General features: G+C 41.9%; 45 protein-coding genes and 4 pseudogenes (1 of these 49 only partly in view). 16 read left to right on the forward strand and 33 right to left on the reverse strand.

Annotation, left to right across the window (positions count from 1 at the left end):
• The 7 genes in view from OKC24_RS07330 to OKC24_RS07360 are tightly spaced (at most 13 nt apart) and all read right to left on the reverse strand, a layout consistent with a single transcriptional unit that may run on beyond the window.
• A protein-coding gene (locus OKC24_RS07330; RefSeq protein WP_131276272.1) for an efflux transporter outer membrane subunit crosses the window boundary here: on the reverse strand, positions 1-1,330 show its 5' portion. 71 nt of this gene lie to the left of the window's left edge; only the first 1,330 of its 1,401 coding nucleotides appear in the window; its start codon is at positions 1,328-1,330; the stop codon falls past the left edge of the window.
• Between the two features lie 8 nt (positions 1,331-1,338).
• A complete protein-coding gene (locus OKC24_RS07335; protein WP_131276273.1) occupies positions 1,339-4,440 on the reverse strand; it encodes an efflux RND transporter permease subunit in 3,102 nt (1,033 codons plus the stop codon).
• A complete protein-coding gene (locus tag OKC24_RS07340; RefSeq protein ID WP_265464931.1) occupies positions 4,437-7,547 on the reverse strand; it encodes a multidrug efflux RND transporter permease subunit in 3,111 nt (1,036 codons plus the stop codon). Before OKC24_RS07340 ends, OKC24_RS07335 begins: the two co-directional genes overlap by 4 nt.
• 3 nt (positions 7,548-7,550) lie before the next feature.
• Complete coding sequence (locus OKC24_RS07345) at positions 7,551-8,759, reverse strand: efflux RND transporter periplasmic adaptor subunit (protein ID WP_131276275.1); 1,209 nt, start codon at positions 8,757-8,759, stop codon at positions 7,551-7,553.
• Positions 8,760-8,772: 13 nt separating this feature from the next.
• Positions 8,773-9,120 carry a DUF3325 domain-containing protein gene (locus tag OKC24_RS07350; protein ID WP_131276276.1) on the reverse strand — a complete coding sequence of 116 codons (348 nt, stop codon included), beginning with the start codon at positions 9,118-9,120 and terminating at the stop codon, positions 8,773-8,775.
• Positions 9,117-10,814: a PepSY-associated TM helix domain-containing protein gene (locus OKC24_RS07355; protein ID WP_131276277.1), complete on the reverse strand. Its 1,698-nt coding sequence runs from the start codon at positions 10,812-10,814 to the stop codon at positions 9,117-9,119. The genes OKC24_RS07350 and OKC24_RS07355 overlap by 4 nt, the downstream gene beginning before the upstream one ends.
• Positions 10,811-11,122: a hypothetical protein gene (locus tag OKC24_RS07360; RefSeq protein ID WP_131276278.1), complete on the reverse strand. Its 312-nt coding sequence runs from the start codon at positions 11,120-11,122 to the stop codon at positions 10,811-10,813. Before OKC24_RS07360 ends, OKC24_RS07355 begins: the two co-directional genes overlap by 4 nt.
• Before the next feature lie 218 nt (positions 11,123-11,340).
• Between OKC24_RS07360 and OKC24_RS07365 the strand changes: the two genes are divergently transcribed.
• The 4 genes from OKC24_RS07365 (at position 11,341) to OKC24_RS07380 (ending at position 17,779) form a co-directional block, all read left to right on the forward strand.
• On the forward strand, positions 11,341-11,850 hold the full coding sequence (locus OKC24_RS07365) for a sigma-70 family RNA polymerase sigma factor (protein WP_130146662.1): 510 nt from the start codon (positions 11,341-11,343) through the stop codon (positions 11,848-11,850).
• 14 nt (positions 11,851-11,864) lie between these two features.
• Positions 11,865-12,815 (forward strand): FecR domain-containing protein, encoded by a 951-nt coding sequence (locus OKC24_RS07370; protein WP_131276279.1) that lies wholly within the window; start codon positions 11,865-11,867, stop codon positions 12,813-12,815.
• A 62-nt stretch (positions 12,816-12,877) separates the two neighbouring features.
• Positions 12,878-15,112: a TonB-dependent siderophore receptor gene (locus OKC24_RS07375; RefSeq protein WP_130146666.1), complete on the forward strand. Its 2,235-nt coding sequence runs from the start codon at positions 12,878-12,880 to the stop codon at positions 15,110-15,112.
• 141 nt (positions 15,113-15,253) lie between these two features.
• Complete coding sequence (locus tag OKC24_RS07380; protein ID WP_130146668.1) at positions 15,254-17,779, forward strand: TonB-dependent siderophore receptor; 2,526 nt, start codon at positions 15,254-15,256, stop codon at positions 17,777-17,779.
• Positions 17,780-17,974: 195 nt separating this feature from the next.
• Here OKC24_RS07380 and OKC24_RS07385 read toward each other — a convergent pair whose 3' ends face one another.
• Together OKC24_RS07385 and OKC24_RS07390 are read right to left on the reverse strand one after the other, a co-directional pair.
• The gene (locus OKC24_RS07385) at positions 17,975-18,340 is read right to left on the reverse strand and encodes a hypothetical protein (protein WP_265464932.1); all 366 of its coding nucleotides are present in this window, start codon (positions 18,338-18,340) and stop codon (positions 17,975-17,977) included.
• A gap of 66 nt (positions 18,341-18,406) precedes the next feature.
• Positions 18,407-19,003: pseudogene (locus OKC24_RS07390) on the reverse strand (YqaJ viral recombinase family nuclease); the annotation flags it as partial.
• A 227-nt stretch (positions 19,004-19,230) separates the two neighbouring features.
• Between OKC24_RS07390 and OKC24_RS07395 the strand changes: the two are divergent.
• Positions 19,231-19,821, forward strand: coding sequence for a helix-turn-helix domain-containing protein (locus tag OKC24_RS07395; protein ID WP_219191172.1), 591 nt, complete (start codon positions 19,231-19,233; stop codon positions 19,819-19,821).
• A 37-nt stretch (positions 19,822-19,858) separates the two neighbouring features.
• On the opposite strand, the gene OKC24_RS07400 is transcribed toward OKC24_RS07395, so the two are convergent.
• From OKC24_RS07400 to OKC24_RS07440, 9 genes and pseudogenes are all read right to left on the reverse strand, one after another.
• The gene (locus tag OKC24_RS07400) at positions 19,859-20,302 is read right to left on the reverse strand and encodes an acetyltransferase (protein WP_265464933.1); all 444 of its coding nucleotides are present in this window, start codon (positions 20,300-20,302) and stop codon (positions 19,859-19,861) included.
• Positions 20,303-20,503: 201 nt separating this feature from the next.
• Positions 20,504-21,071: pseudogene (locus OKC24_RS07405) on the reverse strand (IS5 family transposase); the annotation flags it as partial.
• Between the two features lie 573 nt (positions 21,072-21,644).
• Entirely contained in the window at positions 21,645-22,460 is an 816-nt protein-coding gene (locus OKC24_RS07410) for a class II aldolase/adducin family protein (protein WP_265464934.1), read from the reverse strand.
• Complete coding sequence (locus OKC24_RS07415) at positions 22,457-23,461, reverse strand: ketopantoate reductase family protein (protein ID WP_228257607.1); 1,005 nt, start codon at positions 23,459-23,461, stop codon at positions 22,457-22,459. Before OKC24_RS07415 ends, OKC24_RS07410 begins: the two co-directional genes overlap by 4 nt.
• A gap of 43 nt (positions 23,462-23,504) precedes the next feature.
• A complete protein-coding gene (locus OKC24_RS07420) occupies positions 23,505-24,278 on the reverse strand; it encodes an ABC transporter ATP-binding protein (protein WP_130146680.1) in 774 nt (257 codons plus the stop codon).
• The gene (locus OKC24_RS07425) at positions 24,275-26,077 is read right to left on the reverse strand and encodes a branched-chain amino acid ABC transporter ATP-binding protein/permease (RefSeq protein ID WP_131276281.1); all 1,803 of its coding nucleotides are present in this window, start codon (positions 26,075-26,077) and stop codon (positions 24,275-24,277) included. Before OKC24_RS07425 ends, OKC24_RS07420 begins: the two co-directional genes overlap by 4 nt.
• The gene (locus OKC24_RS07430) at positions 26,074-27,111 is read right to left on the reverse strand and encodes a branched-chain amino acid ABC transporter permease (protein ID WP_130146684.1); all 1,038 of its coding nucleotides are present in this window, start codon (positions 27,109-27,111) and stop codon (positions 26,074-26,076) included. Before OKC24_RS07430 ends, OKC24_RS07425 begins: the two co-directional genes overlap by 4 nt.
• A gap of 91 nt (positions 27,112-27,202) precedes the next feature.
• The gene (locus OKC24_RS07435) at positions 27,203-28,345 is read right to left on the reverse strand and encodes an ABC transporter substrate-binding protein (RefSeq protein WP_130146686.1); all 1,143 of its coding nucleotides are present in this window, start codon (positions 28,343-28,345) and stop codon (positions 27,203-27,205) included.
• Positions 28,346-28,388: 43 nt separating this feature from the next.
• Positions 28,389-29,624 (reverse strand): OprD family outer membrane porin, encoded by a 1,236-nt coding sequence (locus OKC24_RS07440; protein WP_130146688.1) that lies wholly within the window; start codon positions 29,622-29,624, stop codon positions 28,389-28,391.
• 890 nt (positions 29,625-30,514) lie between these two features.
• On the opposite strand from OKC24_RS07440, the gene catA reads away from it, so the two are divergent.
• The 3 genes from catA (at position 30,515) to OKC24_RS07455 (ending at position 34,363) form a co-directional block, all read left to right on the forward strand.
• Positions 30,515-31,459, forward strand: coding sequence for a catechol 1,2-dioxygenase (gene catA / locus OKC24_RS07445; protein ID WP_130146690.1), 945 nt, complete (start codon positions 30,515-30,517; stop codon positions 31,457-31,459).
• A gap of 85 nt (positions 31,460-31,544) precedes the next feature.
• Positions 31,545-32,804 carry a GTPase gene (locus OKC24_RS07450; protein WP_130146692.1) on the forward strand — a complete coding sequence of 420 codons (1,260 nt, stop codon included), beginning with the start codon at positions 31,545-31,547 and terminating at the stop codon, positions 32,802-32,804.
• Entirely contained in the window at positions 32,801-34,363 is a 1,563-nt protein-coding gene (locus OKC24_RS07455) for a dynamin family protein (RefSeq protein WP_171457738.1), read from the forward strand. The genes OKC24_RS07450 and OKC24_RS07455 overlap by 4 nt, the downstream gene beginning before the upstream one ends.
• Positions 34,364-34,430: 67 nt before the next feature.
• Here OKC24_RS07455 and catM read toward each other — a convergent pair whose 3' ends face one another.
• Positions 34,431-35,348 carry a cis,cis-muconate-binding transcription regulator CatM gene (catM, locus tag OKC24_RS07460; protein WP_130146696.1) on the reverse strand — a complete coding sequence of 306 codons (918 nt, stop codon included), beginning with the start codon at positions 35,346-35,348 and terminating at the stop codon, positions 34,431-34,433.
• 103 nt (positions 35,349-35,451) lie between these two features.
• Between catM and OKC24_RS07465 the strand changes: the two genes are divergently transcribed.
• The 7 genes from OKC24_RS07465 to OKC24_RS07495 all read left to right on the forward strand — a co-directional run bounded on the left by OKC24_RS07465 (position 35,452) and on the right by OKC24_RS07495 (position 43,317).
• The gene (locus tag OKC24_RS07465) at positions 35,452-36,561 is read left to right on the forward strand and encodes a muconate/chloromuconate family cycloisomerase (RefSeq protein WP_130146698.1); all 1,110 of its coding nucleotides are present in this window, start codon (positions 35,452-35,454) and stop codon (positions 36,559-36,561) included.
• A 14-nt stretch (positions 36,562-36,575) separates the two neighbouring features.
• Complete coding sequence (gene catC, locus OKC24_RS07470; RefSeq protein WP_005406041.1) at positions 36,576-36,866, forward strand: muconolactone Delta-isomerase; 291 nt, start codon at positions 36,576-36,578, stop codon at positions 36,864-36,866.
• A gap of 204 nt (positions 36,867-37,070) precedes the next feature.
• Positions 37,071-37,742, forward strand: a complete 672-nt coding sequence (locus tag OKC24_RS07475) for a 3-oxoacid CoA-transferase subunit A (protein ID WP_130146700.1) — start codon at positions 37,071-37,073, stop codon at positions 37,740-37,742.
• A gap of 20 nt (positions 37,743-37,762) precedes the next feature.
• Positions 37,763-38,416, forward strand: coding sequence for a 3-oxoacid CoA-transferase subunit B (locus OKC24_RS07480; protein WP_130146702.1), 654 nt, complete (start codon positions 37,763-37,765; stop codon positions 38,414-38,416).
• 88 nt (positions 38,417-38,504) lie between these two features.
• Complete coding sequence (pcaF, locus tag OKC24_RS07485) at positions 38,505-39,710, forward strand: 3-oxoadipyl-CoA thiolase (RefSeq protein ID WP_130146704.1); 1,206 nt, start codon at positions 38,505-38,507, stop codon at positions 39,708-39,710.
• 117 nt (positions 39,711-39,827) lie between these two features.
• Positions 39,828-40,607, forward strand: a complete 780-nt coding sequence (gene pcaD / locus OKC24_RS07490; RefSeq protein WP_130146706.1) for a 3-oxoadipate enol-lactonase — start codon at positions 39,828-39,830, stop codon at positions 40,605-40,607.
• A gap of 286 nt (positions 40,608-40,893) precedes the next feature.
• Positions 40,894-43,317, forward strand: coding sequence for a penicillin acylase family protein (locus OKC24_RS07495; RefSeq protein ID WP_228737992.1), 2,424 nt, complete (start codon positions 40,894-40,896; stop codon positions 43,315-43,317).
• A 155-nt stretch (positions 43,318-43,472) separates the two neighbouring features.
• Here the strand turns inward: OKC24_RS07495 and OKC24_RS07500 are convergent.
• The 11 genes and pseudogenes from OKC24_RS07500 to OKC24_RS07550 form a co-directional block, all read right to left on the reverse strand.
• Positions 43,473-43,851, reverse strand: a pseudogene (locus tag OKC24_RS07500) (aldehyde dehydrogenase family protein); the annotation flags it as partial.
• A 33-nt stretch (positions 43,852-43,884) separates the two neighbouring features.
• Positions 43,885-44,555: pseudogene (locus OKC24_RS07505) on the reverse strand (helix-turn-helix domain-containing protein); the annotation flags it as partial.
• A 252-nt stretch (positions 44,556-44,807) separates the two neighbouring features.
• Positions 44,808-46,103, reverse strand: coding sequence for an amidase (locus OKC24_RS07510; RefSeq protein ID WP_131276283.1), 1,296 nt, complete (start codon positions 46,101-46,103; stop codon positions 44,808-44,810).
• 152 nt (positions 46,104-46,255) lie between these two features.
• On the reverse strand, positions 46,256-47,218 hold the full coding sequence (locus tag OKC24_RS07515) for a p-hydroxyphenylacetate 3-hydroxylase reductase component (protein ID WP_130146712.1): 963 nt from the start codon (positions 47,216-47,218) through the stop codon (positions 46,256-46,258).
• A 68-nt stretch (positions 47,219-47,286) separates the two neighbouring features.
• Positions 47,287-48,240, reverse strand: a complete 954-nt coding sequence (locus tag OKC24_RS07520; protein ID WP_265464935.1) for a PDR/VanB family oxidoreductase — start codon at positions 48,238-48,240, stop codon at positions 47,287-47,289.
• Between the two features lie 35 nt (positions 48,241-48,275).
• The gene (locus OKC24_RS07525; protein WP_130146715.1) at positions 48,276-49,013 is read right to left on the reverse strand and encodes an SDR family NAD(P)-dependent oxidoreductase; all 738 of its coding nucleotides are present in this window, start codon (positions 49,011-49,013) and stop codon (positions 48,276-48,278) included.
• 9 nt (positions 49,014-49,022) lie between these two features.
• Entirely contained in the window at positions 49,023-49,508 is a 486-nt protein-coding gene (locus tag OKC24_RS07530) for an aromatic-ring-hydroxylating dioxygenase subunit beta (RefSeq protein WP_005406078.1), read from the reverse strand.
• 13 nt (positions 49,509-49,521) lie between these two features.
• Positions 49,522-50,799, reverse strand: coding sequence for an aromatic ring-hydroxylating oxygenase subunit alpha (locus tag OKC24_RS07535; protein ID WP_131276285.1), 1,278 nt, complete (start codon positions 50,797-50,799; stop codon positions 49,522-49,524).
• A 30-nt stretch (positions 50,800-50,829) separates the two neighbouring features.
• On the reverse strand, positions 50,830-51,354 hold the full coding sequence (locus OKC24_RS07540; RefSeq protein ID WP_130146719.1) for a nuclear transport factor 2 family protein: 525 nt from the start codon (positions 51,352-51,354) through the stop codon (positions 50,830-50,832).
• A gap of 28 nt (positions 51,355-51,382) precedes the next feature.
• On the reverse strand, positions 51,383-52,549 hold the full coding sequence (locus OKC24_RS07545; protein ID WP_130146721.1) for an acyl-CoA dehydrogenase family protein: 1,167 nt from the start codon (positions 52,547-52,549) through the stop codon (positions 51,383-51,385).
• 18 nt (positions 52,550-52,567) lie between these two features.
• The gene (locus OKC24_RS07550) at positions 52,568-53,677 is read right to left on the reverse strand and encodes an amidase (RefSeq protein ID WP_130146723.1); all 1,110 of its coding nucleotides are present in this window, start codon (positions 53,675-53,677) and stop codon (positions 52,568-52,570) included.
• 147 nt (positions 53,678-53,824) lie between these two features.
• On the opposite strand from OKC24_RS07550, the gene OKC24_RS07555 reads away from it, so the two are divergent.
• Entirely contained in the window at positions 53,825-54,292 is a 468-nt protein-coding gene (locus OKC24_RS07555) for a MarR family winged helix-turn-helix transcriptional regulator (protein WP_130146725.1), read from the forward strand.
• A gap of 129 nt (positions 54,293-54,421) precedes the next feature.
• Here OKC24_RS07555 and OKC24_RS07560 read toward each other — a convergent pair whose 3' ends face one another.
• The 3 genes from OKC24_RS07560 to OKC24_RS07570 form a co-directional block, all read right to left on the reverse strand.
• Positions 54,422-55,411, reverse strand: a complete 990-nt coding sequence (locus tag OKC24_RS07560) for a 3-hydroxybutyryl-CoA dehydrogenase (protein WP_130146727.1) — start codon at positions 55,409-55,411, stop codon at positions 54,422-54,424.
• 4 nt (positions 55,412-55,415) lie between these two features.
• Positions 55,416-56,522: an NAD/NADP-dependent octopine/nopaline dehydrogenase family protein gene (locus OKC24_RS07565; protein WP_130146729.1), complete on the reverse strand. Its 1,107-nt coding sequence runs from the start codon at positions 56,520-56,522 to the stop codon at positions 55,416-55,418.
• A 111-nt stretch (positions 56,523-56,633) separates the two neighbouring features.
• Positions 56,634-57,623, reverse strand: a complete 990-nt coding sequence (locus OKC24_RS07570; protein WP_130146731.1) for an AraC family transcriptional regulator — start codon at positions 57,621-57,623, stop codon at positions 56,634-56,636.
• Positions 57,624-57,671: the final 48 nt, after the last annotated feature.

Below are 57,671 nucleotides of genomic sequence, written 5' to 3' on the forward strand. Positions count from 1 at the left end.
GCAAAGTTGTTTGCTCAGCCTGTAATCTTAAATTTTGAGCAGTGACTACCTCTAAATAACTGACCAAACCTGTGCTATAACGCCGAGTTGCTGCTTGTTCATTCTCGGTTGCCAGTGCAAAGAGTTTTGCTTGTTCAGTCTGCTGCTGTTTAAAACTGGATGCCTGTAACAAAGCATCTTCGACATCTTTCCAGCCTGTTAATAGCGACTGTTTATAGGCTGCTAATTTTTCATCATAATTGGCTTGAGCCTGAGCAATTTTCGCTTCTCGTTTACCGCCATCAAAAACAATGGCAGCCGCTTGTAAACCTGTAGACCATAAGTATTGCGGTGATTGGAACAGATGCCCCAAAATTTGACTGTTTAAGCTACCATTCAAACCTATCGTAATATCAGGCAACCATGCGGTTTGCGCTAAACCCAGTTCAGCATGCGTCATGGCCAATTCCCGCTCTGCGCGAATAACATCAGGACGCTGGATTAATAATCGGCTTGGAAGCTGAGCAGGGATCTGCGGAACGGTCAATGCCTGCTTCTGTTTAGTCAATTGAAACTGAGCAACACTTTTACCTTGCAGCACTGCCAAAATATTTTCTTGTAAATTGCGATCTCGTGCGGTTTCAATCCGTTGAATTTCTACCTGCTTTAATTGCGTTTCTGCCTGTATAACATCGGCACGAGCAATCAGGCCAGCATTGTATTGATTCTTTAAAATCTGAACCGAACGCAGATAACTTTTTTGTGTTTGCTGCAGTACATCAGACTGTGCATCCAGCACACGAATATTCCAATAGGCTTCTGTGGCCAACAACTGCTGATTTAATTTAACTGCATCTAAATCCGCTTGATTCGCTTCTAAATTGGCCTGCTGCCCTTCGATGGCTTTCGCCACTCGCCCCCAGACATCTGGCACCCAACTGGCTTGCACACCCAACTCAAATTGGCTACTTGCTGAGGTATTTTTGGCACCATTACGGTTTGCAGAACCATTTGCAGTGATATTAGGTAAGCGATTGGCACGCTGTACGTCAAGCAAAGCCTGTGCTTGCTGATAACGTGCTTCGGCTTGTTTTAAGGTTAAATTTTCTTGATTCAATTGCTGCATCAAGTGGCTTAAAACAGGATCGTGGTAAATATCCCACCATTGTTCAGCAGAAATTTTAATTGCCGAGGTTGCTGTCCAGTTTAAATCTGCATATTTGTATTGATCATCTGCTTGCACAATCTGAATTTTATATTCAGGTGGCTGCCGTACTGCATGCGAACCGCACGCAGTTAAAATGAGCATGCAGCTTAGACTCATCACATTTTTATACATTAAACTCCACATCTTATTTCCTATTTACCTAAATCAATTGCATGCACATTTTTCGATTTTCTAAAAAAATCAGCGCATTTTTCTAAAACCAAATACAATACAGGCGTGGTGTATAACGTGAGTAATTGTCCAAGCGCCAAACCGCCGACGATCACGACACCCAAAGGTTGACGTAATTCAGCACCTTCGCCCCAACTCAGTGCCAATGGAACAGCGCCTAATAGTGCTGCGGTATTGGTCATTAAGATTGGCCTAAATCGAAGTTCCGCAGCGGACACGACTGCTTGATAGGCTGATTTTCCTGCCCGCCTTTCCATCAAAGTAAAATCAATAAGCAGAATGGCATTTTTCACCACCACGCCAATGAGCAGGAACATTCCCAATAAGGCAATTAAGGTAAAGTGAAAGCCAAATGTCCAAAGTGTCAGTAAAGCCCCTAAGGCGACTGCGGGTATGGTGGATAGAATGGTAAATGGATGTACCACGCTTTCATAAGTCACGCCCAGTACGATATAAATCAGTAAAATCACCACTAAAACCAGTACAGGCGTACTTAAACCGCTTTGCATACTTTGCGCTTCAGCTTCTTTATCGCTGGTCATAAAGATTTCGTTCGGCAGCATCACTTCAGGTAAAATTGAGCGAATCGCAGCATCGGCTTGTTCATTGGTATATTCCGGTTTTACAACATAGCCAATGCCCATCGCAGCGTATTGGTTGCGGCGATAAACCCGATCATTGGTAATTCCATAAGACCATGTGGCAAAATTACTCAGTGGAACTGACTCACCTTGCTGGTTCGGTACACGAATATCCGCCAAAGCTTCAGGCTGTTCGGTAAAGCGCTTATCGACTTCCATCACCACATGAAATTGCTGTGTTTGATCATAAATGGTTGAAATTTGACGCTGTGAAAAAGAGTTATTTAGCACACTGGCAATGCTGTCTATATTTACCCCTAAACGTTGCGCCGCCTCACGGTCAATATCCAAAGTCACATGCTGCGCACCTTCATCCCCCATCGACTCAACTTCTGCAAGTTGAGGGAGTTTTTGCATTGCCAAGGCTACTTTGGGTATCCACTCACGTAATAACGCCACGTTGTCAGATTGCAGAAGCAACATGTAGTCTTGCCCACTGCCGCCAAACGGGTCATCAAGCTCAAGCTCCTGCTTGACTCTTGCTGAAAAAATTGCCCCTGCCTGCCACGGCGCATTTTGTTTCAAACGCTCTACGACTTCATGAGCACTTTGACCATTACGTTCAGCTTTAGATTTTAAACTTACCATCAGAAATGAGTTGGTTGTCCCACCAGAGCCACCTGAAGTCCCCACCACATTTTGCACAGCAGGATCTTTGAGTAGACTTTCGCTAAAAGCTGCAATTTTGGGCTGCATAATCTGAAATGAGAATCCATCATCCCCCCGAATAAACGCATCAACTCGCCCTGTATCTTGCTCAGGCAATACACGTTTAGGCAAAGTCTGATAAACATAAGCAGAACCAGCAATTGCCCCAATCCATAACAAAATTGCCAGATAACTATGTTTAAGCATCCATTTTAAAGATGTTAAATAACCCTGATTCAACTTTTGCATCCACCGATGACTATATTGGTACAATGCTTTATGTTGATAACTGGCTAATGGCTTTAGACAACGAGCAGATAAACTTGGCGTTAATATTAGGGAAATCACCACGGATAAAATAACAATAAACACCAATGTTAAAGAGAACTCTCTAAATAGACGTTCAATTACACCACCCATAAACAAGATAGAAATGAAGATCACGACTAAAGCCAAATTCATCGCAATTAATGTTGTCCCAACTTCCTGAATGCCTTTTAATGCCGCTTGAACAGGTTGCTCACCTTGTTCAATATGACGTTCAATATTTTCAAGCACCACGATGGCATCATCAACAACAAGTCCGATAGCAACAATTACTGCCATAATGGACAAATTATTGAGTGAGAATCCTGCCAAATACACTAAACTGCTTGCACCAATCAATACAACAATTAACGCAACCGCAGGCACTACGGCACTTTGTACTCGCCCCAGCATCAACGCCACAACAATCACCACCAAGAGGATTGAAAGCAATAAGGTATCTCGTGCTTCGTCCAAACCGGCCCGAATAATTTTCGAACCATCCATCACGGTTGTAAGCTGAGCATCCTCCAGAATCATCAATTGTAATTCAGGCAGCCTTTCCTTAATTTTCTCAATAGTTGCAACGGTATTGGCATTCGGTTGCCGGCTAATTTTAATAATGACCGCTGGTTGACCATTATGAAAACCACTGACATAACGGTTTTCTACTGAATCTTGAACTTCTGCAACATCTTTTAACCGTACAATCGTTTGAGCATTTTTATAAACTGGAAGATTGGCAAAATCTTCAGCTGTTTTTAAATTACTCGAAAGCGCCACTTGCCAGCGTAATTGATCAGTTTCAACCACACCCAGTGCTTGTGTACGGTTGCTTTTCACAATCGCTTCACGAACTTGCTCTAAAGAAACACCCTGTGAAATCAGCGCATTGGGATTTAAGCTCATCCGCACCGCAGGCATGGAAGCCCCATCAATCGAGACTTCACCGACGCCGCTGACCTGTGCCAAATTGGGTTGTAGCAAATCACTGGCTATTTCATACAATTTACCCGCAGATAAATGCTGTGAGCTCAATGCCAAGTAAAAAATAGGGCTTTGGCTCGGATTGACTTTAAAATATTCAGGTGGGCTTGGCATGCCTGACGGCAACTGCGACATGGCAGCGTTGATGGCTGCCTGTACTTCTCTTGCAGCTTCATTAATATCTGTTGCCAAATCAAAATTCAAAACCACTTGCGCTGAACTTTGACTGCTTGACGAGTTAATGGCTTTCACCCCTGAAACGCCCATCATGGCACGTTCCAGGGGCGTTGCTACAGTGGCAGACATACTTTCAGGGCTTGCACCTGGCAAACTTGCCCGCACCACAATAGTGGGAATATCTGCTTGAGGCAAGGCCGCAACGGGTAAACGCAAATAGGCCACAATTCCCAATAAAACAATAGCAATGGCAATTAAGACACTTGCCACTGGCCGATGAATAAAGGCTGAGAGTAATTTCAAGACTCTCTCCCTGCATTATCTGTAACAGCTGTATCAACATCGAACTGATTTGAGTCTGACTGACTAAAAGATTGCTGCAGACGATCAAAAAACAGATAAACCACAGGCGTCGTAAACAATGTCAGAATTTGACTTAACAACAATCCACCGACCATCACAATCCCGAGCGGTTGTCTCAGCTCTGCCCCTGCACCCGATGCCAACATCAAGGGAATTGCACCCACCAATGCTGCCAATGTAGTCATTAAAATAGGACGGAAACGCATTAAAGCCGCTTGATAAATGGCCTGTTGCGGCGATAAGCCTTCATTGCGCTGAGCAGCCAATGCGAAGTCCACCATCATGATGCCATTCTTTTTAACCAAACCAATCAGCAAGATAATGCCAATCAACGCGATCATGTCTAATGGTCGATTCACCATAAATAGTGCAAGCAAAGCGCCAATAGCTGCAGAAGGTAATGTAGAAAGAATGGTAATCGGATGAATAAAGCTTTCATACAAAATGCCTAATACGATGTACATAGTGACAATTGCAGCGATTACTAACCAGAAAGTATGCTGCTGTGAATTTTCATACGCAGCGGCAGCACCTTGTAGTTTCACTTTGACATCAATTGGCAAATTGAGTTGCTGTTCAACTTGATGAATTACCTTAATTGCATCACCCAATGCCACGCCTTGCGCCAAATTAAATGACACACCATTGGCGGGGAATTGTGATTGTTGCTGCAGAAGAATCGGGACACGCTTTTGCACAATGGTTGCCACTGAACTGAGGAGAATCGGTTCGCCATTGCTATTATGAATATAAGTTTGTGCCAAAGCATCAAAACCTTGCGTTAACTCTGGTGCTAGCTCTAACACAATACGGTATTGATTCGACTGCGTATATAAAGTGGCAATTTGTCGCTGAGCAAATAAGTTTTGCAGTGCTAAACTAATATCTTCAATACTTAAATCTAAACGTGCTGCAGCATCACGATTAACATCAATAAATGCCTGCAAGCCCAATCCACCACCGTCACTGGTGACATCGGCAAATTCAGCTTGTTTGCGTAAAGCATCTACCAAAACTGGTGTCCATTGCTCTAAATCTGCACTGTGGGTTGCAGTAAGACTCAATTGATATTGCGTACGGCTAATTTTGTCTTCAATACTTAATTCTTGCACAGGCTGCATCCAGCCTTGAATGCCTTTGACCTGATCAAATTCTCCTCGCAAACGAGTCATCACTTGCGATGCACTATCACGTTCAGCATACGGTTTAAGGTTAATGAGAATCCGGCCATTGCTGAGTTTTGGATTATTGGCATCAATGCCAATAAATGAAGACAAGCTTTCAACCGCAGGGTCTTTTAAAATTTGCTGCGCCAAAGCGTGCTGACGCTCACTCATGGCGTGGAACGAAATATCATCAGGCGCTTCTGTCACCACCTGAATCACGCCGCTGTCTTGTACGGGAAAAAAGCCTTTAGGAATCATCCAATACATCACACCAGCCAAGATGACCGTACTCAGCATCACCGCTAAAGTGAATGCCTGATGCTTAAATACCCACTCTAAGCCTTTGCCATATTGCTGAATGACCCAATCTAAACTCCATCGGCTACGTGATGGCGCATGCTGCGTATTTTTCAGCAAATATGCACACATCATTGGGGTTAGGGTGAGTGAAACGACGAGGGATAATGCAATGGCAGCCGCTAAAGTCACCGCAAATTCATGAAACAAACGCCCCACTACATCGCCCATAAACAGCAAAGGAATGAGCACGGCAATTAACGATACAGTAAGTGAAATCAGGGTAAAGCCAATTTCTCTTGAACCTTTTAAGGCCGCTTGCAATAAGCTTTCGCCTGACTCTCGATGTCGAGCAATGTTTTCCAACATCACAATGGCATCATCAACCACAAAACCTGTAGCAATGGTCAGCGCCATCAGCGTTAAGTTATTCACTGAAAAGCCTAAAAAGTGCATCAAAACAAATGTACCGATAATCGACAGCGGTACAGCAATACTTGGAATAATCGTGGCAGAAAGATTTCTTAAAAATAAGAACGTTACCATCACCACTAGACACACAGCAAAAACCAATTCTTTTTGCACATCATGAATCGAACTACGAATACTTTCAGTTCGATCAGTCAAAATACGAATTTTGACATTGTCAGGAAGATTCTGCTGCAGCTCAGGTAAAACCTGTTTAATTTGATCGGCAACTTGAATGACATTGGCATTTGGTTGACGCTGCACATTGACCAAAATGGCTGATTGGCTGTCTGCCCATGCTGCCATATAACGGTCTTCACTACCCTCAATGACAGTTGCAACATCTTTAAGACGAATGGGTGCGCCATTATTCCAACGGAGAATTAAAGCTTCATAATCTTCAATTGAGCGAATTTGATCATTGGCATCCAGCATGGTGGTTCGAAATGGTCCATCAAAGCTGCCTTTCGGTTGATTTGCATTGGCAGAATCAATCGCAGATCGAACATCTTCCGCACTCATTTTATAACTTGCCAGCGCAGCCGGATTCATTTGCACACGGATTGCAGGGCGTTGACCACCTGCTAGGCTCACCATACCGACACCCGCCAGTTGCGACAACTTTTGCGCAACCCGAGTATCCACCATGTCATACACAGTGGTTAAGGGTAAAGCATCAGAACTAATAGCAAGTGTAATGACGGGCACATCGGCAGGGTTTACTTTGCGGTAAATTGGCGGTGTTGGTAAATCATTGGGTAATTTACTGCTCGCAGTACTTAATGAAGACTGAACTTCTTGCTCCACCACGCCCAATTCAGCACTGAGATCAAACTGTAAGGTAATAACAGATGCCCCAACTGAACTGTTGGATGACATTTGTTTTAAGCCAGCAATTTTCCCCATTTCACGTTCAAGTGGTGCGGTAATCGTTCGCTGTACCGTATCTGGATTTGCGCCAGGCTGAAAGGTATACACCTGAATAATCGGATAATCGACTTGCGGTAAAGCAGATACAGGAAGCATTCGCCAAGCCAGCAAACCGCTAAACAGCAACGCGAGCATCAGCAGCGTGGTTGCGACTGGACGTACAATAAAGAACCGTGAAATATTCATGATTTATCCAGCAGCAGATTCCATTACAGGGGGATGCGGTTGATCATCAGCAATAATTTGAACTTCTTTGCCATCTGAAAGACGGTCAATCCCCTCAAGCACCACTTTTTCAGTACCGTTTAAGCCTGCTAAAACTTCAATCTGACCATTGCTGCTTAAACCTAATTTTAGGCTTCTGATCTCAGCTTTATGGTCTTTATTGATGACGTAAACATAGGTGCCTTTTGCCCCATGCTGAACAGCGTCACTTGGAATACTGACGGCATTTTGAATGGTCTGCGCACTTAAGCGCACATTGACAAATTGATTTGGAAATAAGCTGTCATCACGATTATCAAATACCGCTTTTAATTTTAAAGTGCCTGTACTGACATCAATTTGGTTGTCCAATGCCTGCACTTGACCGACTGCGAGCTGTTGCTGTTCTGCTTTGTCCCATGCACTGACTTTGACCTGTTGACCTGATTTTAAGGCTTCACGGAGTCCTGTGAGATGATTTTCTGCCACTGCAAACTGTACATAAACAGGATGAACTTGCGTGATGGTCACCAAAGCTGTGCTTTCATTGGCCTGAATCAAGTTGCCTGCATCTTTTTGCTTAAAGCCGGCACGGCCATCTATTGGTGAATAGATTCGGGTATAGGACAATTGCAGTTTTGCAGCGTCGACTTGCGCACGATTGGATTGTATTTGCCCTTTCAGCTGATTCACCAAAGCCTGCTGCTGTTCAACTTGCTGTTTGGCAATAGAGTCTTGTTTAAACAGCAATTGATAGCGTGCAAGTTCAGTTTCCGCATTGTTTAATTGCGCAAGATTTTGCTGTCTTGCACCCTCAGCTTGCGCCAAGGCCACTTTAAATGAAGCAGGATCAATCTGAGCCAATAGCTGCCCTTTTTCTACCCATTGCCCTTCTTTGAAATAAACCTGTTGCAGCACGCCAGAAACCTGACTTTGCACATTTACCGTATGCACTGGAACAACCGTACCAATGGCTTTAATTTCAACATCTAAATTGCTGCGCTGTACAGGCACAACACGTACTGGAACAGGCTTACTCCACTGGCTATACTCTTCTTTCGGTTGATTTGAAGTCTTTTTCCAATATATTCCCCCAATGATCAGCCAAATGAATACAGAAAATCCAATGATATATTTCAGTTTTCGACCCCATGAATTGCGTTTTTTCGCTACATCTATATTTTGATTACTCATAAAACTCACTCATTTACAGTCGAAAAAATTGCAATCCAATCACAATAAAAAAAGCCATGCTTGATAAATTCAAATTCAACTTTGCTTGATAAGATTGAATAAACACGATTGCTCCAGCAATCAGTGTGATGACGCCAAACCATGCGGTGATCCCGATCGAAACACCCCATGCTAAAATGCTGTGAAATAATGAAAGTGCTAAAAATATCCATCCAAAGACTTTAAGTATTTGGATTTTTTTTAAAGATAACGGCGCTTTCAAAACCAGTTTTGCATTGCGTTCCATGGAAAGATTTAAAGCAAATAAACCGATATAGCTCAAAAATATTGCGGTTAAAATATTGATCGACACTATGCTCATGACAATTCCTCTGACCGCGGAAGTTCAATCACATCATCTGCCGGAGAAACACGTGGTTTTTTGGTTTTTTTAACAACAGGTTTTAAAATAGAATCCCGCTTGCACCACACACGGTAACTTGCCCATGCAAACACGATTCCAAGGAAAATAAATCCCAGATCAATACTGGCTAATGCAAAGTCTTGGTGAAAAAGTGATACGCCTAAATGACGATCTGTCGTGACAAAGTTGAGGATAGGCAACAATAAATAAGCCAAAGCAGCAAAAGCCAATATCTCAATCCAAGCACGGACAATCGGCCGACTTAAGGCATAAATAAAACTCGCCAATAAAGTGATATATAAACAATGCACTTCCCAATTGGCACGGTTAGCAAAGTCGCTAGGAATCAAACGGTTTGCCCAAAAATACACGGCTATCGCAAGGGGTAAACCAGCAATCATGGCAATATTTAAACGTTCAACTAAAGCATGCCCAAAACTCATTCGATCCGCTTTTAATTGTTTTGGCCGGCGTTTAACGGTCCACAGCACCAAGCCTGTCGCAATCATGGCTGTGCCTAAAAGCCCTGTCAGCACATATAAGATACGTGCAAATGACGATGCAAATAAGCCTTCATGCAGCCCTAATACAGTTGTACCAAAGACCATCGGCGCCTTATCTTCATTGGACTTTTCCTGAACTATCTTTTGACCTGTATATAAATCAAAACTTAAAGATGTGCGTTTTCTTGCAATCGTATCGCTGCCAGTTTGGTAAAATTCAATTTTTGCAGAAGTTTTACCTTGATCAGGATAAAAATTTACCTGACTGATTTTTTGTGATCCGCCCCATTCACTTTGAACTTTTGCAAGTAAAGGCTGAATAGGTACGAATTTCTGTTGGATTTCCCCCATGGCTGGCGGAACAGCAGAATCATCCTTATTAAAACGAGAGTTTGTTGGGTAAAGTTCCGCATAATAGCGTTCTGTATTTTTCTCTCCTGAGCCATAAACCATTGGAACACCCAAAGGCATATAAGCATTGGCAAAGAAAATTAAACCGCTATACGTGATCATGATATAAAAAGGCAAAGCAATCACACTAATGACATTGTGTGCATCTAACCAAGAGCGTTGACCTTTGGCGGGTCTAAACGTAAAGAAATCTTTAAATATTTTTTTATGGGTGATGATGCCCGAAATGATGGCGACGAACATAAACATGGTGCAAATGCCCACGATCCGAATGCCCCAATCATAAGGAATATAGTGCAAGGCATAATGCATACGATAAAGGGTAAAACCTCCACCTGTTTCACGAGGCTGGATTTGCTCAGAAACAGGTTGCCCTGATGAAACATCAAGGACTTCTTTATGATATTTACCCCGTTTCCCTTCCTCTTTTGGCGGAGAAGTCCAATTGACAGCGAAGTCATCTGCACCGCGCTGATTGGTGAGCAGATTCACTCCCCAGCGTTCGGCTTTTTGCGCGTCAGGATTATTTTTTAAATAATGATAGGCTTTATCCAGTTGCTCATTTTCAGGGACAATAACATTGGACTGCAATGCTTTTTCAGGCTGCATCCATCGTGTCAGTTCAATTTGAACATAACCTGCTGTACCTGTTAAAAATACAAAAAATAAGATCCAGCCAACGACCAAACCTGTCCATGTATGCAGCCAAGCCATGCTTTGGCGAAAGCCCTCTTTCATGTGCTTCCCCAAATTTTTAGTGCGCTGACGATACACCCAAGGCTAAATAACAAACCGATGGATAAGCAGACCATTTTTAAAGTGCTTTTTATACTGAATACAGTCAATATGAACACTAACCAAACAATGAAGCTAATCAAAAAACCGGTATATGTAGCGATTGCAAGCTGATTTGGAAAGAGCAACCCAACCATAGCAACCGTTAAATTTGCTGCAACAAAACCGCCTAATGAAGCAAGCAGAATACGTATTAACACAATAAATCGATGGTGATTTTGAGTGTTGAACTGAAAAGAAAGGGATTTCATGACTAGACCACTAACATTGCAAACGTAATACGGTGATTACGCATCGTTATTTACTTAGACGGATGAGATGAATAAACAGCTCAAAAAAGATGTTACTTTGTGTAAATAATAATATTGCATTTAATAATGATTATCATTAAGATTCAATAAATATTTTTATTAAAATCTATTTCTTTCTAGAGTTTAGATTTGGTTGATTCTGTTTTTAAGGCTATTTGATGAATTTAAATGTACATAAGCAGTTATGGTTTAGCCATGTTTATCAAACACACCAAACGACTTTACTATCCTGGTTTAAGCACAAACTTCAGCATCATCATCAATCTGAAGATTTAAGCCAGGAAGTCTTTTATCGTGCCCTTAAAAGCCATTATCAACATGAAAATATTAAGGAACCCAGAGCATGGCTACTTGGCATTGCCAAACATGTCATTATTGACCATTGGCGTCATCAGCAAGTGGAACGCTTATATTTAGAGGCATTGGCCCAATTACCTGCTGAGTTTTATCCATCTGCTGAACATGAAATCTGTATTCGTGAGACCTTATTTCAAGTCCATAAAGTCTTGGAAAAATTACCCGCACGTGCAGCACAAGTTTTTTTATTATCTCAACTCGATGGCCTAACCTATAAAAGCATTTGTGCACAGCTTAATATTTCTGAAGCCACAGTAAAACGGGACATGAAACTCGCTTTTCTTGCCTGTATCAGTCTTCAACAACAATAATTTATCATTCACATATGACAACTCCAGAAAAACTGTCCAAACACATTTTAGATGAAGCAGCTGATTGGCTGGTGATTTTGCACTCTGGAGAAGTTAGTGATGAACAGTATCAGCAATTTGAACAATGGAAAAATCAAAAATCTGAAAATACACTGGCCATTGAGCAAGTCCAAAAAATCATCTCAGGGCTCAATGAACTGCCGGCAAATTTAAGCCATCAATCTTTTACCCGTTCAAAGAATGAATTTCATCAGACATTAAAAAATAATACTTTATTGAGCTTAATTGGCCTGTTCACACTCACATTTTTTTTATATCAATTGCCTTGGTCAAAATGGCAAGCTGACTATCACACAGATATTGGTGAAATTAAGAACATTCCTTTAGATGACGGCTCTCAACTTATACTGGCCAGCAATAGCTATATCAATGTCGAATACACAAAGCAATCACGGAAAATTAAACTGATTGCCGGTGAAATTTATATAAAAACTGCTAAAGACCCGTATAAACGCCCTTTCTTTGTGAGTACGTCAAATGGTGACTTGGAAGCCTTAGGTACCCAATTTACTGTACGGCAAGAAAAGAAAAAAACTAAATTAAATGTTTATGAACATGCTGTAGCCATTCATTCCGCTGAGCCTGCAAAAGAAAAAATAATCAAACAAGGATTTCGTGCTGTTTTTAATGCTCAACATATATCTAACGCAATCCCTTTAAAAAATGACCAGCCCTACTGGACGCAACATTTATTAGTCGTTGAGAACTGGCCTCTCAAAAAGGTTCTACACGAATTATACCGTTACCAGCAAGGCACGTATTTTATAGACCCCAGTATTGAAAATATTCAAATTTCAGGCGTGTTTTCTTTGGTGCACATTGATCAAAGTCTTGAGGCTATCGCTCATGCAAACAGCCTTAATTTAGAGTTTTATAGCCCATATATACTCCACGTAAAAAAATGAGCTTTTTAAAGCTGTTCTTCGACTAATAGTAATAAACCTTTTTATTCTTGAAGAACACATTTATGAAAGTTAAAACACCGCCAACGCTACTGGCTTTAGCAATCCGAACTACTTTTGCAAGTCTGCCACTTACATCTGTAAGCTTAATATCAACAACACTTTATGCCGTAGAAAACGTCAATACTTTAGCATCTGCAGATACATTAAATCAGCCGGAACCAAACCTGCTCCCAACCATTACAGTCATTGCGAGTGCTGAACAAGATGGCAGTGTTGAAAATGGCTATGTTGTAAAACAGCTTAAACAAGTTGGCCCATGGGGAGCAAAAGATTTAAAAGATACGCCATACTCCGTGTCGGTCATATCGAGTGATTTGATTCAAAATGCTGTCGCTGGGGATATGGATCAAATTTACAAAATGAATCCTGTGATTCAAAACTCAGCACCCTCCACCGTTTATGGCACACCCTACGCAGCCATACGCGGTTTTCACACTCAAAGCGGCGTGATGGATGGTCTCAGATTATCTTCCACTTCAACAGGTATCGCGATGGAAGAATTAGATCGTGTTGAAATAATGAATGGATTAACAGGTTTTATGTACGGTGTAGGTAACGTCGGTGGAACTACAAATTATGTATTAAAACGTCCGACATATGAAAAGTTAAGCAATTTAACTTTGGGGAATTATGGTAACCAGCAATGGTTTGGGCATGTTGACTTAGGCAATAAAATTGATGACGAGGGTCAATTTGCTTATCGGTTCAATGCCTCATATCAAAATGGTGAAACAGGTAAAAAAAATCAAAATATTGAACGTACTTTAATCAGTGGGGCAATTGATTGGAATGTAAATGATGATTTGCTGCTACAACTGGAAGGCGCCCATACGGAATATAAATTGGACGGTATCGATTCTAGATTTTATGCTTATGCTAATAGCAATTTCGGTGCTTTAGACTATTGGATTAAGCCACTTAAAAACGACAAAACCTATACTCCTGATTGGACTTATCTCGACATAAAAACAGACAGAATAGGTTTAAACGCAAATTATAAAATCAATGATCAATTTAGTTTGCGTTCTGCTTATATGCTTAAAAAAGATACTCAAGAATCAATCAATTTATACCCTGCATACTACGCCGATGCGGGCTATGTGAATGGATGGGTATCTCGAAGTGCCCCATCAGAAAATATAGCTCAAGGCGCATATACGTACCTAGATAGCCTATTTAATACATTTGGGATACAGCATAAATTAACTGTTGGTTTGTCGGGTGACTTCCTTGAAACAAAACAACATGTTATCAGCTCAAAAAGTGCGGCTAATTCACCTGCCTTTATCGACCCTAACGATTTAATCAGTTGGGAAAAGCCAACAGGCTTAGATGGAAATGATTGGGGTAGGAAATATAAATCAGCTGATAATTCGAATTATAATGTCATTATTGGTGATGATATTCAGTTTAATAATCAATGGAATGCACTTATTGGTCTGAATTACACCACAATCAAAACAAAAAATTATGATACCGCGGGTAAAAAAACATCTAGCTATGATAAGTCTAAACTCACGCCAACAGTTTCATTAATTTATAAACCATTAGAAAAATTAACAACATATGCAAGTTATATGGAAGGTTTAGAAAAAGGTTCAACTGTTCCTTTAGATAGTGAACTATATAATGAGCCTGGAAAAATTTTAAATCCAACAATCAGTACACAATATGAATTAGGCGCAAAATATGCATTTTCAGATCGCTTATTACTCAGCTCTGCTTTATTTAGAATAGAAAAAGCCAATAACTTTGAAGAAAGAACACCTAACGGAAAAATAAACATTAATCAAGACGGCTTACAGATCCATCAAGGGCTTGAAATAACACTGACAGGAAAACTAACAGACAACTTAACTGTTATGACTGGCGGTACACTTATGGATTTAGAAATTGATCAAGCCACCAATAAAATGCTGGAGGGAAAAAAACCAACAGGAGCATCGGATACATTAGTAAAACTTTATACTGAATACAATATTCCTCAAATACAAGGTTTAACACTCACTGGCGGCGCCTATTACACTGGTAATATGTACAAAGATAGCCTCAACCAGCAAGAAATAGATGGTTATACAATCTTTGACCTTGGTGCCCGCTATAAAACGAGTATTTCATCAATTCCAACAACTTTTAATTTAAATATTGCCAATTTAACGGGTAAAGATTATTGGGCAACGACATATTCGCTGGGTATTCCCCGGACTATTTCTTTTTCGGTAAAAACTGAATTTTAAAAATTAATTCAAATACATAGATCCAAAAATTAGAATAGCTTTAAAAGCTAAAATTTTTAGCTATTCTAAGAAATAAAAAATGTGAGCTCTTTTTCTTTTTTATTCGACTTATAGATAAACATACTTTCAGATGCAAATTTTATGTCAAAATTTCAGGTCAAAACCACATTAGCTATTGCGATTCGAGCAGTTTTATTAGGAGCTCCGGCTCTTACAGTTGGAGTACTGTCAACCAATGGCTATGCCGCTGCCGCACAGAGTATCACCGTTAAAAAAAGCACACTCGATCAAGCGTTAAAACAGCTTGCTATTCAAACAGGAATAACGATTAGCTATGATGCTCAAGCATTTTCAAAAATAAATAGTAAGGGCTTACAGGGACAATATTTTCCTGAACAAGCTTTAAAAATTTTATTGCAGCCTGCGAACTTAGAAGCAATTAAACTGGAAAATGGTGGCTTCAGCATTAAACCTCTTCACAAAGCAGCCAGCGAAACTCAGCACAGCCAACTCAATACAACTCAAGCAAGTACAACATCTCAAGATACGAATGCTTCCGCCCATGAAGTAACGCAATTACCCGCAATTATGGTCACTGCAAATAAAGAAAGCCCATTAACGACTGAAGGAACAAATTCATATACAGCTAAGGCAACAGCAGCCTCTACAGGTTTAGCCCTGTCATTAAAAGAAACGCCACAATTAGTCAGTGTGGTCACACGACAGCAAATGGAAGATCAAAATCTTACTCAGCTTATGGATGTCGCCAATCAAGCTGCAGGCTTAACCATTAAGCAAGGCGGCAATATCGGCTCAGACACCTCTCCAATTTATGCACGCGGTCAAACCGTAGACAGCTATTTACTAGATGGCATAAAACTACTCAACTCATATTCAAGTATTTTCCAAAGCCAAGACACAGCTCTTTTTGATCGCGTTGAAATTGTTCGTGGAGCAAATGGATTAATGACTGGCGCAGGCACAGCCAGTGCCAGTATCAATATGGTACGAAAGAAGCCATTAGAAGATTTTAAAGCGTCTGTCAGTGCAAGCGCCGGTTCATGGGATACTTACCGCACCGATCTTGATATATCCACCCCACTCAATAAAGAAGGCACAATTCGTGGACGTACAGTCTTTGCATATCAAACAGGCGATTCATATATAGACCGTTACAGCGAGGAACGCAAAGTCGCTTATGGGGTTGTTGAAGCCGATTTAAATGATAATACCAAAGCCAGCCTTGGTGTTAGCTACCAACAAATTGATATAGAAGGCATTGCCCGCAGCGGTTTACCAACGTATTACACAGATGGAACACCTATCGATTGGTCACGGTCTGATTCAGCCGCGGCCAATTGGTCAACATCCGACCGCTCAACAACAGGCTATTTTGCTGATATTGAACATCAGCTTAATGACCGCTGGAAAATAAAAGGCGTTGCATCCCGCACCATTACCTCTTCTGATGAAATTGTCGGCTATGTATTTTCCGGTTCAGGAATAAATAAAGCAACTGGCGCTGGCAGTGTGCTTTATGGAACACGCTGGGACTATAAACCCACCCAAGATTTATTTAATTTAACACTGAATGGCTCATTTGATTTGTTTAATCAAACGCATGAAATTGTGGCAGGAACGACTTATGCAAAAAGTGAAAATAAGCGTCCTAGCTCAACGGGTTGGAATGTAAATACAATAGATAATATTTTTGCTTGGGATGGCTATACGCCAGCTAAACCGGATTTAAAAACCAATGGCTGGTATAGTACAGATGAAAAAAGCCTCTCCGCATTTACTGCTGCCCGCTTAAAACTGAGTGACCCACTCGCATTAATTATTGGCGCTCGCTTTGATGACTGGGAAAGAATTTCAAAAACCAATCCCGAAACAGGCGGTACTGCGACCTACAAGAAACAACAAGAAAAAGAAGTTATACCCTATGTTGGCTTAACTTACGATTTCACACCGAATTGGACAGCCTATACCAGTTATACCACTATTTTCAATCCACAAGATCGCTATGATATTCATGGGGAATTTATCGAGCCAGTAGTTGGTGATAGTTTCGAGCTTGGGATCAAGGGTGAGTTTTTTGATAACCAACTAAATGTTGGTGCAGCAATCTATGAAACCAAAGAGAACAATAAGGCTATTGAAGTTTTAGATGAATTCGGAAATAAAGTAAGAAAGGATTTCGGTTTTGGGGAAGTACAAATTTACCGAGCTGAATCTGGTATTAAAAGCCGTGGTTTTGAATTGGAAGCAACTGGTAAGTTGACAGAATTATGGCAAGTCTCAGCAAGTTTTACCCGTAATATTTCTAAAAGCAGTACTGTTGAAAACTTGAATAGTGATATTCCAGACAACACAGCAAAGCTATTCACTTCGTATACATTCCCCCAACTTGATAAAGCTTTAACTGTAGGTGGTGGTGTTCGCTGGCAAAGTGATATTTATTCATATGTCACGCGTACTAATTCATTTAAATCAGAACAAGGGAGCTATGGCATAGTTGATTTAATGGCGCGCTATAAAATCAATGAAAATCTCACAGCAAATTTAAATATTAATAATCTATTGAATGAGAAATATCATTTATCGACTTTAAATAGTTACTATGGCGCACCAGCTAACTTTCAAGTAGGTGTAAAGTATAATTGGTAATCTTTAAATTTTGGTAATATTAAAGGCTTATTCATTGCACAACATTTGCCAATGAATAAGCCTGCTCAATGCTGCACGTGCATGAATCTCATTAACTTGGCATTGAAAGCTTCTAGCAGTTTATTTATCGGTTAATAATTTGATGCAATGCATCTGGGTTTCTACTAAGCTAGTTTTTCCCGTATTACTATCATATTAAGTCAGCACTGGAAGTTGCGTAGGTGAAATATCTCTTATTGCCGATCTTGGGCTTTGACTATAATCCTTTACTAATAAAGGTCTCGTTTTTGATCGCATAGCTTCAAGAGTAAGATACTCTTCTGGATCAAAATTCTTAACAATATCAGCATGATTATCACTTGCTAACCAATTCTCAGCTTTCTCTCCAAACTGCCTACCAACCGTATTTGCAATGGCAGCCATAGATACATTCGCATAATTTGGCCTTGCACCACAAAACCACTTGTCATCCATTATTGCTGCGGCATTAGCTCCAGCCAATGAGTAAGCATAAGGACTAGCCGTTTGACCAAGCTTATTAAAGAGATTTCTATCTCCCATCCCAGCTCCAGCATTGGCTGCCTATGCACTGGCATCCACATCCGGCGGTGTATCCTTCTCGACTCATTCCCAGAAATAGCGTTCTGCATTCACAATATGCTGAATGACCGAGTCACTGCGCGTCACTTTAAAAATCCCCGTTTCATGTCCGCAGAGCAGTACACAAATATGCGCTGCTTTCTTGCCTGTCACGGCCAATTGGTGTTGTACCTGACAGAGGATGTATAACGGCACACCGTCTCGCCAGAGTTTAGCCCCATATTCCCCTGCGGTTTTACACTCCAGAATTTGTACTTCTGCACTCCCTACTACTGAGTAATCCAAGTTGGCTAACATAAAAGGTTTTTCTGGATCAGGGTGTTGTAATACCGAATTGACTCTACGCACTTTAAAGTTGGTATACATACTGTAGTATTCAGCCACTAAGGGTTCAAGCTGCTTGCCCCAATACAAAGGTGCATGCCCTTCACTTTTATCCTCAATATTTTGTTGAATCCGTCCTGTCTTGATCATCCATAGTTCCAGCATCGACATCAAGGGATTAAGGCCACAAGCAGCAGCACTGTCACGGCTGCCAATACCCTTGCGTCTTACTTCCAGCCATTCGGCTTGAGTCATATTTTTAGTCTCCACAAAGCGTTTTGCCGTGAAGGGTTTTGGGATGAATTACGGCTGAGTTCATCTAGATGTCCTCTGATTATTAAATTGCGGGCATAAAAAAGCCACATCCGGAGATGTGGCTCATGTAGTTAATTAGGGTGCTGTATAGCAATATAAAATATTACTCAGATGAATTGGCAATATTGGATAGAAAATACAATGCTGATTTTATACAACAATATTGAGTTTCTATCGCATAATACAAAGGTTTGAAATCACAGGGTCGTATAATGGCTGACAAAGCTGATACGCAAGTACTTGATACTGAAATCGCTCGCTTATTGCTAAAGCAGCGAAAGAGCAAAGGTTGGACTGTCGCTGAGTTAGCAGAATACTCAGGCGTGAGCCAAGCCATGATTAGTAAAGTCGAACGTGGCGCCTCTAGTCCAAGTGCTGCAATACTTGGCCGCTTAGCAAATGCACTCGGTATTACCCTATCTAAACTTTTTGCTGAAGCTGAACTAAGCCAAAACACTAGTGTCTTACTCTCTAAGAAACACACGCAACAACATTGGACAGACAACCAATTCGGTATTACACGATGGTCAATCTCTCCTGCTGGGGCAAATCCAGAGTTGATTAAAATTGAGATTCCGGCATCAGGTCAGCTCTTCATGCCTGCAAGTGCATATGAACACCTAAATGGTCAAACCATATGGCTTTTAAGCGGACAGCTTGATATTCAAATTGACACACAATTATTTCATTTAGAAACTGGAGATTGTATCGCGCTGACGGCTCCAGCCGACTGCAAACTACAAAATCCTGATCATCAGTTACCTTGTGTTTATGTCGTTGCATTTAGTCAAAAGAAGTCTTAGGTCTAAACACATTTACTACCGAATGGGGTAAAACTGCTTAAACTGAAGGGGCTATGCTTAAGTGCAACAATGGATAAGCTCGACCTTGACTATCAACGGGTGAACGACCAGAAACCTGAAATCCCATATGTTGATAAAAACCAACTGCTTGCTGATTTTGTTCATTTACATCAACGGTTAAATTTGGATATAGACTTAACGCATGTAATAAAAGCGCCTTCCCTACACCTAACCCTCTGGCAGCAGCATCAATAAATAATGCTTCCAGATGCTCATCATGTAAAAACATAAAACCTAGGGCTTGATCCTCAGCATTGGTCGCAACCCATACTGGGGTCTCTGAAAAAAAGCCAACGACTTCTTTTTCAATTTCTATACGATCATCTGCACTAAGAAAATCATGTGTTGCATCAACAGAACTTTTCCAGATGGCAACCACTTGATTACCTTCGTCTGGACGTGACATTCGAATCTTTAACATTTTGTTTCTCACATTCTTAAATTAAAATTTTGGTGAAGAATTCCTCTAGAATGAATAATTACCAGTTAATAAATTTACTATAGTGTATAAATAATTACAATAGTGTATTTAATTCTGGTCATTCAGTTCGGCTTTGCTGCATAAAGACCTTAATTGCTGCATAAAGACCTTAAAGACAGAGCTGCCCTAAATGCCCCGAATTTAAGTGACAATTTGGGTATGAGGGCGCCCTAATTCTGTGAATTTATTCAAGACCGCTACACCTGCATGAATCTCATTCACCTGAATATAAGAACTCCTTGCCCTTAATTTATCACCCAATAATTTGATGCAATGCATTTTGTTTTCCGCCAAACTTATACGATGATAACTAGACCACTTTTTGCAAAGAACTCTTCCTAGCCGTTTGACTGTTTTTAATAATTCATTCCGCTCTATAGATCTCGCTTGCTTATCTTTCCAGGGCTTTGCATTCTTTCTTGGTGGAATCACAGCATATGCTTGTCGATTTGAAATCACTTGTCTGCAGTATTTTGTATCATATGCTCCATCCCTATAGATAGAATCAATACGCTCATCAGGCGGGATTTGATTAAGTAAATCAACCAAGGACTTGTGAATCGCTGACATTATTTGTTGTGAGCTGTACAGCCCGTATTTGCATGGTTTTAGCGTCTATACCAATATGCAGTTTACGCCATTGGCAACGATACTCAGGCTGATGTTTCTTTCGTTTCCATTCACTTTCGCCTAGAAACTTCAAACCAGTAAAAATTGAACGTCAATGTTCTTAAAATAGACTAAACTGAAAAATTTAAATGTCCAACCTGTACCGATAAATGACTGATGAGTGTAATTCAATCCAAAATTTTATGTGGGGTAGGTTGAGGGGAAAAACTATAGGAAAGAAAAAATATTTTTTGAATATAATAGCTTACTTCAATATTTAGAAAATAGGCAACAGTAGAATTATATCAACAAATTAATGATATATAATAATAAAAAATATTAAATTTAACTTTTTCACTACTTTAAGTTTCTTATGTATCTAAACATTTATTATAAGTCATTATACCATTTCTATAACTGTTGATTGATTCCTACTATATTGTCCATAACTGTCACCGACTGCTAAACTGATTATCCTAATGAAGTATGCACTTTCCCATAAATTGCCTGATGAAATAGAAATAGCATATTTACGAAGAGCATATCTCTTTCTGCCGCGCTTATCCCTTTTTATGGCTGGACTGCTGAGCCTTATCAAGTTGATGTTATTGTCTGATTTAAGACTGAACCGCCAGTTGCTGGAGGTTCAGCTGCCATGATCCACGGCATTGCTTTAAATGGACGGATTTGAAGAATGTGCAGGCTGGCAAATGTTTGAGATTGAGGCGCCGCCTGCTGCCTTAGCTTTCTCATGCATTTTCCTGACCATCGCCTTAAAAAATTTATCGGCAAATCCGCTGTCATTAATCAGCATCTGCGTTAAATCTGCACACTTTTGTTTAATGGGATCTTCCAGCAGGACATCAGCGCCTTGCATAGAATCAGCCAAACATTGAATTTCCGCAGCCCGCTGGACAGTCCAAAGAAGGAAAAAGGCTTTTTCAATACTGCTCTCACCCACTGCGACACCATGATTGCGCAACACCAAAATATGCTGATTCCCCAAACTTTGAATCATCCGCTGCTTTTCATCCTCAAACAACGTAATGCCTTCAAAGGTGTGATAAGCCACGCGTCCATATAATTGAGCGCCATAAAAGTTATCATTTTTGAAACCATGCTGTTTCTGGGCAATCGCACTGACTGGAGTGGTATGAGTATGGATCAAGCAGCGGATATCATCGCGCGCACCATGCACAGCGCTATGTAAAGCAAAACCTGCGGGGTTGGCATCATATTCAGATGGGGTCACTTTGTTGCCTGCCAAATCCACTTTCAGCAAATTTTCTGGCGTTATTTCAGTGTAATTCAAACCAAAGGGATTCACTAAATAATAGTGTTCATCTCCTGGTAAGCGTGCTGAAATATGATTAAAAATGGTCTCTGTCCAGCCAAAAAAATCAATCAAGTGATAGCATTGCGCCAGTTTAACTCTTAACTCCCATTCAACTTGGCTGACATTCAGCGGATTTAAACAACTGCTATTCATATTGACAACTCCTCATTCGTCCTTGATTGAGCACTTAAAAATTGGCTTAAATCATAAATAATCCGTGTAACCGGCAGCTCACAGCCATACTGTTCTGCCAATTCAAAAACGGCATCGGCAATACTGGCCAGCTCCAACGTTTTTTTATCTTGGTAGTCATGCCACATCGAGGTATAAATTGGCCCCATTTCTGCACCAAGCTGCATGAAAGTATTGGGATCAATCGAAATACGCGCCCCATAACAAGCGGCAACACTGCGAACTTCCTGCGTGATCGCTTGGGAAATTGGGCTTAAATTCGCATGCGCATAGATATGTTCCAAAGTAGTATTGGCAACAACTGATAATGGGTTTGAACTGAGATTGGCCATGACTTTTGTCCAGATTTGATCCCGAATATTCTCTACCTGCCGCGCTTCAATGCCGCTATTTACAAACAGCTGCGCTACCTCCTGCAAACGGGCTGAACCTTGATGATTCGGCTCACCGAAAATAAGCAAATATGGATTAGTTGATTGAACCTGACCAAAGCCCTGCAATTGCGCCGTGATAAATACCACAGCGCCAATCAGATGCCGCAAAGGAAATTGCTGAATTAATTTATTTTGAGGATCAAGAACGCGGATTGCAGGTACTGGCTGATGCTCCGCAATGCCATAAAAATACCAAAATGGAATGCCATTGATTAAGGGTATAATCTTGGTACCTTGATGCAGCATGCGCTGTAAATTCGGCATGATTTCAGTTAAAGCCTGAAATTTTGTGGTGATAAAAATATAGTCTTGCGCTTCAAGATCATCCTGATCACTCACGACCTGCACAGGATGAATATGATGCTGACCAGTTAAGTCATCTAATTGAATACCATAAGCTTTAATGTGCTGATAATTTTCACCGCGCGCCAGCAAACTCACGTTATGACCTGCAAGGATAAGCCTTGCAGCCACAACGCAACCGATCGCACCTGCACCATAGACGAGAATCTTTGAATCTGGCTTCACTTCTGCCTCCATGCAAATTCATATTATTCAGTGGGTGGTTGAATTACACCGCTAAAACATCCTGATGTTTGCTGTTGATGCCCAAATAGCTTTCAATAATTCGCGGATCTTCCACCAGATCACTGCCTTTGCCTTGCATCGACAGTTCACCCATTTCTAGGACGTAGGCATAGTCTGCGAGCTTCAGCGCCGCACGGGCATTTTGCTCAACCAATAAAATGGAAACACCATGAGCACGCAATTGGTCAATCACTTTAAAAATTTCACGTGTAATTAATGGAGCCAAGCCTAAGCTGGGTTCATCCAGCATCAAAAGCTTTGGTTTCGCCATAAGTGCACGGCCTACCGCCAGCATTTGACGCTCGCCGCCAGATAATGTGCCTGCCTGCTGGCTATGCCGCTCTTTTAAGCGCGGGAAAATGTTATAGACTTCATCCAAAGTCTGCTGCAACTGGCGATCCCCCTGACGGTAACGCTGAAAAGCGCCGAGCATCAGGTTGTCTTCAATACTCATCGAGCTGAACAGTTCACGCTTTTCTGGAACCAGCCCCAAACCTCTCACCACCATACGCTCCACTTGTGGACACTGGTCAATAAAACCATCAAACTCCACATTACCCTTGGAACCAAGCAATCCTATAATGGCAGACAATAATGTGGTTTTGCCTGCACCATTGGGGCCTACTACAGAAACAATCTGCCCTTCATTGACACGCATATTAAAATTCGTCAAAGCTTCAACTTTGCCATAAGCGACACTGAGATTAGAGATTTCCAGTAAAGGCTTTCCTTGATCATTCTTGCTGACATCACTCATGCTGCACCTCCAAGGTATGCTTCCAGCACTGCTGCATTTTTTTGTATATCCTCTGGCAAACCTTCTGCAATTTTTTGGCCGAATTCCATCACCACAATGCGGTCTGCTAAATTCATCACAAAATCCATATCATGTTCGACCAGTAAAATTGCCATGCCTTGCGCTCGCAACTTCGCTAATAAATCAGCTAGCGCCTGCTTTTCCTTAAAGCGCAAACCTGCTGCCGGTTCATCCAGCAAAAGTAAGCTTGGACTGGCGCATAAGGCGCGGGCAATTTCCAAAATACGCTGCTGTCCCAAAGCCAAACTGCCTGCTTCGGTATAAAGATAATCACCTAAACCAACGCGCTCAAGTTGAGTCTTGGCTTCATTTAACAAGACATTTTCTTCTTCACGGTCCAAATAGAACATGGAGGAAAAAACACCCTTTTCTCCGCGCAAATGCGTTCCAATTGCTGTGTTTTCCAGTACCGTCATTTCTGACAAAATTTTGACATGCTGGAACGTCCGGCTCAGCCCTAATTCGGCAATTTCACGCGAAGGGATTCCATTAATCTTTTGCCCCTTAAAAATGACTTCACCGCTGGTCGGTTCATCAACCCCTGAAATCTGGTTGAACATGGTACTTTTCCCTGCGCCATTAGGGCCAATCAGCGCTAAGATTTCTCCAGCATGAATGGTCAAACTCATGTCGTTATTCGCGACTAGGCCGCCAAATTTTTTGGTGACATTTTTAGCTTCGAGGATCACGCTGCCTGGTTCCGTTAATGGCTGCATCGCTAGAGGTTCTGCAACAGGCTGTATTTGGGGGTGAATATCCACTGGTTTAAATTTGGCTGGAACCAGTTTAGTAATAAATGACCAGAGACCCGCTGGCGCTTTTTGCATCAAAAGAACAATAATGAGGCCAAATACAATGGTTTCATAATGCCCTTCTGCGCCAAAGATAATCGGCAGGAAATCTTGCAGCCATTGGCGCACCATGGTGAAAATACCTGCGCCTAAAATTGCGCCCCAAATACTGCCTACACCGCCTAATAGGGCCATAAACAGGTAATCGATCCCCATTTGAAGGCCAAACGGCGTCGGGTTAATAAAGCTTTGCGTGTGAGCGTAGAGCCAGCCAGAAACTGAAGCGAATACCGAAGCAATGACGAACACGATCATTTTGGAACGGAAGGTATTTACGCCCATCGATTCCGCCATGACTTGACCGCCTTTCAGGGCACGCATGGCGCGTCCTTCACGTGAATTGAGCAGGTTTTTTGTAATCACAATGGCTGCAAATAAGATCAGCCAAATGAGATAATACATTTTGCCGCCAGTATCAAAGGCATAACCTGCAATCGAGATATTGGGAATATTGGATATGCCAGAATGGCCGCCTAAAGACTCAATGGTCGAGAAGAAATAATACAGTGAAATGCCCCAGGCAATGGTTCCTAAAGGCAAATAATGCCCTGACAGTTTAAGGGTCAGACCACCAACCAGTACCGCAGAACACAAGGTAATGATAATGCCCAGTAATAGGCCGAACCACGGATTTCCTCCAGTCCATGCCAGAAAGCTTGGCAACTGTTCAGTCACAGTCAGATAAGCTGTTGCATAAGCGCCAATACCGACAAGTGCAGCCTGTCCAAAACTGGTCATTCCCCCCACACCGGTTACTAAAACCAAACCCAGCACAACCAAAGCATTTAACCCGATATAACTCAGCAAAGTCACTTGATAGGTCGGTAAGAAAACAGGACTGATTATGACAATACAGACGAAAATTAAAAACAAGTATTTAGATTTCATTCCTCGTCCTCCTCTATATGGCGTGTTGTTAAGGATTTCCAGAGTAAAAATGGAATAATGAGCGTGAACACAATAATTTCCTTGTAATCACTGGCCCAGAACATAGAGAACGACTCAATGACACCCACTGTAACAGCACCAATTGCGGCAACGGGAAAACTGATTAAACCGCCAATAATGGCTCCCACAAATCCTTTTAGGCTTAAAATAAAACCAGAGTCATAATACAATGTGGTCACCGGGGCAATCAGAATGCCCGAAAGCGCACCTATAAACGCCGCCATAAAAAAGGTCAGTTTGCCAGCAAATATCGGAGAAATCCCCATCAGCTGCGCACCGATTCGATTGACTGCAGTCGCATGCAATGCCTTGCCATATAAGGTTTTTTCAAAGAAATACCACAATACAAAAATCATGATAAAGAAGGCAGCAATAATCACTAATGTTTGGCTATTGACCACTAGCCGCCCAAGATTAAACGATGCATCACTGAATGATTGGGTCTGTGCGCCATTTGGACCAAAAATCACCAAACCTAAGCCAACCAAAACCACATGCACCGCAATGGAAACAATCAATAAAACTAACGGTTTTGCTGTTACAAGCGGCTGAAAAAAAGTACGATAAATTTGCGGTCCTAATGGAATAATCGCGGCTAATGTTAATAAAATTTGTCCCCACATCGGCAACTCTGCAAGCGGCAACTGATACATGGCCAGCAATAGCAGCCCAATATAAAGTGCGCTTCCGATAAATATTTTGCTATTAAAGCTGCTCTTGTATCTGAGCTTGGCATACAAATCCAATAAGGTATTAATTACAAAAAATGCAGCAACCAACCAAACAATTAAACTGGGGATACCTGCCTGAATCGATGCCAACGTGAGTGCACCAAAAACAGCAAATTCACCTAAAGGAATTAATAATATTCGTGTGACTGTAAACACTAAAATAATGCACAATGCTAATAAAGCATAAATTGCGCCACTGGTTACTCCATCCTGTGTAAGAACCAACGCAATATCTAAATCCATAACTTCTTCCCGCCTTTCCTGAGGGTGAGTCCGCCTTAGAGCGATACCATAAGTACCGCCCTAATTGCTGAACTGCTTGAATTTCTCAGGTTTATTTCAAGAGCTTCCACTGCCCGTTTTTCACAATAATCATTTCACGGCCACGTTTGTCAAACCCGCTATGGTCTGTTGGGCTCATGTTGTAGACACCTTGCGTACCTGCGACTTCTTTGGTGGTTTCTAAAGCATTGCGCAACGCTTCACGGAATTGCACCGTACCGGGCTTGGCTGTTTTCAATGCAACCGGCACTGCCTTTTCTAACAAAATACCCGCATCGTAGACATTTGCCCCAAACGTTGCAGGAGTTTGTTTATATTTCGCTTTATAGGCATTGATATATTTTGAAGCCACAGCTTTAGATGGATGACTATTTGGAATTTCGTTAATCACCAGCATCAAGCTAGCCGCTAAAATAGTATTTTCAACTTTCTTCCCGCCTAAAGTCAGGAACTGATCCAATGCAGCGCCATGGGTCTGGTAGATCTGACCGCGGTAACCTCGGTCAAATAATGCTGCTTGCGGCGGAACAGCTGCGCTTCCTGGCGCGGCAACTAAAATAGCTTGCGGCTTTTTACTGATCAGCTTCAACGCTTGGCCTGTTAATGAGGTATCTTGACGCTGGAAAGTTTCTTGCGCCACCACTTGAATACCATGTTTTTTAGCTAAAGCGCTTACTACTTTGCCCCAGTTTTCCCCATACGGATCAGCTGTGCCAATGAATCCAAGCGTTTTGAATTTGCGCTTGACCATGTCCTGAATCAGCGCTTCAGCAATAATGTCATCATTCTGAGTGGTCTTGAACACCCATTTTTTCTGAGCATTCATCGGTATAACAATAGACGCTGTACCGACCGGCGCCAATAGCGGCACCTGCGCTTTTGCCACAGTTGCAATCACTGCGGATGCATTTGGCGACCCTGACGGCCCAATAATGGCGTCCACATTATTTTCTTTGATTAACTTTTCTACTGCTTTAACCGATGCGGTCGGATCACTGGCATCATCCAGTGAAATATAGTGGACATTTTCATTGCCGATTTTTTTCGGCAGCAAATCAATCGTATTTTTTTGCGGAATCCCAACCATGGCGATTGGACCTGATGATGAGGTAATCACACCAACTTTAATATCGGCTTGCGCATAAATAGAAGCCGCCAATACGCTGGTTGCACATACGATTTTTTTTAAGTTCATTATTTTCTCCTCGTTATTCCTTTAACTGCTGCTTTAAATCTGATTAAAATTTAAAGCTATAGGTGGTAATGACTCGATTCTCTACGAAATCATTTCCTTCACTGTAACCAGCTCCGTATTTGGACGTGGTGTCAATATAACGCCACTCAACACCAAGCCCTTTCAGTTTTCCTTCTGGAACGGTATATCCCAAAATAAAGTTTGCTTCCGTTTCTTTGTTATCTGAAAAGCCTGGACGTTCAATATTGGTGCCATATAAATAGCGCAATGTCGCACGCAGCCCAGGCGCGCCCACTTCTTTAAAATCATAGGAATACAATGCATGGTAAGTCAGCTCTTCAGGTTTGATAAAACCTAGCGTTGACCATGTATGCAAAAATGGCTGCGGCGCATAACCATCAAAAGTTGGAAAATTGTTGTCGCCTTTATTTTTTTGCACGCCTGCAGCAAATGAATGCGGGCCATTGGCAAGGTTAGCCTGAATGCCGAAAGTTTGGCTGTCAATCTTGCCATAGTACGCATCGCCGTCTTCACTGTTATGGAAATAACGCGCATCCAATTTCAGCTTACTTGAACCCACTTTCGTATTGTAGGATGCGTTTAAATAATGCTGCTGATAAATATCTTCAAGCTGTCCAAACCAGTAAGCGCCTGTAATGGCAGGGCTGAAGTTATAATCAAAGCCTGCATAGTTCAGGCCATCGCTTTCCATTCTCGGTTTGCCCGGCGCAAACAGGCTGAGTTTTTCAAACTCGTCATCGTTACGCGCATTGATATGCGTGATTCGGCCCAAAGACAGCTTTAAGTTGTCTACTGATTTATTTTCAAATGCAACGCCTGCATATGTGGTGACCAATTGACGGGAATCATCAATAAAAGCGACTGGCGTACGCGGCGACAGCTCACCGATCAATAATTCAGAGTCTTTATATTTCAGCTTGAGGGTCGCGCCAAATTTGTTGTAGCTTCGTTCCTGCTTATTGTTTACCGGATCAAAAGGTAAAACTGTATCTGGTCTTTCAGCATGATGATCTGATAAGCGCAATGCATAGCTGGAAGTGACATCCAAGCCGACTTGTACTGGGGTGTCTGTATAGCCTGAACTGAATTTAAGCCCTAAAGCCTGTGACCAGCTTCCCACATCTGGAACGGTTGAATTATTGCGGTCAATAAAAAAATTTCTAAAATTTAATGCGGTTTGGCTGTCTTTCACAAAATCAGCATAAACCGCTCCATTGCAACAAACAGCCAATAATGCCAATGCTGGTATTTTTTTCATGTAACGTCCTTTTACATAACAATTAAATTTTTACTCATTTTTAATCTTTTGAAATGAGGTAAGTCATCCCGACAAATCTAGCCCGTGTTTTTCATGCCATCTCTTACTGTTGTTTTTGACTATACACCACCAATACTTGTTTAATTCCATGGAAAATTCAATATTCTTTTAAGTATATTTATATACCTAAAACAATAGGTACTGACAGCTAAAATAAGCAGACCATCATCATTCAGGACGGCAGAAAACCGTTTATCTTCAAGAGCTTTTTTTAAAAAAATTAAGATTTATTAATTATTATCAAATAAAATCAATGTTTTAAATATTATTATTAAAATAAGCGCTATCCATTATCAACCATCCCTCTATTTGAAATATGTTTCTTGGAGGTTAGCTGCAGCATCTTTCAACATACACAATTTGCTATAGATCTGCCAAAGAAAGCCAGTCATAAGCCATTTTATCGAATGTGCATGTCCAGACAGGCATGCTCTGTTCTATCGGTTTCTACCTTTGCTCAAACGATATGATCTAGCAATCGGTAAATTTAGATATTTAAATGCGGCATATTTTATCTAATATTAGAAAGCAGCTTATTTAGGCCTGTTATTTTTTAGGGAAGAAGCCTCAAAATAATGTTCTACGCTTTGAGACCTTAATTGGCCAGAAGGACTTCAGTACAAAGCAGCATAAAAATCCATCCTGTAATATACCTTTTTAGTATTTAAAGATACCAAAATGAGACTGGATAAGGGGATTACATTTAAATTAAGGTATATATCAACAAGCATTCAATAAACAGTATCAGGATCGATGCAGGCTTCACTCATAAAATGATTCAAAAAATATGATGTGAAAACCAGCATGATGGCAATATTAAGGAGATCGCCATGACAGACGCAAATGTTAAAATTTTCGACACGGAAGAAGTACAAAACTTCATCAACCTGCTCAGCGGGCTTGAGCAAGAAGGTGGAAACCCGCGTACTAAACAAATCATTCACCGTGTGGTTTCTGACCTATTTAAAACCATTGAAGATTTAGACATTACATCTGACGAATATTGGGCTGCCGTTGCCTATATCAACCAATTGGGTACAAGCCATGAAGCGGGCTTGCTTTCTCCAGGTTTAGGTTTTGACCATTTCTTGGATATGCGTATGGATGCAGCCGATGCAGCTTTAGGCATTGATAATCCAACGCCGCGTACTATTGAAGGCCCTCTTTATGTTGCTGGCGCGCCTGTTTCACAAGGTTTTGCCCGCATGGATGATGGCAGCGATCCAAATGGCCATACGCTCATGCTGCATGGCACAATTTATAATGCAGACGGTCAACCGATTCCAAATGCACAAGTTGAAATTTGGCATGCCAACACCAAAGGTTTCTATTCACACTTTGACCCAACTGGCGAACAAACACCGTTCAACATGCGCCGTACTATTATGACCGATGCACAAGGTCATTATCGTGTACAAACGATTCTGCCAGCAGGTTATGGCTGCCCACCAGATGGCCCAACACAGCAATTGCTTAACCAATTAGGCCGCCACGGTAACCGCCCTGCACACATCCACTTCTTCGTGTCTGCGGACGGTCATCGTAAACTGACAACGCAAATCAACGTGGCTGGCGACCCGTACACTTATGATGACTTTGCTTATGCAACACGTGAAGGCCTTGTGGTTGAAGCTGTAGAGCATACAGATGCAGCAGCAAGTCAAGCCAATGGCGTTGAAGGTCCATTTGCTGAAATGGTATTTGACCTTAAGCTAAGCCGTCTAGTCGATGGTGTGGACAACCAATTGGTCGACCGCCCTCGCCTGCAAGCTTGATGCCGTTAAAAGTAATATTTTGAATCTTGAAATCAGGCGAGCTGTCACAGCTTAGCCTGATTTATTTTATGGAAAAGATATTAATATGGATATTCATACTTTTGATGCAGCGATTCATGAAATTTTAGCTGTTCTCCCTGAATACAACATGCCTTTGGCTCGACTGCGCGCCATCGTACAGGCCGGTCAACTCCCAACAGTGACGGTGATTGGTAAATATAACCATGGTAAAAGCCGGTTATTAAACGAACTAATTGGTGATGATATTTTCTCGGTTGCAGATAAACGAGAGACTGTGACCCTCTCCGAGCATCTGCAGCACAATATCCGCTGGTTAGATGCGCCCGGTTTGGATGCTGATGTCGCGACAATCGATGATCAACATGCCCAAGATGCGATGTGGAATAAAGCAGATATCCGCTTAATGATCCATTCAGTACGTGAGGGTGAATTTGATCCTTATGAACTCCGGTTATTTCAGCAATTCGAGCAAGATGCCGTGCAAACACAGCGCCAAAGCGTTTTAGTACTGACTCAAATTGACCAGATTCCAGATCAAACTGTTTTAGCGCACATTATTGACAGTATTCAAAAACAAGCTCCGGCTGCAACCGTGCTGCCTGTGTCAGCAACACGTCATCGTCAAGGCATAGAAAATTCCAAAACCCTGCTTGTACAACGCAGCGGCATCCCTGAATTACAGCAAACACTCAGCCGCGTGATTGAAAAAGTACCCGCTGTCCGCCAGTTTGAAACAAATAAAATCTTTACGGATCTCACAGCACAATTGTCGCAGCTGCAACAAACTACCCAGGCCAATATTCAGCAACTCAGCGCAACCCTAGACCATCAACGCCAAGCTTTTGAGCATGATCTCAATCAAGTTCTGGATAAAGTCCGTGAAGACTTACAGCCAATTCTGCACGTTTCTGGACAAGATGACTCCCTAGAGCCGGATTCCTTTGCCAATATGTATAAAGTAACCGCAGGCAAACGTGACCGCAACCGCATTCAAGTGGCTTATTCCCGCGCCTGTATCGAGATTAATAGCCATCTGGTTCGCTACGGTGTGGTCAGTTTGCCGGACACACAAAAAAGCAATGTCCGCAGTCTGGACACGGTCATGGTTGCGGTGATGGGTATTTCAGTCAAACTGCGCAAAGATTTAAAGCTTATTTTTGAGGACGAATCAGGACGTCAGCGTTTAGGCCGTGAATTTGCCCATTATTTTGAAGTCTCTGCTGATCGCATGCACTTAAAAGAACAATTACAAGACTTGCAGCAGCAACTTCAACAGATCCAACAAGCCCAACACGCCTCAGCCACTTTGGAGCTTGCATCATGATCCATGACCCAATTCAAACCTTTATTCATGCCACCGAAGCTTTTGATCAGCCTGAGCAGGACATCCTGCTGCATTTAAATAAAATGCATACTTGGCATCAGCAATTGGCGATCAATCTCAATCATCAGCGTTTGAATAGCTGCGGACTGGCTTTTCACAGCAAAATGGCTCAAGACATCGCTGCCCTCAATGCACAGCTCGAACATTATCTTGCTGATTGGGAAACGCAATTAGAAACGCTGCAAGCTGCGCAATCCATCTCAGACCATTTTGACGATAAAATTATTTTGCTAATTTTCGGAAAATTTAATGCAGGCAAAAGTTCGTTATGTAATGCATTGGCTGAATGTTTTCGCAGACGGCAGCAAAGTGTTGAATATTTTTATCTCAATGCCGGTGAAATTATTGAAAGTCAGGAGCATTTTAAAGAAGGCGCAACTGAAACCACCACACGCATACAAGGTGTTTGCCTAGGCAAAAATTTGATTTTGCTCGATACTCCAGGATTACATTCAGTTACGCCAGAAAATGCCGCATTAACCCAGCGCTTTTTGGACAGTGCCGATGGCGTGCTGTGGTTAAGCAGTTCATCCTCACCCGGTCAGGTTAAAGAGTTGGCTACTCTGGGGCAGGAATTACGCCGACACAAACCGTTATTGCCCGTAATTACCCGCAGTGATTATTTTGAAGAAGATGAAGTCGATGGTGATATTTGCCAAGTCTTACGCAATAAAAGCGCTAATCAACGTTATCTGCAAGAAACTGATGTGCATACCCGTGCGATTGATCAGCTTATCGCAATGCAGGTTGATCCTGTCTTGCTGCAATCCCCAATTTCGACTTCTTCACAGATGTTAAAAAATGCGGACTTCAATGATCAGGCTATGCAAAGTGCCGGGTTTAACCACTTATTTGATGCGCTTTTGCATTTAACCCAACCCGCCTTGGCCTATAAACAGCGCAAACCCGCAGAAGCATTGATGCATCATTTGCAGGAACAAATCTTAGCGCCTTTACAGTTGGAAGCTGTGCCGCAACTGCATCAATTGCAGCAACTTCTGAACAATGCCAGCAGCGCATTGACAGAGAGTAAAGAGCAAATCATGACGCAAACATGGCGCAGCATGATTGCAAGCTTGCCAAAGCTATTAGAACAATATGCTGAACAGCAAGCAGTAAATGAACTGTATAGCGCATTAACACAACAGGCAGAGCAGCTTCTATCCCAACAGATTTCGAGTAATTTAGTCGATTATCAGCTGTCCCATGCGCCGCTCGAACCCTTGCAATTCTCTGAATATCTGACTTATGAAGTAATTTATGCAGATGATGGTAAAGAAATTTTAGCTATTGGGCATGACCGCTTATATAGTGAAATTTCACATGGCTTATGGCAGCAACTGGACCGCTATACCGATGAGCTTGTTGCGCAATGCCAAAAGGTACTGACCAATATTCAAGAAAAAATTGAAACTATTCAGCAAGGCTTGATCAATGATGAACAAGAGCTGCAGCACATTGCACAGCATTTAAGGATGAAAAATTTAGAGCAAGTGTAATTGCAATATAGAGAGATTTTGAATCAACAGTATGCAATTCATAAGGTGTCAAACACATTACACCGCATTAATCCTCCTTCAGTTGAATCGGTCTCCCTTCTTCCTCAAACACTTGTTTAATGCATTCTAAAATATTGGGAATATACGCGCTCTGATCCATATTCCGAACTGATAAGGAAATTGGGCTGTAAGCGTCCAAATCTAAAATTGGGATATAGATTAAATTTTTCATCCCAATATCACTGGCGCTTTCAGGAATTAAACAAATCCCCTCACCAGAAGACACCAAACCGAGCGCTAAATGGATTTCACGGACTTCGATCAACTTCTTCGGCACTAAACCCAGTTCAGTAAAAATAGACTGAATCAAGGTTGAAAAATTAGGTCTAGGTGTAAGTGGATAAGAGAAAATCGACTCATCGAGAATTTGTGATAAATACACGCCTGTGTCAATAAACTCTGCCAAATGATGATTTTTATGCACAGCAAGTTTAAGGCGTTCTTTGTGCAATAATAAACGCATAATGGATGGATCAGTTAACCTTAAACGTCCAAAACCGATATCAATTTTACCTGCTTTTAAGGCTTCAATCTGATCCCGTGTTCCGCACTCGATTAATTCCACATGAATGTCTGGGTAACGCTGTCGAAATAAATAGATGATTTGCGGCAATAATGCATATAGCAATGAACTGACATAACCAATCCGCACCGTCTTATCCACTGCATTGATACGTCGAGCCATGGACGTCGCTTGTGCAGTATGGGTTAAAATCTGTACAGCATGTTCATAGAAGAACATACCCGCCTCAGTAGTTTTGACCGGACGAGACCCGCGTTCAAATAAAGTAATGCCTAATTCTTCTTCTAACTTTTGAATTTGCCGGCTCAAAGGCGGCTGGGCAATGCATAACTTTTCAGCCGCTTTGGTGATGCTTTGCTCTTCCACCACCGTCACAAAATAGCGTAGATGTCTTAATTCCATTTATATACCTTTTAGGTATTCAAAAATACCGATTTTGCTCTAGTTTAAGATATTACATTAACTTAGGGTATATAAATAGATAAACACTGAAGAAAGATTTGCAATGTATAAGTCCATAGAAACTTTGCTTGTTGAGATTCCAACCATCCGTCCGCATAAGATGGCGGTTGCAACAATGCAAACACAAACCTTAGTACTGGTGAAAGTAAGCACGGAAGACGGCTTTATCGGCTGGGGCGAAGCAACCACAATTGGTGGCTTAGGCTATGGCGAAGAAAGCCCTGAAAGTGTTAAAACCAATATTGAAACCTATTTTTCGCCTTTATTAAAAACGTTAAATGGCTTAAATGTCGCACAAACGATGCAAATCATTAACCGTAATATTAATGGCAACCGTTTTGCTAAATGCGCCATTCAAACCGCATTATTAGATATCCAAGCGCAGCGTCTTGGCTTGCCTTTAAGTGAAGTGTTAGGCGGCCGTTTGCGTGACAGTATTTCAGTCTTATGGGTACTGGCTTCGGGCAATACTGAAAAAGACATTGCTGAAGCGCAAAAAATGATTGCAAGCAAACGTCACAATGTGTTCAAGCTCAAAATCGGTTCACGCCCTGTGGAACAAGATGTTGAACATGTTTTGGCGATCAAAAAAGCCTTGGGCGATGACGTTTCCATTCGTGTCGATGTCAATCGTGCTTGGTCTGAATTGACTGCGATTAAAGGCATTCAAATGCTGCAAGATGGCGGTGTTGACCTGATTGAACAGCCTTGCACGATCAACAATATCAATGCGATGGAACGCTTAACCCGTAAATTCGATATTGCCATCATGGCTGATGAATCCTTAATGGGTCCGCAAAGCGCCTATGAATTGGCAAAACGTAATGCAGCCTCTGTTTTTGCAGTCAAAATTGCACAATCAGGCGGTTTAATTGAAGGCTGTGAAGTTGGGAAAATTGCCAATCTTGCTGGTATCGACTTATACGGCGGCACCATGCTGGAAGGCCCTGTAGGCACTATTGCTTCTGCACACGTATTTTCAACATTCAGCAATTTAGCGTACGGTACTGAATTATTTGGCCCATTATTGCTGACCGAACAAATTTTAAAAACTCCACTCCAATACGAAAATTTTGAGCTGAAAATTCCAACGGGTTTAGGCTTAGGTATTGAGTTGGACGAAAATAAAATCGACAACATGCGTCGTCAATAATTTAAGGAGACATCATGCTTTTCCAAGTCAAAATGGACGTACATATCCCTTTAGATATGCCAAGTGATAAAGCCAATGAAATTAAAGCTGTTGAAAAGGCTTATTCTCAAGATTTGCAGCGACAAGGCAAATGGCGTCATATTTGGCGTATTACGGGCCAATATTCCAACATCAGTATTTTTGATGTTGAGAGCAATGAAGAATTGCACAATATCCTGCAAGGCTTACCGCTCTACCCTTACATGGATATTCAAGTGACTGCCTTAAATCGTCATCCTTCTTCAATTCGTGAAGATGACACCTGATAAAAAAATCAAACCACTCTAATACCTTAGAGTGGTTTGAATCCATTTTAGAAACTGCTATTTACAGCTGAATGATCCAACAAACAAGCTTCAAATTAACGCTCAATTTGTAAAATGATGGCAACGCCATAATTTTTATGCATAAGTATTTTGAAGCGATATTTACGCATAGCAATTCATGAAAATGCAGATAAGGTTAGCCAGATGATTGATAAAAGCTCAACTTCCTTTGTGGAAACTCTTTCCCAAATTAAAAACGGTTCAACCGTGATGATTGGCGGTTTCGGTACAGCAGGACAGCCTGCGGAACTGATTGATGGCCTGATTGAACTCGGCATCAAAGACCTTGTCATTGTTAACAACAACGCAGGCAACGGCGACTATGGTTTAGCCAAACTCCTAAAATCTGGCGCAGTGCGTAAAATCATTTGTTCATTCCCGCGTCAGTCCGATTCATGGGTATTTGACGAGCTGTACCGTGCAGGAAAAATTGAACTTGAACTGGTGCCGCAAGGCAACTTAGCGTGCCGTATCCAAGCTGCGGGCATGGGACTTGGCCCAATTTATACACCTACAGGTTTTGGTACGCTGCTGGCGGAAGGTAAACCGACCATGAACTATGAAGGTAAAGATTATGTTTTGGAAAACCCGATTCGTGCTGACTTCGCTTTAATCAAAGCGCAGCAAGGCGACCGCTGGGGCAACTTGGTGTACCGAAAATCCGCGCGTAACTTTGGTCCAATTATGGCCATGGCGGCAGATGTGACCATTGCACAAGTGTCGGAAGTAGTGGAACTTGGCGCGCTTGATCCAGAACATATCATCACTCCAGGGATTTTTGTTCAACACGTTGTTCAAGTTAAACCTGCTCAATAATTGGATACGGAGATTTTAAAATGAGTTATACCAAATTAAGCCGTGATCAAATTGCTGAACGCGTGGCGCAAGACATTCCTGATGGCGCTTATGTCAACTTGGGCATAGGTTTACCGACTAAAATTTCAAATTACTTACCTTCAGACAAAGATGTTTTTCTACACTCTGAAAATGGTTTATTGGCATTCGGTCCACCACCAGCAAAAGGCGAAGAAGACCCTGAACTGATCAATGCGGGCAAAGAATTTGTCACCATGCTCACTGGCGGTGCTTTTTTCCATCACGGTGATTCATTTGCCATGATGCGTGGCGGTCATTTAGATATTGCTGTATTGGGTGCATTCCAAATTGCTGAAAATGGTGATCTTGCGAACTGGCATACCGGTGCACCAGATGCAATTCCTGCGGTGGGCGGTGCAATGGATTTAGCGGTTGGTGCAAAAAAAGTCTTTATTACCACGGATCATGTGACCAAACAAGGCGAACCGAAAATTGTTGCTGAATTGAGCTACCCTGCAACAGGCCTGAAATGCGTAGACCGTGTTTATACTGACCTTTGCGTGATTGATGTGACTGCTGAAGGTATGAAAGTGATTGAAAAAGTTGAAGGTTTAAGCTTTGATGAATTGCAGTCAATGACGGGTGCAAAGCTGATTGATGCAACACAAAGATAATTAATCCCTCCCGACCTCTCTTTTTAAAGAGAGGAGTTTCCCCCTTTAGTAAAGGGGGATTTAGGAGGATTCCTAGGAAAAATGAAACATGAAAAATGCATACATCATTGATGCGATCCGTACCCCATTTGGCCGTTATGCAGGCGGTCTTGCACCTGTCCGTGCAGACGATCTTGGCGCATTACCCATCAAAGCGTTAATGGAACGCAACCCATCGGTGAATTGGGAATTGGTAGATGACGTAATTTATGGCTGTGCCAACCAAGCCGGTGAAGACAACCGGAACGTCGGTCGTATGTCTGCACTTTTGGCAGGTGTACCCTATCAAGTGCCTGCAACTACAGTAAACCGTTTATGTGGTTCATCTTTAGATGCTGTGGCTATGGCAGCACGTGCGATTAAAGCAGGTGAAGCGGATTTAATTATCGCTGGCGGTGTAGAAAGCATGAGCCGTGCACCTTTGGTCATGGGTAAATCTGATTCTGCTTTTGGTCGTGCTCAGAAACTTGAAGACACCACCATGGGTTGGCGTTTTATCAATCCAAAACTGAAAGAAATGTATGGTGTAGACACCATGCCGCAAACGGCTGAAAATGTCGCGGCACAATTTAACATCAACCGTGCTGATCAAGATCAGTTTGCTTTAACCAGCCAACAGCGCACGGCTGCAGCGCAAGCCCAAGGTTTCTTCAAAAAAGAAATCATTGCTGTGACAATTCCACAGCGTAAAGGTGAGGCGATTGTGGTTGATACCGATGAACATCCACGCGCCTCAACCACACTGGAAGGTTTAAATAAATTAAAACCTGTGGTGAAAGCAGACGGTACGGTAACGGCAGGCAATGCTTCAGGCATTAACGATGGTGCTGCTGCCCTGCTCATTGCATCTGATGATGCAGTTGGAAAGTACAGCTTAAAGGCCCGCGCAAAAATTATTGGTGCAACGACTGTCGGTGTTGAACCGCGCATTATGGGTTTTGGCCCGGCACCTGCGATTAAAAAATTGCTTGCTCAAACTGGTTTAACACTTGAGCAAATGGATGTGATTGAACTGAATGAAGCTTTTGCTGCACAAGCTTTAGCCGTCACTCGTGACTTAGGAATTGCCGATGGTTCAGAAAAAGTGAATCCAAATGGCGGCGCAATTGCAATTGGCCATCCACTCGGCGCATCTGGAGCTCGCTTAGTGACCACAGCTTTAAATCAGCTTGAAGCAACTAATGGCAAATATGCCTTGTGCTCGATGTGTATTGGTGTGGGTCAAGGCATCGCTTTGATTATTGAAAGAGTCTAAGGAATCTCTCTTTGCGGAGCAGTCTTCTTCATCCCTGCGAATAAGGCTGTTACTCAAAACACTCGATCAGGCTAAAAATGCTGGATCAAGTTAAAATATAAGATCAAGGATCGTAAAATGCCAAAATTTACATCGAATGATGCCGAAATCAACTACCAAACCTTCGGTGATACGAATAACCCAGCAATTATATTTTCAAACTCATTGGGCACAAAATATAGTATGTGGCAGCCGCAAATTGATGCACTGCAAAATGATTTTTTTGTGCTTTGCTACGATACCCGAGGTCATGGCGAATCTTCTGCCCCAAAAGGTCCTTATACTATTGATCAATTAGGACTTGATGTTATCCATTTGCTGGATCATTTAAATATCAATAAAGCCAGTTTTTGTGGCATTTCAATGGGTGGATTGACAGGTCAATGGTTAGCCATTCACCACCCAGAACGCTTTAACCATGTCGTGGTGTCTAATACTGCAGCAAAAATCGGTCAAGAACTCGCTTGGGATATGCGTGCAGCGCTGGTCCGTGAGCAAGGCTTGAAACCGATTGCTGACACAGCAGCATCACGCTGGTTTACCGAGCCCTTTATCCAAAGTAACACAGCAGTTGTAGAATCTTTAAGTAACGACCTTGGTGCTGGCAGCCCAGAAGGTTATGCAAGTTGCTGTGAAGCTTTGGCTAAAGCGGATCTTCGTGAACAACTTAAAACGATTACGGTCCCAACGCTTGTCGTGGCAGGCTTACAAGACCCTGTAACCACCATTGCTGATGGGGAATACATGGTGGAGCATATTCCAAATAGTCAGTTATTTAAAATTGATGCATCTCATATATCCAATATAGAACAGCCTAGAGTATTTAATTACATTCTAAATCAGTTTTTAAATGCATAGTTTTACTGTAGCAATCTACAAAATTTTTATAAAAATGGTCAGTGCATGGCCATTTTTTATTTCAATCTGCTAGGAGAAAAGACCAAAGGTATAAATATATACCCCTTACATAGTGGAATATTCCATGGATAAGTAATAGTTTTAATCAGGAGTCTATGCACTCTTCAGTGAATAGATAACTTCTGAGAAGAAGTCATAAATGTTTCTCTTTTACTTGTCAAAAATAAGGATATCTAGATTGATAAATTACACTTCCAAGCCGAAATCTCTCCAAACCAAGCATTTAATGAAATATGGATTGTTAACTTTTATCTTATTGTCTGGTTGTAATTCCTCCTCCAATTTAGAACCCGCGCCTGTGCAAAAACAGATCACCATTAAGCGTGATAGTTACGGTACACCGCATGTTTATGCCAAAGATACTTTTGGACTTTTCTATGGCTATGGCTACGCTGTAGCGACAGACCGATTATTCCAAATGGAAATGTCAAAACGTACAGGAAACGGCACCGTGGCTGAAGTCCTTGGCCCAGATTATTTACAATATGATATTGCAACGCATAGCCGTTTTGATCCCCAACATATTAAACAGCAGCTTGCTCAACTTTCACCAGAAGATCGTGCAATTTTTGAAGGATATGCAGCTGGATTTAATAAACGAGTGAATGAGGTCACGGCAGACCCTGCACTTATGCCAAAAGAATTTATTGATTACAACTTTAAGCCCTCAACATGGCAATCAGAAGACATCGCAATGGTCTGGGTCGGATTAATCTTAAACCGGTTCTTCTCTGCCAGTTCAGAGGTTGCAAATTTAGATCTATTAACGCAATTACAAAAAGAAAAAGGTCAGGAAGAGGGTCTCAAAGTTTATCAACAATTACGTTGGCTGGATGACCCAAGTGCGCCAACGATTATCCAATCTGAACAGAAACCCAAATTATCTGCTCGTCAGAAAGAAAAAAAGCAAAGTATTCTGCCTATCTCCAATACTGCGGCAAAAAACTATTTGGCAAAAGCCCGCATTGCTATGGGCAAAAGTGTGATTGATGGCGTACCTACCGCAAGTAATGCTTGGGTACTTCGTGGAGATAAAACTGTAGAAGGACAAGCCATTTTGTACAATGGCCCTCAACAAGGATGGTACACTCCTGCCATCACCTATGCAGTGGGTTTACATGGTGCGGGCTATGATTTAACGGGGATTACCCCAGTTGGCTTACCTGCAATTTTGTTTGGTACGAATGGTAAGATTGCATGGGGTTCAACAGTCGGATCCCTCGATACCAACGATGTTTATCAGCTGACACTCAATCCCAATAATGCCAAGGAATACCTTTTCAATGGAGCGTATATTCCATTCGAACATTCTCAAATCAAAATTAAAGTCCGTAATCAGGCAGACTCGGTATTAGACGTTTATAAGAGTAAACAAGGTTTCGTCAGCACGTGGGATGAAAAGAATAATACTGCATATGCACAAAAACGCAGCTGGGAAGGTGCTGAAGTTGAAACACTACTCGGTTGGGCAAATGCAGCCAAAGCAAGCAATTGGGATGAATTCCTGAATCAAGCTCAACGAGTTGCAGCATCAATTACATGGTTCTATGCAGATACCCACAATAATATTGGCGTAGCAGCATTAGGTCGTCTACCCATCCGTCCAGATGATCAAAATATTCAGCTCCCAGCCCGCGGCGATGGAACAATGGAATGGCGGGGTTATTATGACTTTGCTCATAATCCAAAAGAATTAAATCCTCAAAAAGGCTATATCAGCAGTTGGAATAACAAAGCATATGCTGGATTACGTGCAGACTCTTCAAATTACTCACATGTAGACCGAGTCAATGAGATCATTGAACCACTGGAAAGTAAAACGAAGTTTAACCAACAAGATATTTGGGATATCAACCAAACAGCAGCTTGGTCTGACCTGAATGCACGGTATTTTATGCCTTACATGATCAAGGCAGCACAAAGTCCTAAAGCATCAGCTTTAGCTCAAACAGTTGCCCCCTTACTTGCCCATTGGGATCTTAAATTGCGTCCAGATAGTGAGGCAAAATATTATCAAGGCGCAGCCCCAGCAATTATGCGAGCGTGGCTCGATCAAATGATCATACAAGTATTAAAACCGAATTTATCTGAAAGTATTTATAACCGTTATACCGATACGCTTTATCCTGTTAATAATGATGCACGTAGTGCTCAACCAGCCAGCGCATCCAAATTAATTTGGAATGCCCTTCAAGGGAAACAAGCAAGCGTCCCCCAAACGGTTGATTTCTTACAAGGCAAATCGAGTGATGAAGTGGTACTTAAAGCTTTAGAAGATGCACTAAATGTTCTTGCTAAACAATACAAATCGACCAACCCAAATGATTGGAAAGTTCCTGTTGCAACGATGGGCTTCTCTGCCAAAAACTCGGTTGGCATTCCATGGGCTGATTTACAATATCAACAAAAGCTGAGTACTTACGGCAATACCGGCAGTGCGACCTTTCGAGTTGTTTTAAATCCGAATCAGGTCACTATGTGCTCAATTTTAGCGCCTGGGCAAAGCGGCTTTATTGATCAAAATGGAAAACTTGATGTCCATTTTAATGATCAATTGGCTTTATTTGAAAATTATAAGTGTAAAGAAGATGCGGTAAGCGAAAAACAGATTGATCAATCTAGTCAGCAAAGCATCACTTTGGATTATTGATTCAAATACCGTTTAGTTTTAACTCAAAAAAATAGATCTGCCATAGATGATTATGGCAGACCTAATTTCAAACACATTTTGGCTATCAGGCCTCACTCTCTGTTGATATAACTTTAGTTATACCTGCAGTTATAATAACTATTGTTATAGTCATCTTAATAACGAATCATCACAGATTTAACTTCGGTATAGTCTTCGATAAAGGCATCTGAAAACTCACGTCCAACACCTGAAGCTTTTACCCCCCGAATGGGACTGCAGGGTCTAAGAATGTATGCATATTGATCCAGATAGATCCCGCATCGATTTGTGGAATTAAACGCAATGCTTTAGATAAGTCATTGGTCCATAAACTCGCAGTTAAACCAAAACGAGAATGATTCATCATTTCGATCAACTCTTCATCCGTTTCAAATGGAATCACATCTACTACTGGACCAAATGTTTCTTCGATGAAAAAGGATCATCAACACCACTAACTTTTAAAAGCGTTGGTTCAACAAAATAACCTGTACGTTCCTGCGCTTTACCGCCCAACTCTAAGCTTACACGGGTCAAATCACTTGCCATAGATTGCTGATCGACCATAAATAAACGGTATAAATGCCTTAATGACACGCCAATATGATCGGCCACAACTTTAGGTGAAAGACTGCTCTGCATTAAATTTTAAAGAATATGGCGCGCTGCTTTTAATTTTAACGAATCACCGACCTGAACATTTGCATAATTCATGGTCGGTTTCATTAAGGCAATCAGAGCATCTTCAAATGCATTACCATCTTCCTCAGCATACCAAAATCCAATATTGTCACTGGACATCGTTTGCAGCATATTTTTAGTAAATGAGCACTCATATTATGGCTGATAAGTTTGCCAAAATAATCTGTAATAATACCCTGCTTAAACAGTTTTTCACGCGAAAGATGGACAGAAATATGACTAAACAAGCCCTGTGGGTACATCGCAATATGTTCACTGGAATCCAGCGGGATAATATCACCATCGCTTAAATATATGTTTTCACTGCGTTATTTCAGAAGAATTTTGCCAGTATATTGCAAAATAAGAAAACAAAAACGATCGTTGGCCCGATCCAATATTTCAGGTTTTCGTTCAATGAAACTGGCGTTGCTTTTAATAAAAGCGATTTCAGTTTTCCCCAGTAAAAACGAATTTACTTCTCCAATAAACAATGAACTTTGTCTATCAAATCGGGTTTGAAATTCTCCACATATCCCTTAAATATGCAGTGTCCATGTACTCATGGCATTATTAGAGTTGTTCACTCCATGTACCTCGGTTGAAATAGATGAAATAATCAAAAACTGTTACTCACATGCCCATCCTTGCCTGTTTTGGTAATAGCCATTTTTTTCAAAAAAAATTATTCATCCTTGTAATAACGACCTTATAATACATATTCAATATTTGTAATATCTTATTTGTTCATGTATCAGGCTTTTAAAGATTCGCTATTCATTCAACTTTCAACCTTTAGATTGCGACAATTTATATAGATAATCACTGTGCTCTAACAATTCATCATCTTGATGAAATTTACCCACCAGTTGAATACCAAGTGGCATGTTCTGCTGATGCGCCATAGGGAAAGTCGTTACAGGTAAACCCATGACTTGCCATGGACGGCTCATAAAAGGCTGTCCAGTTTTTTCTAGGCCGAGTGGTGCAATGCCCGGTGCAGCTGGTGCAATCGTAAAATCAATAGATGCCTTGTTCATCCAATTTACATAGTCTGTTTTAATTTTTTCAACGGATTGAAGGTGTTGTAAATAATCAGCATGAGCCATATTCAAACCGGCATGAATAAGTTCAGTAATATATTCATCCATTAAACCCGTATGAAATTCATATTGTAAATTTCGCGCCACTTCAAATGCCATAATCTTATAATGATGATCAGCCAAGGCTTTAATGTCGATATCTTCTGGGAGATATACAAATGTGATGGATTCACGCTGTACCCTACTCATAAACCCTTTTATTGCATGTTGCATTTCAGGTTCTATTTCACCTAATTGATCTCCAGAATAAACACCAATTCTTAGATTCTCTTTAACGTTTTGTTTAGCTTGCAAATCACTGCGTAGTTGAATAATTCTTCTCATCAATATTAAGTCAAAGAAATCATTTGAAAACATGCCCAAACTATCTAAAGATTGCGCGAGTGGTTGAATGTTTCTGAGCGAAAATTCTGCATGGCTTGCTACATATGCCACACAGCCACAATATGCAGCAGGTCGTATTACAGAAGCTGCTGTTTGTGTACCTAATGCAAACGGCGTCATAAAGGCTGCAATTGCCGCCGCTGAACCACTTGAAGAACCACCTGGTGTGCGCTTTGGATCATGCGGATTTTGCGTTTTTCCAGATTTAAAAAATGCAAATTCAGTGGTTACCGTTTTACCCATTAATATGCCGCCAGCCTTTTTAATTGCAATAACGACTGCTGCATCCATACTTGGAACACGGTTATCGTGAATTTTTGAACCCATACGGGTTTCGATGCCTGCGGTATCTATCACATCTTTTACAGCAAAAGGCAAACCTTTTAAAACCGAATTTTTATAAAAATCTTCATTACTATAATATTGATTTAAATATTCTTTTTTTGAAATAAGATGCTGCCACGCTTGAATATCGGGGTCGCATTGTTCAATTCTTGAATAAAATGAATCAATGATCGTTTCTAAGCTGATTTTGCTATTTTCAATCGCTTTTAATAACTCATTAATACTTTTACAGTTCCATTGATCATTGGTCATTCTTATTCTCCAAATAGCAATATTTTTGAATCTGCTAAACTAAATTGCTAAACCTGAGTAGCGCTAAAATATGTATAAGCAGAATGCTGAATAAATTTTAACGAACCGACGCAATATTCACTCAGTCAGTTCGTTAGTCAGATCATCAACAATTATTTGACGCCTGCAATATCTCTTAAAATTTTAACAAATGAGTCTTGTTCATCTTTCGAGTATTTTGCTAAGACTTCATTTTGATGGCTGTCAGCAATATCAAACAAATAATGCGCCGTTTTCTTGCCCTTATCTGTTAATTTAAAAAAACCATCATTCTCAACCAAAAGCTCATCTTTTTTCAGAATTTCAGCTGCTTGCTCCACTTCACGCATTGGCATTGCAATGTCGCGCGGCAAATCAGCTTTGCTTGAAGCCGTACCGCTGCCTAAAACCAGCAGCAAACGTGCTTCGCTGGTTCTGAACCCCGTGACTAATTGCTTTGGAATATAGTCATTTTGATAGAATTTAAACGCGCGGCTCATTAAATAGCACACATTGCGGTGCAAATGCCCTTGATGCATTTCACCGACGCCATCTGCATCGAGATCGACAGAGCCTTTCACTTGCAATAATGGATGCGGAGTCACACCAGAGTAAGCACCTTGATGATAAACCAGCGGACTGCGTCCTTCATCATGGAAATTCACCACTTTACCGACAATAATCCAATGGTCACCGCCTTCTAAAATTTGGTGGCGCTCACATTCAAATACCGCAGAACAATTGTCTAAAATTGGCGCTGTTCCAGCACCTTCACGATAGCTGGTCCCTTCGTATTTATCGATATTGCGGCGTGAAAATTTATTGGAAAGTTCAATTTGTGAACCCGATAAAATATTCACAGCAAAATGTGTGGCCTGCTCAAATACATGAAAGCTTGAAGAGTTTTTATCAATACTCCACAAAATCAAAGCAGGATCGAGTGATACAGAGTTAAAACTGTTTGCTGTCACACCCACTTTTTCACCTTCAGCATTTTGCGCAGTCATGATGGTCACACCTGTCGCAAAATTACCTAAAGCACGGCGGAATTTCATTGGATCAATTTGCACATTATCCATGATTTTTAATGCGTTCATTTTATTCTCTCCTGAATTTTTGTCCTAATTCCATAAGGACTCGATCAACCGAAATACTTGATAGCCTGTTAAATATCGAGAACTAACCGCGCTGATTTTGATCTTGAACAGCACACTAAAATTTGCTCATTGCTGGCTTTTTCTTCATCAGTGAAATACACATCTCGGTGATCTGGCTCACCTTCAATCACATCGCACATACAGGTGCCGCATACGCCCTGCTCACATGACATTTCAATTTCAATGCCTTCACGTGCTAATGCCTGTAAAATCGTTTCTTCGGCATTCACCATGATGATTTTGCCGCTTTGCTGTGCAACGACTTCAAACGCATCACCGCCTGTTTCAACTTCAACCTGAAAATATTCTTTATGAATCTGATGCTCAGGAAAGTTCTGTGTCTCAGCTAAATTAATCACCCAGTCCATAAAGCCGTTTGGACCGCAGGTATAAATATGGCTTGCTGAATCAATATCTTTAATGGCCGCTTCGAAGAACTCGCGGTGGCTTGCACCTTCTGATTTAAAATGAAACTTTGTGAATGCAGCGAGTGCGCCGTTTTTAATTTCATCCACAAATGCACAGCGTTCAGGGCTTGCACCGCAGTAATGCAGTTCGAAAGACTCACCTTCTTGCGCCAACTGATACGCCATGGTAATGAGTGGGGTAATTCCAATCCCGCCGCCAATCAACACGCTATGTTTTGCTGGTACTAAGGGAAATAGATTTTTAGGTTCACTGACCTGAATCTGCATGCCGTCTTTTAAGTCATCAAAAGCAGAAACTGAACCGCCGCGCGACTCTGGATCACGTAAAATCCCTAAGCGGAACACCCCGTGCTGACTTGGGTTTTGACACAATGAATATTGGCGCACCATGCCATTTGGCAGATGCACATCAATATGCGCGCCTGCTTCAATTTTTGGCAAAGCTGTAGAGGTTGCAGATTCAAACTCCATGACTGCAACATTTTCACCTTCAACATGACGGTTTTTGACAACAACATTATAAAGTGTAGTCATGATTTTTCTCCCTCTTATGCGCCGCGCCCAAAGGCTTAACGCATAAATAATCCACCGTTAATATCCCACGTTGCGCCTGTGACAAACGCAGCATTCGGGCTTGCCAATAATCCACACGTTTCAGCAATAAATTCCATGCTGCCTAAAGCCTTGACTGGAATATTCTGAATAAACTGCGCCATTTTTTCGTCCGACACCACGCTATGCACAATTGGCGATTCCATTGGCCCTGGTGCTACGGCATTTACCGTTACGCCTTTTGCTGCAAATTCTTTGGCAAAAATTTTGGTCAAAGTCACAATGGCGCCCTTGGTTGCTGCATAGTGCGCACCTGTTGCCGTGCCGCCATTTTGCCCAGCCAATGACGCCATATTGACGATGCGTCCATAGCCCTTATCCGCCATGTATTTACCGATGATCTGGCAGGCCTGAAACGTACCCCGCTGATTGACTTGCGTCACCCAGTCAAAATCTGCAGCTGTAATTTCTAAAACAGGCGTTGCCTTAGTCACTGTTGCATTGTTAATCAACACATCCAGCTTAGAAAATTTTTCCTCAATCCATTGCACAGCGGCATGAAAGTCAGCCTCAATTGAAATATCCAATTTCAAAGGAAACATTTGCGCTGCATAGGCACTTCTCGCCTTAGCATTTTCAGCTTTTTCCAAAGTGCTTGCCGATAAAATGACTTGATGGCCTTGACTGGCAAAATACTCGGCAATGACATTTCCCAAACCTGAAGCGGCACCAGTCACTAAAACAACGTGTTTCATCTTTCTCTCCTAGAGAATGTAACTGATACCTGCCAAAGTATCGGTGGAGTTAACTAAGTTAATAATTTTACGGTTGATTTTAAAACCTTGTTCGCTATCACGCACCAAATGGAAAGTCACATCCGCGGTATAATGCTTTAAGTTTTCCTTCCGGAATTCACGCAAGTTTTGTGCACAGCGCAAAACAATTTCACCGTCTTCATCTTTCACAATGCGGACTCGAGAAACACTGCGCACCGTATTGGCTTTAGGTGCAGTTGAAATCGCTTCGCCATTTTCTAAGCGGTCTACACGCAATTTACGCATATGGTGATTGTCATAGGCATAGTTCAAATTATTTTCGTAATCCGTCAATGCTGGATCAATTGGAATGATATACACGCCTTTTTCATTCCAAAGGTCTAACCATGCGCTATGTTCAGAATGGTCTAACATATCGGCTTCAGCCCAAACAAAAGCCGTAACTTCATTCAATAAATTTAAATCAATTTTCATGGCGCTCTTCTCCTTAAGCCGTCATCAACTTTTTCCACTGCTGATAAGCAGCTCGCATCCCTGTTTCCGCACTCACATCGCTTTTTAAACCATCTTCAGTTTTGACTTCACCCAGCAAGCCGCGGTTCAGCATAATCCATAAATCCTCTCCTGCACTTGCACCGTGCTGTACACGCTCCCAAGCTTCAGCATCGTCTGGTGTGCCAAAACCAAATGGGCCTTGGAAATGTTCATGCAAACGCAAGCGGTATTGATTCGCGACTTGCGGACCGCCATCCATCGTAATGACAGAGTGGTGAATTTCAGTTTTATCCACTGAAATCGGCTGCATAACCCGGAAGAACGCCATTGAGCAGGCGATATTCGGGAAAATATTTAAGTTAAAACCTGAACCGCCCACTGCGCGCACAATACGGCGAACTTCCAGCTCTTCATGGCCTTCATCACGCAAAGCTTGCGCAAGATCTTCAAAACGCTCCTGAATTGGACGTTCCAGTAAATCTTCTTCAAGATCAACCAATTCTGGAATCATCACCATCACACTGTGGCCATTGCCCAAATCTTCGACATAGCCCGGCTGGTTTTCAAAGTTGAAGAGTTCTTCAGTTTTTTCATCCACAGAACTGAGGAAGGATTTGTGCACCAACGGGAAATGATACGCATCAGTGGTATTTTCCAGCTGGATTTTCCAGTTGCCTGGGAAAGTAAAACGGTGTTCACCCAATACTTTCACTGGATAGCCCGCACCTTGTTTCATAAACAAGTCGATCCATTTTTTCGCAGCACCAAGGAAATCTTCCAAAGGCTCTACATCATGATTGAATGATGCGAAGATCATGCCGTTGTATTCTTCAACACGCAGGCTGATCAATGGAAACTCTGATTTGTCCAAGCACTCACCATAGCTTTCTGGCGATGGAACACCGCGTAAACTGCCATCCAGAGCATAGCTCCAGCCATGATACGGACAAACAAAACTGTTGGTTTTGCCTTTTTTATGTTCACAAACAGTCGCAGCGCGGTGGCGGCAGCGGTTCAGCAATACATGAACTTTTTTCTTGCGGTCACGCACCGCAACCACAGGCTGCTTGCCAATATTCATGGTCTTATAGCTGCCCGCATCTGGGATTTCACTCGCGTGTGCCACCCAAACCCATGTTTTATAAAAAATCTTGTCCATTTCATCTTCAAAGATTGCAGCATCTTTATATAAAGAGGTATGCGCTCGATCACTTTGAACAAGTTCGCTGTAATCAATATCAATGTTTTGCATTGGAATGATACTGTTCATGTTAATTATCCTTTTTCATTAATCCTTAGTTTAATTTTGGCTTGGCACAGGCAATTCAGCCGTGCTGTTCCAGTGTGACACTGGGCGGCTAAAAATATTTTCAGTCTGGAAATGTTTGATTTTCCAAGAACCATCTGCCTGCTGCCGAAACTTCACACTGAGTTTTGCTGCATTTAAATGGCTGCGGCCGTCGCGGAAAGTTGAAGTTTGCAGCATGAGCCAAGAGGCATCAGCTTGCTGCTGTTCTACATAAATTTGTTCTGAGCTCACAAAGTGGGCATTCATGACAAAATGCGATTCTTTTTGGGTATAGCTTTTGAACATGTCATAAATTGCTTGCCATGAATCGTAGCGTCCAAATGACTTGGCATATTTTTCACCAATCCCTTCCCAAATACTGTCTTGGTCGAATAACGCCATCAGTTCATCAAGATCCGTATTGGCATCCAAAGCATCACAGATTTCCATATAGCGGTTGATGCAATTACGGATCGCTGCGTCTGCTTCAAGTTTGGCTAAGCGGGTTAAGATTGCCGTCAAGTCCATGTCATTCATCTTCAAAACTCACTTGTTTGCACAGCGCTTATAAATAGCCAGGAGCTGGTTTTAAACCAAAGCTCACCGAACCTGCATTTTGCAGAGTTGCATCACCCATAAAGGCATGCTGCGTCACCACATTGGTGTCGTTAACAAAACGGCTAAATACGTTATTGGTATAAATCGCGGTCATGCCTGCCAGCATTTGCATCTTGCGGGTAACTTTGGCAGCAACGCGCGCAGCATGGGTACAAGACAAACGCATATCACTGATTTGTTCATCGGCCGGTTTTTGACCTGCCAAAACTTCGTTCCACACCGCATCCATCGTTTCATAGAACCATGTGCGCGCTGCCTTAAACTCTGCTTCGACTTGCGCAAACTCATATTGAGTGACAGGACGATTGGCAATTTCTGCGCCGCCTGTAATCGATGCTTTACCGGGTGCAAGCTTTTTAAACTCATCCAAAGCCGCGGCCGCAACACCAATCCCCACAACAGTTAAAACTTGCGTTGCCAAAGACAGCGATGGATATTTAAAAAATGGCTCAGGCAATTTTGATGGTTCACCGCGAACGAATGTCCATTCTTTCGCAACCAGCACATCTTCAACCACCAAGTCATGACTGCCTGTGCCTTTTAAGCCTACAGTGTCCCAAGTCATATCAATTTTGGCTTTTTTTGCAGGCATCACAGCCATACGCGGTAAGCCTTGTGACTCATTGTCTTTGCGCGGAGAAATCCCCACACCCACAATATCTGCGCCCATGCAGCCGCTGGAAAATTTCCAGCGTCCTTTCACCATCACCCCTTCATCGGTAATTTCAGCAGGCTGCGGCGGGAAAATACCGCCCGCAAACACAATATCAGGCGTGTCTTTATATAAAAGCTGCAGTGTTTCTTCCGGCAAACTGCCTAAATATGCAGGGCTCATGCCGAAGCTTGCAACCCAGCCTACCGAGCCATCCGCCATCGACAGTTTTTCAATCAATTCACAAAATTCGCGCGGTGAAACTTCCAAACCGCCAAAACGTTTCGGTACAAGCGCACGATACACACCCAGCTGTTTAAGCTTATCGATGATGTCTTGACTCACATAAGCTTGCTGGTCAAATTCACCAGTCACCGCCCGCTCTCGAATTTCACTGCACAATGCGTCAAAATCAATTGCCGCTGTATTGTCAGAACTAAATCCTTTAGATAAATCATTCATTACCTAACTCCTTGTAATTTATTGCGCTGCCTTCACGACAAATTTTGCAATTGCACACAGCTGCTCATCCGCATTGCGTTTGGTTACAATCTGCAGTCCAACTGGTAAACCTTGTTCTGTTTCTAATGGAATTGAAATTGCTGGATGTCCAGACAAATTAAATGGACGAACCAAACCCGTTAAGTTTAAGAATGCAACGGTATTTTCAGCATCGGCCACTTTCGGTGGAATTTGCGGCAGCGTCGGTAAAAGCAAGGCGTCATATTGCTCAAGCAGCGCATCAATTTCTTGCGTAAACTCAGCTTTCACTTGTTCAGCTTGCTGAACCTGTTCCAAAGTTGTTTCTGCTGCTTTCAATAAGCGCCCTTGAACATCTGCACCAATTAACCCTGTTTTGGTCAACTCGCCATAAGCCTGCCAATTTTCATAATTGATAATTTGCATGCCTGCATGGAAGGCCTTTTCAAAAGAGGCAGCGTCCACAGGCTCCACCTGCAAATTGGCTTGCTTTAAGTAGTTTTCAATACATTCTGTGACTCTTGCCTCGGCCTGAACCTTGAGCCAAGCCAATTTCGGTGCAGCAGTACTGTCTTGCGCTGTAAATGTCGGATCAATGATCTGCATTGCGGTTTCGATCATTTCAACTGAATTGGCGAATGGCCCAACACAATCCAGCGAACTTTGCGCTGGATGTACGCCTTGACGGCTGACTCGGCCAAATGTCGGCTTTAAACCATATACGCCGCAGCAGGCAGCAGGCATGCGAATCGAACCGCCTGTGTCTGTGCCCAGTGTAAAATCTGCTAGATTGACCGCAACCGCAGCAGCCGAACCGCTGGATGAACCACCCGGAATCAGTTCAAGATATTTAGGATTTACAGGTGTGCCGTATGCATGGTTAATGCCGGTAATACCAAAAGCCAGCTCATGCAAGTTGGTTTTTGCTGTGATCATACAGTCCGCATTTAGAATATGCTCGATCACTTCAGCATTTCGAGCTGCCGGCGCAGTATCTTCCAAGGCGCGGCTGCCTGAAATTGTTTTAACACCTTGAATATCTATAGAATCTTTCACCATCACGGTTAATTTCCCTGATCCTAATTGAATATTCTCTGCCACAATATTCATTCACTTTTCCATGTATTTTTATCCTTAAATTAAATATCGTAAAATTCCGTGTAATTGTCAAGCGACTATTAACCAAATTAAGAAAGAAAATATTTCAATAATTTGTATAATGGGCCTATATCTTGTTTATAAAGTCGCAATTTGACTATGCTTACTCACTTAGAACAGTTTTTGCCGAATAATGAACCTGACAGCTTGAAAAATTATCCTTTTTTCTGGATCTCTCAAGTGAATGGCAGATACAGCCAGCTTATTGAAAAATCTATAAAAAAATTAGGCATCGACAATACTCGCCGTAAAATTATTTTAAGCACCAATGCCTTAGGCCAAGCAAGCATTACCGAAATTGCGAATCTTTCTACATTAAAGCTGACCACCGCAACCAAAGCGGTTTACCGTCTGGTTGAAGATAATATTGTTGAAGTGTTTTCATCCGATCAGGACGAGCGGATTTCAATGGTGAAGCTGACTGAAAAAGGATATTCGCTGGTTGAGCAAATCAATCAAATCAGCCAAGTGACGCTATCTGGCATTTTGAACGCTTTTGATGATCAAGAGTTGAGCGACTTAAATGCTCAATTAAAGAAAATGTTTGATTTAATGCCAATGGGCTAAAAAAGGTTAAATCAAATACTTGAGATGAAACCCGTATGTAAACTCAAGTATTTAAAGCACTGAAAAAAGCTCATCCTAAGATGAGCTTTTTTGTTTTATTCAAACAATAGAGCCTTTACAAGCAGTGGTTTAATTTTTCAGCGCATTAAATTTTGGCTTTAATTCGGCAGTTTCTATACGGTGATTAAAGGTATTTAAGACTTTCAATTTGTATGCATCGATATCCATGCTTTCATAGTCATAGAAACCTTGGCCTTCACGCAAGCCATTACGCTTATTCTGCATATTGTCTTTAATGATCTGCGGTGTACGATAACGCTCACCCAGTTCTTTCTGTAAATATTCGGAAGCGTAATACAGAATATCTCCCCCGCCCCAATCAATGAATTCCAATAGACCAAGTACAGAGAAACGCAGGCCAAAACCGGTACGAATTGCAATATCGATATCTTCAGCAGAAGCAACACCCTCTTCCACCATCCGTGCGGCTTCATTCATCGCCAAGGCTTGAATCCTTGGTACGATATACCCTGCCTTGGCATTGCACACGACGGCAACTTTACCAATCGCTGTGAGGAAAGATTTAAGCTGCTCAACCGCAGCATCAGAAGTTTGTTCTGAACGGCTCAGCTCAACCAGCGGAATTAAATAGGCGGGGTTCAGCCAGTGCGCATTGACCACACGTTCAGGATGGGACAGCATTTGCGCAATATCCGTGACTAAAAATGTAGAAGTGGTCGAAGCCACAATACACTGCGGTGAAATATACTGATCTAACCAGCTGAATATTTCCTGTTTGGCCTGAGTTTGTTCAGGCACGCCTTCCATAATTAAATCGCACTGCGTTAAAAACTCAGTTGACTCTAATTTGGCCAAGATTTGGATATTCGCCTGAATCGCAGCAATTTGCCCGGCTTGAACAAATTGGATAGTCCGGAGCAAAGTTAATTCTTGAGTAAGGTCTTGCTGAACTTGCTGCCGATATTGGATAAATTCTTGTTCCGGCCGTACTTTTGCATCGATTAATTTGACTTGCAGCCCAGCATAGGCAAAAGCAATCGCAATTGCCTTACCCATGCGTCCTGCACCAATCACTGCAACGTGTTGAATCTTGGACATTACATTACACTCCTTGCTGCAGCACCGCTTGCATTTCCTGCTTAGATTTATGCGCCAAACCTAAATTTTCTAAGGTACGCCCCTCAGCATATAAATCTCGGCCAGTGACTGCAGATGCAATATTTAATAAACCTTCTGCGACAGGGGTTAGCACACCCGCCCAACGGCCGACAGAAACAATTAAAGATAAGCCTAGGCGTGTATCTTCAAGCATATAGCGATGCTCTTGCAGGTTAATGTCTTCACGCCAGTCACCGCTGTCCGTCAATTTGCCATGCGCACCGCGGCCATACATCCACTCGTCGCCTTCACCTTCTTTATTATAATGATCAGCCAGCGGGAAATGCGGCGCTGGATAGCCCAAAGCTTCACGGACACGCATACGCTCTGCATCAAGCTGATTGGTCACGCGACGAATTGACGGCTGAGTGCCTTCATTATGAATATCCCATGCTTCGAAATGCTCTAATGGCCCGGCATTCATCATAATCAGCGGCGGATGGATAATTGGCCCTGCATTCATCAATGCACCGCTTAATCCATCTTCGACGGGCTCTACGCTCGGATAAGCCTGTGTTAAAATTTTAAATGCATGTTCGGACAAGCTGCTTGGAAACACGCCTGTCGGCAAACGGGTCGCATAACCGCTGACCACAATATGATTTACGTCATGTTTGCGCACCAAATAAGGCAATGTGCCTGTTTCCGAAAATGCCACTTCCGCATTGTTTCCCACGTCCTTCATGGCTTTTGCAAATACAAAACTTCCGAACGTGCCCGGCGGCAAATACACCACTTGGCCGTCTTGAAAGTATGGCGCTGCCTGCTCGGCAAGATTCACATGTGTGGTTGCAGGTAATGGAATAATAATCAGCTGAGCATGAGTAATTGCTTTTTCTAAATTATTTTGCAAATTGATTTGGCTGTTTTCAAAGCCCACAGTGACAGACCGTTCACCCTGAAAATCTTTGACAAAGAGCTGGCCTGTTGCAGCCAACGCATTCAATGCCTCTGCATCGCGGCGCCAGAGCACCACCTCATGCCCTTTTTCCGCCATTTCTAAAGCCGCTGCATAGCATCCGTGACCACCGCCTAGTACTGTAATTTTCATGCTGAATCCTCCTGATTAACTGAATTCATCATAGAAAATTACTTAACTCATCACTTCCCCATATGCGAATGTACTATTCAATTTACGAAACTGAAATGTCTAGAATACCCATTAGGCCGCACGCATTTTTAAGGTTTGTGAAGGCAAGCAGCCGTAACGCTTTTTGTAAAGCGTGGAAAAATGTCCAAAACTTTGAATTCCATTCTTGAGCAGAATATCCGTCACTGTTTCATTTTCATGGCTATTCAGCAATGCTTGATGCACCAATTCAACACGCAGGTCGCGTATATATTCAATCGGTGTTTGCTGAAAATATTGGTTAAAGCCCTTTTGCAGCGTTCGGCCAGTCACACCGCAAAACTCACTTAAAGCAGGCAAAGCAATATTGTCTTTAATGTGATGCTGAATATACTGCTGGGCTTTTTTCATATACGCAGGCAGTACACGCTGCCGCTGTTCATTTAACCGCTGACTGTAATTATTTGGGACTTTTAACAAAATCAATTCAATTAAATATTGGGTAAAGCTTGCAGAAATAAAGCTCCAATTTTGAATATTGTAATAGGCATGGCATAGATAATTCAGTGTTTCAAGAATGGAGCTTAAACCCTCATTGCTACACGGCATGCCGCTGTCAAAAATTACAGCTTCTGTACTGGTATAGCCCAGCATTTTAAAGAGCTGGGTTTCAACATCTTGCTGCGTTAATTTTAAAATAATATTACGGCAGCGCTGATTGGTGATAATCCGGTTTTTACTGTTCGGATGCGTCACAGTCATAATGCCAACCGACTGCAATACCTGATGCTGTGCCTGCTCAACTTTGCATTGACCTTCCAAGGTGATGCGGAACAAATAATTTTGTGATGCTTCATCAATAGTAATCGCCACAGGCGCACTGTATTTCAAATCATACAGTGCTGAATTGCCAAAACTAAAACCATTTAAACGCGTATTTAAACTGGCAACCGCTTCAACATCAAACTGGTGCGGACATAAATAATGGCTGATCTGATCTTTAATAGTTTGATAATCATCTGAATTAAAAAGTAAAAACTCATCCAGATAATGCAAATGATTAAAATTAATCAATTGATTCATCTCCGCACTCCATTGTCGGCTTTTTCTAAATGCAGAAGCCCATGTCTT

The sequence above is a fragment of the Acinetobacter entericus genome (genome assembly GCF_026168575.1).
Taxonomy (GTDB): Bacteria; Pseudomonadota; Gammaproteobacteria; order Pseudomonadales; family Moraxellaceae; genus Acinetobacter; species Acinetobacter bouvetii.

Coding starts and splice junctions, on each gene's coding strand:
- OKC24_RS07540 (WP_130146719.1), bottom strand. CDS start 51,354: ATGAATGACATGGACTTGACGGCAATCTTAACCCGCTTAGCCAAACTT.
- OKC24_RS07570 (WP_130146731.1), bottom strand. CDS start 57,623: ATGAATCAATTGATTAATTTTAATCATTTGCATTATCTGGATGAGTTT.
- OKC24_RS07350 (WP_131276276.1), bottom strand. CDS start 9,120: ATGAGCATAGTGTCGATCAATATTTTAACCGCAATATTTTTGAGCTAT.
- OKC24_RS07425 (WP_131276281.1), bottom strand. CDS start 26,077: ATGAAATCTAAATACTTGTTTTTAATTTTCGTCTGTATTGTCATAATC.
- OKC24_RS07420 (WP_130146680.1), bottom strand. CDS start 24,278: ATGAGTGATGTCAGCAAGAATGATCAAGGAAAGCCTTTACTGGAAATC.
- OKC24_RS07465 (WP_130146698.1), top strand. CDS start 35,452: ATGTATAAGTCCATAGAAACTTTGCTTGTTGAGATTCCAACCATCCGT.
- OKC24_RS07535 (WP_131276285.1), bottom strand. CDS start 50,799: ATGAACAGTATCATTCCAATGCAAAACATTGATATTGATTACAGCGAA.
- OKC24_RS07550 (WP_130146723.1), bottom strand. CDS start 53,677: ATGAATATTGTGGCAGAGAATATTCAATTAGGATCAGGGAAATTAACC.
- OKC24_RS07400 (WP_265464933.1), bottom strand. CDS start 20,302: ATGTTAAAGATTCGAATGTCACGTCCAGACGAAGGTAATCAAGTGGTT.
- OKC24_RS07525 (WP_130146715.1), bottom strand. CDS start 49,013: ATGAAACACGTTGTTTTAGTGACTGGTGCCGCTTCAGGTTTGGGAAAT.
- OKC24_RS07340 (WP_265464931.1), bottom strand. CDS start 7,547: ATGAATATTTCACGGTTCTTTATTGTACGTCCAGTCGCAACCACGCTG.
- pcaF (WP_130146704.1), top strand. CDS start 38,505: ATGAAAAATGCATACATCATTGATGCGATCCGTACCCCATTTGGCCGT.
- OKC24_RS07530 (WP_005406078.1), bottom strand. CDS start 49,508: ATGAAAATTGATTTAAATTTATTGAATGAAGTTACGGCTTTTGTTTGG.
- OKC24_RS07410 (WP_265464934.1), bottom strand. CDS start 22,460: ATGAATAGCAGTTGTTTAAATCCGCTGAATGTCAGCCAAGTTGAATGG.
- catC (WP_005406041.1), top strand. CDS start 36,576: ATGCTTTTCCAAGTCAAAATGGACGTACATATCCCTTTAGATATGCCA.
- pcaD (WP_130146706.1), top strand. CDS start 39,828: ATGCCAAAATTTACATCGAATGATGCCGAAATCAACTACCAAACCTTC.
- OKC24_RS07380 (WP_130146668.1), top strand. CDS start 15,254: ATGTCAAAATTTCAGGTCAAAACCACATTAGCTATTGCGATTCGAGCA.
- OKC24_RS07430 (WP_130146684.1), bottom strand. CDS start 27,111: ATGGATTTAGATATTGCGTTGGTTCTTACACAGGATGGAGTAACCAGT.
- OKC24_RS07385 (WP_265464932.1), bottom strand. CDS start 18,340: ATGGGAGATAGAAATCTCTTTAATAAGCTTGGTCAAACGGCTAGTCCT.
- catM (WP_130146696.1), bottom strand. CDS start 35,348: ATGGAATTAAGACATCTACGCTATTTTGTGACGGTGGTGGAAGAGCAA.
- OKC24_RS07520 (WP_265464935.1), bottom strand. CDS start 48,240: ATGACTACACTTTATAATGTTGTTGTCAAAAACCGTCATGTTGAAGGT.
- OKC24_RS07360 (WP_131276278.1), bottom strand. CDS start 11,122: ATGAAATCCCTTTCTTTTCAGTTCAACACTCAAAATCACCATCGATTT.
- OKC24_RS07510 (WP_131276283.1), bottom strand. CDS start 46,103: ATGACCAATGATCAATGGAACTGTAAAAGTATTAATGAGTTATTAAAA.
- OKC24_RS07475 (WP_130146700.1), top strand. CDS start 37,071: ATGATTGATAAAAGCTCAACTTCCTTTGTGGAAACTCTTTCCCAAATT.
- OKC24_RS07565 (WP_130146729.1), bottom strand. CDS start 56,522: ATGAAAATTACAGTACTAGGCGGTGGTCACGGATGCTATGCAGCGGCT.
- OKC24_RS07345 (WP_131276275.1), bottom strand. CDS start 8,759: ATGAGTAATCAAAATATAGATGTAGCGAAAAAACGCAATTCATGGGGT.
- catA (WP_130146690.1), top strand. CDS start 30,515: ATGACAGACGCAAATGTTAAAATTTTCGACACGGAAGAAGTACAAAAC.
- OKC24_RS07560 (WP_130146727.1), bottom strand. CDS start 55,411: ATGTCCAAGATTCAACACGTTGCAGTGATTGGTGCAGGACGCATGGGT.
- OKC24_RS07435 (WP_130146686.1), bottom strand. CDS start 28,345: ATGAACTTAAAAAAAATCGTATGTGCAACCAGCGTATTGGCGGCTTCT.
- OKC24_RS07370 (WP_131276279.1), top strand. CDS start 11,865: ATGACAACTCCAGAAAAACTGTCCAAACACATTTTAGATGAAGCAGCT.
- OKC24_RS07480 (WP_130146702.1), top strand. CDS start 37,763: ATGAGTTATACCAAATTAAGCCGTGATCAAATTGCTGAACGCGTGGCG.
- OKC24_RS07395 (WP_219191172.1), top strand. CDS start 19,231: ATGGCTGACAAAGCTGATACGCAAGTACTTGATACTGAAATCGCTCGC.
- OKC24_RS07440 (WP_130146688.1), bottom strand. CDS start 29,624: ATGAAAAAAATACCAGCATTGGCATTATTGGCTGTTTGTTGCAATGGA.
- OKC24_RS07450 (WP_130146692.1), top strand. CDS start 31,545: ATGGATATTCATACTTTTGATGCAGCGATTCATGAAATTTTAGCTGTT.
- OKC24_RS07365 (WP_130146662.1), top strand. CDS start 11,341: ATGAATTTAAATGTACATAAGCAGTTATGGTTTAGCCATGTTTATCAA.
- OKC24_RS07545 (WP_130146721.1), bottom strand. CDS start 52,549: ATGAATGATTTATCTAAAGGATTTAGTTCTGACAATACAGCGGCAATT.
- OKC24_RS07455 (WP_171457738.1), top strand. CDS start 32,801: ATGATCCATGACCCAATTCAAACCTTTATTCATGCCACCGAAGCTTTT.
- OKC24_RS07355 (WP_131276277.1), bottom strand. CDS start 10,814: ATGAAAGAGGGCTTTCGCCAAAGCATGGCTTGGCTGCATACATGGACA.
- OKC24_RS07555 (WP_130146725.1), top strand. CDS start 53,825: ATGCTTACTCACTTAGAACAGTTTTTGCCGAATAATGAACCTGACAGC.
- OKC24_RS07515 (WP_130146712.1), bottom strand. CDS start 47,218: ATGAACGCATTAAAAATCATGGATAATGTGCAAATTGATCCAATGAAA.
- OKC24_RS07495 (WP_228737992.1), top strand. CDS start 40,894: ATGAAATATGGATTGTTAACTTTTATCTTATTGTCTGGTTGTAATTCC.
- OKC24_RS07375 (WP_130146666.1), top strand. CDS start 12,878: ATGAAAGTTAAAACACCGCCAACGCTACTGGCTTTAGCAATCCGAACT.